Genomic DNA, 55,011 nt, shown 5'->3' with positions numbered 1-55,011 from the left:
CGCGGATGTAGTGCTCGTTCTGCCCTGTGGACTCGGGGCTCATGGAAAACAGCTCCCTGGAACCGGTACTGCCGTGAGATGGGGAGGATGGGTGGCCGGAAAGCCCTGAGGGGACGTTCCGGCCACCCTGGCCGGAGGGCTAGAAGCACTCCTTGACGCCCGTGTGCAGCCTCAGCTTCAGGTCGCTGAGCTTGAACGTGCCGGCGGTGGTCGCCCACGCCGTCTGCTTCACCTTGGTCAGAACGGCCCGGTCGGCCCGCTGCGCGAAGCCCGCCTCGTTGGCGGTGGTGCCGGGCTGGATGCCTATCCCGTTCGGCCTGTGCTCCTTCTTCAGCGAACCGGCCGCGACACCGATGTCAATGTTCTCGAAGTCGGCGTCGGCGTCCAGCTGTGCGATGTCCAGGTAGAGGTTGGTGGCCCTGACCGGCCTGTCCGGGTCGGTGCCGGCCCTCAGCTCGAGACTGACGCTCTTGCCGATGAAGGGAACCTTCGGCGTGACCACCGACTGGCACATGTTGGTGATCGTGGCGCTGCTGAAGCCCGACACCGCGACCGCGTGCGAGACCTTCTTGCCGTTGAGGTCCTTACCGACCGCGACGCTGCCGTACTGGACGAAGTCCTCGCCGTCCAGCTTGTCGGTGCTGACCTTGAAGCTCTGCCCGGACACACTGAACGACGCGGCGAGCGCGCCCTGTGCGAGGCCGACGCCCACCGCCGCCGTGGCGACGACGCTCGGCACCATGACCAGCGCGAACCGCTTCCATCTCGTCCCACCGCGAACTTGGGAACTCATACGTGCTCCTTCTTCTCGGACGTACATCTCCGGCCGGGCATCGTGCCCGTCCTGGGATGGGAGAAGTGCTACGTCCTCGGGAAGGAGAGCGCCCGCGGACGGAGACGTGTCCCGCATCCGATCCACCGGCGTTCACCCCCGAGCGACAACCACTGGCCGCGCTTTCCGCGCAGCCGGTCGGACAGGCCCCGCCCGTGGGCGGGAACCCCCCTGTCCGCGGTCGGCGCCACTGCCGCCGACCACTCGGTGGGGACCCAACAGACCCTCGGACACCGGCTGGAGACCGGACTGGAGGTATGGGACCGAGCGTGGCCGATGGTGGTGCATTCACGGCCGTGACACAAGGGGCATCATTACTGGCTAGTAACGACTCGATAACCACAGGACGGCAGGGCGGCATCACGCGACGGCACAGGGTGGCACGAAAGGGGCATCGGAATTGCGCGAAACCTCATGGAAACGAGACAGACCCACCAGCCCGCCTTACCGGGAGTAATAGCTCACATCTTTGTCAAGATTTGGTAAAGCGAAGGCTTCGCGCGCCCTTCTTCGGCGTCAGGACGGCAAAACGGCCGCGCCGCCCGGGGGGCAGCACGGCCGTCTTGTCACATCGGAACAATCGGGCCCGTCCGGAGGATACGGCTGACCACTCTCAGAACAGGACGCGGGCCAGCGCGGTGCGCGCGGCGATGACCCGGGGATCCTCCGGACCGATCACCTCGAAAAGCTCCAGCAGCCGCAGCCGGGCGGCGTCGCGGTCGTCGCCCGCGGTGTGGCGGACCGCTTCGACGAGCCGGCCGAAGGCGTCCTCGACATGTCCGCCGGCCAGGTCGAGATCGGCGGCGGCGATCTGGGCGTTCACATCACCCGGCTTGTCCGCGGCTTCCTTGCGGACCGCCTGCGGGTCCATGCTCTGGACACGGACGAGCAACTCCGCCTGGGCCAGGCCCAGCTTGGCCTCCGGGTTGCCCGGGTCCTCCCCGAGGACGTTCTTGTACGCCTGGACCGCGCCGCCGAAGTCATTGGCGTCGAGAGCGGACGCGGCGGCCTCCAGCAGGACGTCGTACGGACCGGCCGGCACCTCGGCCGGGACCGCGTCCGCCGGGGCGGCGTCCGGGTCCACGGCGATCCCGGTCAGTCCGAAGCGCTCCTCGCCGACCTGGATCAGCTGGTCCAGCGTCTCGCGGATCTGGGCCTCGGGGGCCGCGCCCTGGAAGAGCGGGAGGGCCTGACCGGCGACGACGGCGAAGACGGCCGGGATGCCCTGGACGCCGAACTGCTGCATCAGCATCTGGTTCGCGTCGACATCGACCTTGGCCAGCAGGAAGCGGCCGTTGTACTCGACGGCCAGGCGCTCCAGCAGGGGGCCCAACTGCTTGCACGGCTCGCACCACTCGGCCCAGAAGTCGATGACGACGGGGACCTCGGCGGAGCGCTGGAGGACATCGCGCTCGAATCCGGCTTCATCGACGTCGATCACCAGGGCGGCGGGAGTGACGGCTGCGGCGCCCCCGCTACGGGAGGCCTCCGCGCGGGCCCGCTCCGCCTTGGCCTTGGCCTCACCGGCCGCCTTGACAGCGGCGAGGTCGACAACGCCGCTCATGGACATGTTCCTAGGCTGCATACGTACATCCTCCCCCCTGAGCACACCGTTGCGGAAAGCGAGTGCGAGAACCGGACCGGACCGGGCGCCCCCGCCGGTGTGCGGGGGCGGACGGGCCGAGGCGGTTCCGGCTCCCCCGAGCGCCCGTGAGGCCCGGTGGAACCGGTCGGGCCCCTGAAAGACCCTGGCTGAAACTGACCGGGCCCCGAAAGACCCGTTGGACCTTCCGGATCCCCATCCGGCCGGTCCGTGCGGCCCCGGGTCCCCACCCGGCGCCTGGGATCTCCGTGAAGACCCCGGTGGCTGTCGCTCGTTGGTGCCGTGGCGTACGGGGGCGCGATCCGGCCGCCTTCCTTACGCTACGACCCGTAGCGTAACTTCCGATCGCCCAGCCCGGACAGGTGATCCCGGTGATCTGTCTCACGGGCACCGGAGCACAACCGTTCGCCCTACCGGCCGGTATGGTCGCCGCATCATGAACGACAGCGACCTCAAAGCCACCCGAACAGGACGTCCGCGGAGCACCGCGGCCGATGCCGCGATCCTCGACGCGACGCGGGCGTCCCTGGTCGATCTCGGCTGGTCGAAGCTGACGATGGGCGATGTGGCGATCCGGGCCGGGGTGGCCAAGACGACCCTCTACCGGCGCTGGGCGGGCAAGAACGAGCTGGTCGTGGACGCGGTCGCCGTCCTCTTCGACGAGCTGGAACTGCCCGACCGGGGCAGTCTGGCCGCCGATGTGCAGGGGGTCGTGCTCCAGTTCGCCGCCCTGCTGGAGCGGCCGGAGGCCCGTACGGCGCTGATGGCGGTGGTCGCCGAGTCCACCCGCGACGACTCGCTGCGCCTGCGGATCCGCTCGGCCATCGTGGACCGGCAGAAGCGGCTGGTGCTCCTCGGGCGGCAGCGCGCCCAGGCCCGCGGCGAGCTGCGGTACGAGGACGACGCCTCGACGGCCGCCCGCAACGCGGACCTGATCTTCGACGTGATCGCCGGAGCCGTGGTGCACCGCACCCTGGTGAGCGCGGAGCCGGTGGACTCCGCGTGGGCGAGCGGCTTCACCTCACTGCTGCTGCTGGGGCTGGCGGGAGCGCAGGCGGGAGCGCCGGGTTCGGACCCGGTCGCGGGCGACGCCCCCGTGCCCCGGCGCAAGGCCCCCGGTCCACCCGGGGGGCGGAGGGCCGGCCCTCAGAATCCCGGCGGCTCCGTGTAGGTGCCCCACTCCTCGCGCAGCACCCCGCAGATCTCGCCGAGTGTGGCCTCGGCCCGTACCGCGTCCAGCATCGGCGTGATCATGTTGGAGCCGTCGCGGGCGGCGGCGAGCATCGCGTCGAGGGCTGCGGTGACCCTGGCGTCGTCGCGGGCGGCCTTGCGGTCCGCGAGCTGGCTGACCTGGTCGCGCTCGACCTCGTGACTGACCCGGAGGATCTCCAGGTCGCCGGTGACCGAACCGTGGTGGACGTTGACGCCGACGACCCGCTTGTCGCCCTTCTCCAGGGCCCGCTGGTACTGGAACGCGGACTCGGCGATCTCGCCGGTGAACCAGCCGTCCTCGATGCCGCGCAGGATGCCGGAGGTGATCGGCCCGATGGGGTGCTGCCCGTCGGGGTGGGCCCGGGTGCCGCGCTCCCTGATCTGGTCGAAGATCTTCTCGGCCTCGGCCTCGATCCGGTCGGTGAGCTGCTCGACGTACCAGGAGCCGCCCAGCGGGTCGGCCACGTTGGCGACGCCGGTCTCCTCCATCAGCACCTGCTGGGTGCGCAGGGCGATCTCGGCGGCCTGCTCGGAGGGGAGCGCGAGGGTCTCGTCGAGGGCGTTGGTGTGCAGCGAGTTCGTGCCGCCGAGCACGGCCGAGAGCGCCTCCACGGCCGTGCGCACGACGTTGTTGTACGGCTGCTGCGCGGTGAGCGATACCCCGGCGGTCTGGGTGTGGAAGCGCAGCCACTGCGCCTTGTCGGTCGTGGCGCCGTAGGTCTCCTTCATCCAGCGGGCCCAGATGCGGCGGGCGGCGCGGAATTTGGCGATCTCCTCGAAGAAGTCCAGGTGCGCGTCGAAGAAGAAGGAGAGCCCGGGGGCGAAGGTGTCGACGTCCAGGCCGCGCGAGAGGCCCAGCTCCACGTAGCCGAAGCCGTCCGCGAGGGTGTACGCCAGCTCCTGCGCGGCCGTCGCCCCGGCCTCGCGGATGTGGTAGCCGGAGACGGAGAGCGGCTTGTAGGCGGGGATGTCGCGGGCGCAGTGCTCCATCAGGTCGCCGATGAGGCGCAGGTGGGGCTCGGGCTGGAAGAGCCACTCCTTCTGCGCGATGTACTCCTTGAAGATGTCGGTCTGGAGCGTGCCGTTGAGCACGCCCGGGTCGACGCCCTGGCGCTCGGCGGCGACCAGGTACATGCAGAAGACGGGCACGGCCGGGCCGCTGATCGTCATCGAGGTGGTGACGTCGCCGAGGGGGATGTCGCCGAAGAGGACCTCCATGTCGGCGGCGGAGTCGATGGCGACACCGCAGTGGCCGACCTCGCCGAGCGCGCGCGGGTCGTCGGAGTCCCGGCCCATCAGCGTCGGCATGTCGAAGGCGACGCTGAGGCCGCCGCCGCCCGCCGCGAGGATCATCTTGTAGCGCTCGTTGGTCTGCTGGGCGTTGCCGAAGCCGGCGAACTGGCGGATCGTCCACGTGCGGCCCCGGTAGCCGGTGGGGTGCAGCCCGCGGGTGAAGGGGTACTCCCCCGGCCAGCCGATCCGCTCGAATCCCTCGTACGTGTCACCGGGGCGGGGTCCGTACGCGGGCTCGACCGGGTCCCCGGAGAGCGTGGTGAAGTCCGCGTCACGCTTGCGGGCCTTGTCGTAACGGGCCTGCCAGCGGAGGCGGCCTTCCTCGATCGCGTCAGCGTCCATACCTCAAATTTACTAGGACGTCCTAGTAAATGTCGATGGGAAACCGCCCTGCGCTTTTCGCGCGGGGCGGTTCGGGACGGCCCGGAAGCCCTCGGCTCAGACCTTCGCGGCGACCGGTGCGGGGTCGGTGACCAGGGCGCGGGCCTCGCGGCTGACCTTCGGCTCGACAAAGAACGAGGCGAAGGGGATACAGCCCGCGGCCAGCACCCACAGGAGCTTGCCGAAGGGCCACTTCGCCTTGGAGCCGAGATCGAAGGCGAAGACGACGTAGACGATGAACAGCACGCCGTGGACCTGGGAGATCAGCATGGTGTCGCCGGTCTCGAAGCCGTACTTCGCGATGATCGCCGCGGTGAAGATGAGCAGCCAGACGGCGGTGACGTAGGCCATCACCCGGTAGCGGGTGAGCACGTTCTGTTTCATGGCCACGAGCGTAACGGGACGGCCGGGGCGATCTTCGCGCGACCCCGGCCTCACCGCAGGAGCCTGCCGGCCGGCGTGCTCATCTCTCCTCGAAGTCCTGGGCCGCCACCCGCAGCGGGCGCAGCATGGCGAAGATCTCGGCGCACTCCTCGGCGTCGTACACCCCGAGCCCGAAGTCGATCGCGACCAGGTCCCGGGTGGCTGCCTCGACGACGTCGCGCCCCTTGTCGGTGATGGACGCCAGCGTTCCGCGGCCGTCGTCGGGATTCGGCCGCTTACCGACGAGACCGGACTTGACCAGCCGGTCCACGGTGTTGGTGACCGAGGTGGGATGCACCATCAGCCGCTCCCCGATCTTGGACATCGGCAGCTCACCGGCCTTGGAGAAGGCGAGCAGCACCAGCGCCTCGTACCGGGCGAAGGTCAGCCCGTACGGCTTGACGACGGCGTCGACCTCGGCGAGCAGGATCTGCTGGGCCCGCATGATCGAGGTGATCGCCCCCATCGAGGGCACGGGTCCCCAGCGCTGCCGCCAGAGCTCGTCGGCGCGGGCGATCGGATCGAAGGGGAGACTGAGCGGCTTCGGCACGGCATCGACCTTACCGACTGGTCACATGCCGGTCAGCCCCGTCTCGTCCTTCGGTATCGGACATCCGTCCGGGGGCTGTCCTGCGGACCTCGGCGACGAGCAGGAGGGTGCAGACGGTACCGATGATTCCGGATCCGGCGACCACCTGGTGCACGGGGAAGAACTCGGCCGCGAGCCCCGCCAGGGCCATCCCGAGGCCCTGGACGGTCATCAGCCCGGCGGTGAGCAGCGTCATGGCCCGGCCGCGCAGCTCCTGGGGCACGGCGTCGACGAACCACTGGTCGAGCCCGATGACATAGGCGGCGCCGGCCCCGGCCAGGGCGAGGGCCACCAGGGCGAGCGGCAGCCCGGGGCGGACCACGTACACGAGGAGCGGGAGCAGCCCGGCGGCGGCGACCGGCAGGACGATCCGGGAGCGGTTACGGGGGCTGAGCGCGGAGCCCACGAACAGCTCGGCCCCGATGTGCCCGACGGCCATCGCGCACAGCAGCAGCCCGAGCGCGGCGGGCGGGGCCCCGATCGCGTCGGCGTACGGGGCGGCGAGCGCCTCCGGGGCCACCACGAACATCGCGGGCAGCCAGAACAGCAGCAGCAACGCCCGGATGCGGCGGTCGCCCAGCACCAGGCGGGCCCCGGAGAGCGACTCCTTCAGCAGCGTCCCGCCGCCGTCACCGGGGACGGCGCGGGCGGGGCGGTCGCGGGTGCCGAAGCGGAGCAGGGCGGCCGAGCACAGGAAGGTCACCACGGTGACGGTGATCGCGCCGCGCGGGGAGACCACGGTGAGCAGCACCCCTCCGGCGCCGAACCCGATGAGCATCGCGCTCTGCGAGACGATCCGCAGCAGCGAACGGCCCAGCACGTAGAGGTCGCCCTCGCCGAGGATGTCGGTGAGCGCCGCCATCCGGGTGCCGGTGAAGACGGGCGCGATGGCGGCGACCAGGCAGCGCAGGGCGAGGAGTCCGGCGACCGGGGTGGCGGGCACCAGCATCACGGCGACGCAGGCCGCGCAGAGCAGGTCGCAGACGACCAGGACGCGGCGGGCCGGGTAGCGGTCGGCGACCCCCGCGAACAGCGTCCCGCCGATCATGTACGGCAGCAGCCCCAGCGCGAACGTCAGCGCGCTGAGCAGCGGGGAGCCGGTGAGGTCGTAGACGAGCACGGTGAGCGCCAGCTCACTGACCACCACACCGAGCAGCGAGAGCAGGTGCGCGGCGAAGACGGCCCGGAACTCAGGGACGGCGAAGACGGCCCCGTAGCCGCGCGGGGTGGCGGGAGCCGGGGTGTCGGGCTCCCGGAGCGTGGGCCCGGAGCCCGGGTCACGGTGGGCGGCACGCTCCGGGGGCGGAGCCGGGACCGGTGCCGCCGGGGCGGGCGAAGTGCGGGGTGTGTCCGCCGGGGCGGGGCTGTCGGTCGGCATGGGACGAGTCTGGGGCCGGGGCGCGGCCGGCCCTAGACTTTCGGCTGGAGACGAATGTCCGGGCCGCGAGGTGAGGGAGAGACATGCCGTTCCAGCTGCATTTCGGCGAGAGCGACCTGCTGCGCTGCCGGTTCGCGCTGTCACCGCTGTTCGAGACGCAGGAGGCGGTGCGCACCCTGTACCGAACGGGCCGCCACGGCTACCACCTGCCGTGGCTCCGCCGGATCCGGGAGGCGTCCGGGGCGCTGGACCTGGAGCCGCTGTGGCTGCTGATGCCGGCCGCGGGCCACAACCCGGACTTCATCTGCCCGCCGCCGATCGGGCCGCTCGCGACGTTCGAGGAGGAGATCGCGGCCGTCCGGGCGGTCGATCCGGAGATGGCGCGGTCCGACATGGCTCTGGCCCTGGCGGACCGGCCCGGCGGAAGCGCGTCGCCCGTCGGGCGGCGGCTGCTGGCCGATCCGGCGCGGGCCGTGCGCGAGCTCGCCGACCTGCTGGAGCAGGCCTGGCAGGTACTCATCGAGCCGTACTGGCCCCGGTTGCGGGCGCTGCTGGAGGCGGACATCACCTACCACTCGCGTCGGCTCGCGGACAGCGGGCTCGAACAGCTGCTGGGTGAGCTGAGCCCCCGGCTGAGCTGGAACGGCTCGACGCTCACGCTGACCGGGACCCAGGGCGACCACGAGCGGGTGCTGGGCGGGCAGGGGCTGGTGCTGATGCCGAGCGTCTTCGTCTGGCCCGAGGTGGTGGGCGGCCACGAGGAGCCGTGGCGGCCCGGGCTGATCTATCCGGCGCGCGGCATCGGCGGGCTGTGGAGCGAGTCCGGCGAGCGGACCCCGACGACCCTCGCCCGGCTGCTCGGCCGGGTCCGGGCCGATGTGCTGTGCGCGCTGGACGAACCGGCCGGGACGAGCGCGCTGGCGCACCGGCTGGGTCTCGCCCCCTCGTCCGTATCGGCCCATCTGTCCGTGCTGCGCGGGGCGGGGCTGCTGACCTCGCGGCGCTACGGACACCAGGTGCTGTACGAGCGCACGCCGCTGGGGATCGCACTGGCCGCCTCGGACTGACGCGCGCCGGGCCGCGTCGCGGGCGTATGGGTCACGGACGGTGTCGCACCGCCACCCCCGGTGGCCGTTATGTCACGATTGTCGATGCTTGCCTGTGCTCCGTATCCGTGAGTCACCGCCGTCCGAGGGGTCTGGATGTCCGGCCGCAGAATCATCCCCCGCGCTCTCCCCCGTACCGCTCCCGCCCTGGCCGCCCTCGCCCTGGCGACCGTCCTCACCGCGGGCTGCTCGACACCGGAACCGCGCGTCACCCGGACCGCCGAGGCGGCGGACGAACTCGTCCGGGGAGAGCCCGCCCCCAGCGCGGCCTCCCCGTACTGGGTCGACCCGAACGGCGACGCGGCCCGCCAGGTGCGCGCCTGGGAGAAGGCGGGGCGCGAGGCGGAGGCGAAGATCCTGCGGCGGATCTCCGGCCGGCCGGTGGCCGACTGGCCCGCGTGGGACGACCCGGCCCCGGGGATCCGGGCCGCCGCGAGGTCCGCGGCCCGCACGAAGAAGACCCTCCTGCTGGTGGCGTACAACATCCCGCACCGCGACTGCGGGCTCTACTCCGCGGGCGGGGCGAAGGACGCGGACTCCTACCGTTCCTGGATCGGGGAGTTCGCCGACGCGATCGGGAACGCGCCCGCGACCGTGATCCTGGAACCGGACGCCCTCCCCCACATCACGGACGGCTGCACCCCGCCCGAGCACCACGCCGAGCGCTACCAGCTCCTCTCCGAGGCGGTGGACACGCTCAAGTCCCAGCCGAACACCCAGGTCTACCTGGACGCGGGCAACCCGGACTGGATCGACGAGCCGGCCAAGATGGCGCAGCCGCTGCGGCAGGCCGGCGTCGACCGGGCCGACGGCTTCTCCCTGAACGTCTCCAACTTCCAGTCGAACGAGAGTGTGAAGACGTACGCCGGCCGGCTCTCCGACGCCGTGGGCGGCTCACACTTCGTGATCGACACCAGCCGCAACGGCAACGGCCCCCTGTCCGGGGGCCGTGAGGAGGCCTGGTGCAATCCGCCGGGCCGGGGGCTCGGCACACCGCCGACCACCGACACCGGCGACGAGCGGCTCGACGCCTATCTGTGGATCAAGCGGCCGGGCGACTCCGACGGCACCTGCCGCGGCGGCCCGCCGGCCGGCGACTGGTGGCCGGAGTACGCGCTCGGCCTGGCGCGACGCGCCGCCTCCTGAGGCGGTCGCGGCGCACCTTCGGGGTCAGCCGACCTTGACCCACTTCGCCTCGGAGGGAACGCCGTCGGTGTCGGTGACGAAGAGCATGTACCAGCCGGACGGCACCAGCGTGGGGTCGTCCGGCACGGTCACGCTCAGCTTGCCGTCACCCTTCTTCAGACCCAGTTCGATGGAACGCTGCTCCACGTCGGTGGTGTGGGTGACGGCGCTCGGCCGCATCAGCCGGGCGGTGGCGATCCGGTCCGCGTCGGCGCTCCCGTACGTGAGCGTCGTGCCGCGCCCGGCGTCCTCGGGGCCGTTCCCGATCACCGGGCGCTTGTCCTTGCCGCGGTGCAGGGCGGGCGGGGTGTAGACCTCCATGCGCTGCTCGAACTTGCCGAGCTTGGTGTTGTCCTTGTCGCCGTAGAGCGAGTCGGAGCCGAAGGTCGCCACCCGCCCGTCGGGCAGCAGCAGCGCCTCGGAGTGGTAGTTGCGCCCCACGGTCGGCTCGGCCGCCTCCTTGAAGGTGTTGGTCCTCGGGTCGTAGGACTGCGCCTTCAGGATGTTGCTCGCCCCGCGGCCCCGGTAGTCCTCGGATCCGCCGCTGGTGAAGACTGTGTCGTCCGGCATGATCACGCTGTTCAGATAGCGCGTCCCCTGTGGCAGGTCGGGGCCCGGTTCGAAGGCCGGGCTGTCCTGCGTGAGGTCGATGACCGCGGTGCGGGCGGTGGACTTCTCGGACTCACCGACCCCGCCGCCGCCCAGCACCATCACCTTCTGGTCCTGCACGGGCGGCAGCAGCAGCGAGGCCGCCGTCTCCAGCTCGTCGGTGTCGGTCAGCCCGGGCACCTTGGTGAAGGTGTTCTTCTTGATGTCCCAGATCCCCGGCTCGCGCCCCTTGTCCGCCGGGCCGTAACCGGCGTTGGCACCCGGGTAGAAGAGCTTGCCGCCCTTTGTCAGGAAGAGCGCCGGGTAGGTCGGGAAGTAGTGGAAGGGTCCCTTGGACCACTTCTTCGTCTTCGGGTCGTAGACCTCGTTGTCGCCCGGGAGGATCGCGCCGACGTCGTCGAGGCCGGAGACGGCCAGCACCTTGCCGTCCTCCAGGCCGACGAGCGTCGGATACCAGCGGGCCTCCTTCATCGGGTCGACCTTGATGTACTTCTCCGCCGTCGGGTCGAACTCGTAGGCGGCGCGGATCCCCTGGAAGTCCTGTTTGTCCATGGTGATCTTCTCGGCGAGGCCGTAGGAGTCAGCGGCGGCCTTGCCCTTCAGCCCGACGATCTCGTACTGGGCGGCGTCCGGCGCCACCGCCTCGGGGCCGTCGTCCACCGCCTCGACGAAGACCCGCTGCTCGGCGGCGGTCACCTTGGTCTTCCACGGCTTCATCTGGCCGCTCTCGAAGTAGTCGACCTCGAACTCGCGCTTGGCCTTGGGGACGGTGACGTCGAACCTGGCCGCGTACTCCACGCCGGAGGCCGAGCGGAAGACCGTGCCCTTCTTGAGCTTCAGCGGCTTGTCGGGGTTCTCGTTCTTGACCCGCATACCGCCGCCGGCCCGCTTCACCTTGTCGTCGAGCACCTCGTAGCGGGCGGTGCCGCCCGCGATCAGGAGGCGGCCGTCGGGGAGCTGGGCGTGGCCGCCGCAGAAGAAGTCCTCGGGGGTGGAAATCTTCCGGAAGGTGTTCTCGGCCGGATCCCACAGGACCGTGTCGAAGGTGCCCGCGTCGAAGTTCTTCTCGTCGTTGCCGGAGCCCGCGACGATCAACACCTTCCCGGAGTGCAGGAGCGCCGCGTGGATCGCGTTGGTCCGGTACTCCTTCGGAATGTCCACGCGCTCCCAGGAGCCGTACTCCGCCTTGTACTCCGGCTGGTCGATCTTGTACGCGTGGTACCTGTCCTCGGCGAAGGACAGGGCCGCGGGAGCGTTCAGCCCGGCGAGCAGCACCACCGCGCCGCCGCCCAAAAGCGTCTTCCTCATCTGCTTCGAGGGCCGGTAGGCCATGGGTCAGTTCCCTCCTGCGGTGGTGGTGGCGGTGTTGCCGACGCTCGCCGCGGTGGTCACCGACGGGACCGGGCCGGCTAGGTAGGCCGGTTCGGGCGGCGGGGGCGCCGGGACCAGGACGGAGTGCGCGGACATGGCGCGCCTGTCCTGCCGGACGGTCCAGGACCACACAGCGACCGGGGCGAGGGCTATCGCCAGGCCCAGCACCGCCCAGGTCCGCATCGCCACATGGGTGTGGTCCAGGTACACCGACGCGGCGAGCGAGGAGAGCAGGACCGCCGCCCAGAAGAGGTGGATACGGAAGGTGAGCAGCCGGTCCGGGGAGGCCTGGCCGCCCTTGGGCGTGACGACGAACCGGCCGTCGGTGCGCAGCACGGCCGAGCCCAGCGACTTCAGGTAGATCGGGGCGGAGAGCGCGGACATGGCCATGCCGGCGAGACCGCCGGAGCCCTCGGGCTCGTGCGGGGAGACGTTGTGCCGGCGGTTCCAGAGGTAGAGCCCGATCTGGAGGGCGGCGGCGTCGCTGTAGAGCATCAGCCAGATGGAGGCGGTGACCTGGGTGCCGGACACCCCGAACCAGAGGAACAGCACGCAGCTGCCCACGCCGAGCAGCCAGTTGACCGCGGTCATCGGGTAGTAGACGAGCATCAGCGTGTAGCTGAGGAGGCGGCCGGGGGGCACCCGGAACAGTGCCTTGCCGTACTGCTTGAACAGCGTCTCGTAGGTGCCCCGGGACCAGCGCAGCTGCTGGGTGAAGAAGTCCGTCCAGGAGACGGGTCCCTCGCCCACGGCGAGCACGTCGGGGGTGTAGACGGAACGCCAGTAGTGCCCGGTGCGCGGGTTGCGGCGGCGGTGGATCTCGAAGCCGGTGGCCATGTCCTCGGTGATCGAGTCGTACAGGCCGCCGACCTGCCGCAGCGCGGCGATGCGCACGACGTTGTTGGTGCCGACGAACATCGGGGCGCCGTAACGGTTGCCCGCGCGCTGGATCAGGGCGTGGAAGAGGAACTGCTGCGACTCGGCTGCCTTGGTGACGGCCGAGTCGTAGTTCCCGTAGACCTGCGGTCCGACGACGAAGGCGACGTCCGGGTCGCGGAAGTAGCCCATCATCCGTTCCAGGAAGTTGGGCATGGGCACGTGGTCGGTGTCGACGGAGGCGAAGAAGTCGTAGTCGCCGCCGTGCAGGGCGATCCAGGCGTTGTAGTTGCCGTGCTTCGTCCTCGCCTTGTGAACGCCCCGGTCACGGTTCCACTCGGGGACCCCGTGCCGGGTGAAGTGGTGGACGCCCAGTTCGGCGCAGAGCATCCGGGCCCCGGGGTCGTCGCCCTCGTCGAGCAGCCAGACGTCCAGCGGGCCGGAGTGCTTCAGGCGTACGGCGCCCTTGAGGGTGGCCCGGACCATGGAGAGCGGTTCCTTGCCGGGGACGTACGTGGTCAGGAAGGCGACCTTGGTGCCGGGCTCGGGCGTCACCGGCACCGGGTCCCGCGCGACGAGCGTGGCGTGCGCGATGGAGACCACGTTGACCAGCATGAACAGCTCGATCAGCGCGATCGACACCAGCATCACGGTGTCGGCGGCGACCAGCCAGCGCTCCCCGTTCTCCCGCTCGGTCCAGTGCGTGGGCCAGACCAGGTACAGCAGCAGGACGCCCGTGAGCACCGGGGCGAGCGTCATCAGCAGGACGGCTCTTATTCGGTGCTTCTCCGTCGAGAGCAGGCTCTTGTACCGCACCCGGTACCCCGACGGTTCCGGGTCCGTGAGCGGACCCGCGAGCCGGCTGTAGGTGTCGTAGTCGTAGCCCTCCGACCGCACCATGCCTCCCACTGTCGAACGGGTTGATATCCCCACAAAAAGGGACAATCAACGGCGTGTCGACTTGGCAGGTCCGAGTGAGCGGTTCTGGATCCGGAACCGGAAAAGCCCCCGGCCGTGTGGCGCCGGGGGCTCTTCGGGTGAACAGGAACAGACGCGGGGCGTCCCGCGCGGACGGGGCGTCAGGAGGCGAGGTGGCGCTCCACGGTCTCGACCTTGGAGGTCAGGCCGTCGGTGACGCCGGGCCGGATGTCGGCCTTCAGCACCAGGGAGACGCGGCCGGCGCGGGCCTCGACAGCGGCCACGGCGCGTTTGACGACGTCCATGACCTCGTCCCACTCCCCCTCGATGGAGGTGAACATGGCATCGGTGCGGTTGGGGAGCCCGGATTCGCGCACGACCCGCACGGCGTCGGCGACGTACTCCCCGACGTCCTCGCCGACACCGAGCGGGGAGACGGAGAACGCGACGATCATGCGCTGACCGTGCCCTCGCGGCGGGCGCGGGCGGCGATGACGCCGTCGGCCTCGTACTGCTTGAGGAGCTTGTCGCCGTAGAGCCCGCCGAAGGGGATCAGGGACAGGACGAAGAAGAGGGCGACGCGCTTGAGCGGCCACTTGGCCTTCATCCAGACGTCGAGCAGGAACACGGCGTAGATCACGAAGAGGACGCCGTGGATCATGCCGAGCGGCATCATCAGGAAGTCGATGTCCGAGACGCGGCTGAGGATCGAGCCGAAGAGGATCAGGGCGGGGAAGGACAGCGCCTCGGGAATCGAGATGAGGCGCAGCCGGTGCAGGGCGGAAGCGGTCTTGATGTCCACAGGGGCACCTTCGGTGGGAGGGTCGCGAGGGCTTGTGAACCGAGGCACAAGCCGCCCCCATTGTGGCATCGTGCCGGGGCGCCTCCGGCGGCGGGGGCCGCCCCGTCCACCGGTGCGCGTATCGCCGTATATCAGGGCCGGTCCGCGTGCGCATCAGGGACGTGACGGTTCCGGAGCCTCTGGCCGGGGCGCGGCCGGGACGGTTACCTTCGTCGCGTGGCGATGTTCCGACTCCAAGGCAGCAAGACGCTCGCCGTCGACCTCACGGGCGATGCCGTCAAGGCGAAGAACGGCTCGATGGTCGCGTACGACGGCCGGATGACCTTCAAGAAGATGTCCGGCGGCGGTGAGGGGATCCGCGGCATGGTGACCCGCCGGCTGACCGGCGAGCAGATGACGGTGATGGAGGTGTCCGGGCAGGGCACCTGTTACTTCGCCGACCGGGCGAGCGAGATCAACCTGGTCTCGCTGCGCGGCGACACCCTGTACGTGGAGGCGAGCAATCTGCTGGCCACCGACGCCGGGCTGCGCACGGGCACGACGTTCACCGGGCTGCGCGGCGGGGCGAGCGGCAACGGCCTGTTCACCACCTCGGTGGAGGGCACCGGGCAGGCGGCGATCATGTCGGACGGCACGGCGGTCCTGCTGCGGGTGTCCCCGCGGTATCCGCTGACGGTCGACCCCGGCGCCTACATCGCCCACCAGGGCAGGCTGCGGCAGAACTTCCAGGCGGGGGTGAACTTCCGGACCCTGATGGGCGAGGGCTCCGGCGAGGCGTTCCAGATCCGCTTCGAGGGCGACGGTCTGGTCTACGTGCAGCCGAGCGAGCGCAATACCGTCGGGGGCGATGTCTGATGCCGTTCCGGGAGATCAACTCCAAGATGGTCGAGGCCACCTTGGCCCCGGGCCAGAAGCTGTTCAGCCAGCGCGGCGCGATGCTGGCGTACCGGGGCGAGGTGTCCTTCACCCCGAACATCCAGGGTGGCCGGGGCGGCGTCACGTCGATGATCGGCCGCCGGGTGGCGGGCGAGTCGACGCCACTGATGACGGTCGAGGGCTCGGGCACGGTGATGTTCGGCCACGGCGGCCACCACATCCAGGTGATCGAGCTGGCGGGCGACACCCTGTACGTGGAGGCCGACCGGCTGCTCGCGTTCGACGGGACGCTCCAGCAGGGCACGATGTTCATGGGCTCGCAGGGCGGGGTGATGGGCATGGTGCGCGGCCAGGTGACCGGCCAGGGCCTGTTCACCACCACCCTCCAGGGGCACGGCGCGGTCGCGGTGATGGCGCACGGCGGGGTGATCGAGCTGCCGATCGCGCCGGGCCGGGACGTCCACGTCGATCCGCAGGCCTACGTCGCTCATCACGGTGACGTGAGGAACAAACTCTCCACGGCCGTCGGCTGGCGGGACATGGTGGGGCGCGGCTCCGGCGAGGCGTTCCAGCTGGAGCTGAGCGGCAGTGGTGCGGTGTACGTCCAGGCGTCGGAGGAGAAGCTTTGAGCACGCCCGTGGTCTTCGACCCGATGACGCTGCCGTCGGACGACAACGTCAACCCGTACACCTTCTGCGTGGAGCTCAAGGGGAGCCGGTGGTTCCTGCAGAAGGGCAAGATGATCGCCTACTACGGCCAGATCCAGTTCGACGGCATCGGGCACGGCCGGCTCCAGCGGCTGGTGCGCTCCAGCTTCCACTCGCCGCTGCACGCGAGCGACTGGGTGGTGGCCGAGGGCAGCGGGAAGATGCTGCTGGCGGACCGGGCGTTCGACGTCAACTCCTTCGACCTGGAGGACGGGAACCTCACCATCCGGTCCGGGAACCTGCTGGCGTACCAGCCGACGATGGCGCTGAAGCAGTCGATCGTGCCGGGGTTCGTGACGCTGATCGGCACGGGGAAGTTCGTGGCCGCGTCGAACGGCCCGGTGGTGTTCATGGAGCCGCCGCTGCGGGTGGATCCGCAGGCGCTGGTGGGCTGGGCCGACTGCCCCTCCCCGTGCCACCACTACGACCACGGCTACCTGACGGGCGTGATGGGCGGTATCCGGTCACTCACGGGGATCGGCGGGACGTCGGGCGAGGAGCATCAGTTCGAGTTCGTCGGGGCGGGCACGGTGCTGCTCCAGTCGAGCGAGGCGCTGATGGCGGAGCAGGCGGTGGGCGTCGTGCCGAACGAGCCGGGTGTGCCAGGTGTTCCGGGCGGCGGGGGTCAACCCGGATCCGCCCCGCGCATGCCCGGCCAGCTGGGGGATCTCCAGCGTCGCTTCGGGTTGTGAGCGGTAGTCTGCGGAGTGTGACGTCGAACGTCTGCGCCCAGCTGTCGGTGCTTGCCGAGGGGCCTGTCGGCACTTCCGCGGGCCGGGGGTGCCGGGCGTCACACCCTCCAATTTCGTCCGGCTTTCAACTTCTTAGGTAGAATCCATATATGGAGACCGAGACGGCCACCCGCTGGCTGAGCGACACGGAGCAGTGCGCCTGGCGCACCCACCTGGACGTCAGCAGGCTGCTGACGCACCAACTGGAGAAGGACCTCCAGCCGTTCGGCCTGACCATGAACGACTACGAGATCCTGGTCAACCTCTCCGAATCGGACGACCAGCGCATGCGGATGAGCGACCTCGCCGCCGCCACCCTCCAGTCCAAGAGCCGGCTCTCGCACCAGATCACCCGCATGGAGACCGCCGGGCTGGTCCGCCGCACCCACTGCGAGTCGGACCGGCGCGGACTGTTCGCGGTCCTCACCGAGCACGGTGCGGAGACCATGCGCAAGGTGGCCCCGCACCACGTCGCCTCGGTGCGGCAGCACTTCATGAACCTGCTGTCCCCCGAGGCGCTCGCCGACCTGCACGCGGCGCTGACCCCGATCGCGGAACACCTGCGCGGCAAACGCGGCAAGCTGTAGGGGCCGGGGGCTGCCGGGCCGCTCAGGCGCGACAGGCCCCCGACAGGCCGGACAGGCCGGCCGTCAGTCCGAGCGCGGCAGCCACAGCCGGAAGGCCGCACCGCCCCCGTCCGCCCGGTGCACCGTCAGCGTCCCGCCGTGGCGCGAGGCGACGTCCCGGGCGATGGCCAGCCCCAGTCCCGCGCCGCCGTCGTCCCGGCTGCGGGCGTCGTCGAGCCGGACGAACCGTTCGAAGATCCGCTCCCGCTCGTCCTCGGGAACACCCGCCCCGTCGTCCCCGACCTCCACCCGCACGCCGCGCCCGTCGGCCGCCACCGACACCACGACGCTCCCCTCGGCGTGCCGCTGGGCGTTGTCCAGCAGATTGCCGACCACCCGGGACAGCTGCCCGCGCGACCCGCTCACCTCGAACGCGGCGCCCTCCGGCACCTCGACGCTCACCACGATCCGGTCCCCGGTCCGCTGCGACACCTCCTCCCGGACCAGCGCGCCCAGCTCCACCGTCGCGCTGGCGGGCTTCTCCCCCGCGTCCAGCCGGGCCAGCAGCAGCAGGTCCGCCGCCAGCACCTGGAGCCGTACGGTGTCGGCGACCGCGCCCGGGAGGTCCAGCAGCTCCGGATGGGCCTCGGCCACCTCCAGCTGGGTGCGCAGCGAGGCGATCGGGGAGCGCAGCTCGTGCGAGGCGTCCGCGACGAACCGCCGCTGCCGCTCCACGGACGCCTCCAGGACGGTGAGCGTCTCGTTCGTCGTCCGGGCCAGCGCCGCGATCTCGTCCCGCGAACCCGGCTCCGGAACCCGGCGGGCCAGGTCCTCGGACGCGGTGATCGCCGCCAGCTCGCGGCGGATGCCCTCGACCGGTCGCAGGGCCCGGCGGGTCACCAGCCAGGTCACCCCGGCGACGACCACCAGGAGCAGCGGCAGCCCGGTGAGCATCGCCCCGCGCACCGTGTTCACCGCCTCCTGCTCCGCGGCGAGCGGTGCGCCCGCGTACACGGTCAGGGTGACCCCCTGGGGGGTGGTCGCCTCGACGGCGGCGAAGCGGTAGTCGGCGGTGGTGCGGTCGACGGTGGCGGTGCCGTCGGAGAAGTCCGGGTCGTCGGAGGAGACCTCACCCCGGCCGGGACGGCTGCCGTCATCATCGTCGGCGGTGTCGTCCCCGTCCCCGTCGTCCTCCCCGTCGCCGGGCGACGGGGAGGCCCCCGCCGGGGCCGGGGTGACGCCGCTCGTGCCGGTGCCGGTAACGGCCCGCAGGTCCTTGGAGACGGTGACGACCCGGCCCTCCTCGTCGGTCACCTGGACCGGGTGGTCCTCGTCGTCCTCCAGTTCCAGTTCGCCGTACGGGGTGCCCGTGGCCAGCTGTCCGGCCACCTCGCGGGCCGCCACCTCGGCCTGGAGGTCCGCCTGGTCGATCAGGTTGGCCCGCAGGACCAGGAGTACGGCGAGGCCCGCCGCCACCAGGGCGACGGCGACGACCAGGGTGGCCCCGAGGGCGGCCCTGGCCCGTACGGACCTCACTTCGCCTCCAGCCGGTAGCCCGCGCCGCGCACGGTACGGATGGCGCTCGCGCCGAGCTTGCGGCGCAGGGTGGAGATATAGACCTCGACGATGTTCGGATCGCCGTCGTAGGCGAAGTCCCAGACGTGCTCCAGGATCTCCGCCTTGCTGACCACCTGGCCCGCGCGCAGCGCGAGTTGCTCCAGCACGGCGAACTCCTTGGCGGTGAGCGTGATCTCGTCCTCGCCGCGGATCACCCGGCGGGCGGCGGTGTCGATGCGCAGGGCCCCGACGGTCAGGACGGGGGCCGCGGTGCCGCCTCCCCGACGGCGCAGCAGGGCGCGGACGCGGGCGACGAGGACGACGTAGCTGAAGGGCTTGGTCAGATAGTCGTCGGCGCCGGTGTCCAGACCCTCGGCCTCGTCGTACTCGCCGTCCTTGGCGGTCAGCATGAGGATCGGCACCTCGTGTCCGGCGGCGCGCAGGTTCGAGCAGACGCGGTAGCCGTTCATGCCGGGCAGCATGATGTCGAGGATCACCAGGTCGTAGACGCCCTCACTCGCCCGGTGCAGCCCCTCCAGGCCGTCGTGCACGACATCCACGGCGAAACCCTCGGCGGTCAGTCCCCTGGCCAGGGACACCGCGAGGCGCTTCTCGTCCTCCACGATCAACAGGCGCATGCGCACAGCCTCGCACCTCAACCTGAAGACGCCTTCAGGTGGCTTCAGGTTGCGTTCAGCATCGTCCCGGCAGTGTGGATCCCGTCGAACAGCACAGCAGCTCTCGGGGAGGAACCTCATGAAGCGCAACGTCACCATCGCAGCGATCACCGCGGCCGTTCTCATCGGCGGCACCGCCGCCGCCACCGTCTCCTTCGCGGACGACGGCGACCGCCGGGGCGGCACGTCCACGCAGCAGTCGGCCGGCACGGACCGGGACGACCGCGACGACCGCGACGACCGCGACGACCGCGACGACCGCGACGACCGCGACGACGACCAGTCCTACACCGACGCGCAGGCCCCCCGGACGGAGGACGGCGCGAAGAACGCCCGGGTCACCCTCGACCAGGCCGTCGCCGCCGCCCTGAAGAGCGTCCCGGGCACGGTCACCGGGGCCGAGCTGGACCGTGACGACGACGACCACGACGGCCGGACGGTCTGGGAGCTGGATGTCCGCGGCTCCGACAAGAAGTGGCACGACGTGAGCGTGGACGCCACCAACGGCAAGGTCCTGAAGACCCGCGACGACGACAACGACGACGACCGGGACGACCGCGCGCCCCGCTCCTCCACCGTCACCCTGAACGCGGCGGCGGACGCGGCGCTGAAGAACGCCCCGGGCAGCATCACGTCGATCGACCTGGACGATGATGATGACGACGACCGCCGGGGCAACGTCCTGCGCTGGGACATCGACATCACGGGCAAGGACGGCAAGCAGCACGAGCTGCGCGTCGACGCGAAGACCGGCAAGGTCACCGTGGACAGCGACGACGACCGGGATGACGACCGCGACGACCGCGCGGACGACCGGAACGATGACCGGAACGATGACCGCGACGACGACCGGGATGACCGGGACGGCGACGACGGCTGACGGAAGCCCGGGCAGACACACGTGACAGGGGAAGGCCCCCGGTAGCGGCACACGCCGCCCCGGGGGCCTTCCCTGCGTGCTCCACGTGCTCAGGAGCCTCCCGTCAGCCCCGCCACCAGCTCGTCCGCCGCCGCGTACGGGTCCAGGCTCCCCGCCACGATGCGCTCGGCCAGAGCGTGCAGGCGGCGGTCGCCGCGCAGGTCGGCGATCTTCTCGCGGAGCGCGGTGACGGCGATCGTCTCGACCTCGTGCGCGGCCCGGGCGGTGCGGCGCACGGCCAGGACACCGTGCTCCTCCATCCAGGCCCGGTGCTTCTCCAGGGCCTCGACGACCTCGTCCGTGCCCTGGCCCCGGGCGGCGACCGTCTTCACGATCGGGGGGCGCCAGTCGCCGGGGCCCCGGGACTCCCCCAGGCCCAGCATGTGGTTCAGCTCGCGGGCGGTGGCGTCCGCGCCGTCCCGGTCCGCCTTGTTGACCACGTACACATCGCCGATCTCCAGGATCCCGGCCTTGGCCGCCTGGATGCCGTCGCCCATGCCCGGAGCGAGGAGCACGACGGAGGTGTCGGCCTGGGAGGCGATCTCCACCTCGGACTGGCCGACGCCGACCGTCTCGACGAGGACCACGTCGCAGCCCGCCGCGTCCAGCACCCGGATGGCCTGCGGCGCGGACCAGGCGAGACCGCCCAGGTGGCCCCGGGTCGCCATAGAGCGGATGTAGACGCCCGGGTCGCAGACGTGGTCCGCCATCCGGATCCGGTCGCCCAGCAGCGCCCCGCCGGAGAACGGCGAGGACGGGTCGACGGCGAGGACACCGACCCGCTTGCCCGCCCGGCGGTAGGCGGAGACCAAGGCCGAGGTGGAGGTGGACTTGCCGACGCCCGGCGAGCCCGTGAGCCCGACGACATAGGCGTGGCCCGCCAGCGGCGCCAGCGCGGCCATCACCTCCCGCAACCGCGGGGACGCCCCCTCCACCAGCGAGATCAGCCGGGCCACCGCACGCGGCCTGCCTGCTCGCGCCTGCTCGACCAGCGTGGGGACATCCACGTCCACGTTCACCGCTCCGTTCGCATCGATCTGCCCCGGGACCCGTACGGGTCCGGAATCCGTACGGGTCCTACTTGCCCGGGACGCGGATGATCAGCGCGTCGCCCTGACCGCCGCCGCCGCACAGCGCCGCGGCTCCGGTGCCGCCGCCGCGCCGCTTCAGCTCCAGGGCCAGGTGCAGGACGATCCGGGCGCCGGACATCCCGATGGGGTGGCCGAGCGCGATGGCGCCACCGTTGACGTTGACCTTGTCCGAGGTGACGCCCAGGTCCTTCATGGACTGGACGGCGACGGCCGCGAACGCCTCGTTGATCTCGATCAGGTCGAGGTCCTCGACGCCGAGGCCGTCCTTCTTCAGGGCGTGCCGGATAGCGTTCGAGGGCTGCGACTGGAGGGAGTTGTCGGGGCCCGCGACGTTTCCGTGGGCGCCGATCTCGGCGATCCAGTCGATCCCCAGCTCCTCGGCCTTCGCCTTGCTCATCACGACGACCGCGGCGGCGCCGTCGGAGATCTGCGAGGAGGTGCCGGCGGTGATCGTGCCGTCCTTGGCGAAGGCCGGGCGCAGCTTGCCGAGGGTCTCCGCGGTCGTCTCGGCGCGGATGCCCTCGTCCTTGGCGAAGAGGACCGGGTCGCCCTTGCGCTGCGGGATCTCGACCGGGGTGATCTCGGCCTCGAAGAGACCGTTCTTCTGGGCGGCGGCGGCCCGCTGGTGGGACTGCGCGCCGATCACGTCCTGGGCGGCGCGGTCGAGACCGAGGCGGCCGTTGTGCTTCTCGGTGGACTCTCCCATGGGGATGTTCTCGTACGCGTCGGTGAGACCGTCGTGCGCCATCGAGTCCAGCATCTCGATCGCGCCGTACTTGTGGCCCTCACGGGACCTGGGGAGCAGGTGCGGGGCGTTGGTCATGGACTCCTGACCGCCCGCGACCACCACGTCGAACTCCCCGGCCCGGATGAGCTGGTCGGCCAGCGCGATGGCGTCGAGCCCGGACAGGCAGACCTTGTTCACGGTGAGCGCGGGGACGTTCATCGGGATGCCGGCCTTGACCGCGGCCTGCCGGGCGGGCATCTGGCCCGCGCCGGCCGTGAGCACCTGCCCCATGATCACGTACTGGACCTGGTCACCGCCGATACCGGCCCGGTCCAGGGCGGCCCTGATGGCGAAGCCGCCGAGGTCGGCGCCGGAGAAGCTCTTGAGGGAGCCGAGGAGGCGGCCCATGGGCGTCCGGGCGCCCGCGACGATCACTGAGGTGGTGGTACCGGTCGTTGCTGGCATGGGCACGGCCCCTTGGGATCGGATGTGAACGAGGGTTTACCTGAATGTACTGAGCGCTCCCGCGCCCGTCATCCGGCTACCGGTGTGACGGCGCGCACGTTGCGTAACCATGGCGGGAGCGCCGTACGGGAATCATGCTGAATCCATGCTGACGCGAATCGACCACATCGGGATCGCCTGTTTCGACCTGGACAGGACCGTCGAGTTCTACCGTGCCACGTACGGCTTCGAGGTGTATCACTCCGAGATCAACGAGGAGCAGGGCGTCCGGGAGGCGATGCTCAGGATCAGCGGGACCTCGGACGGCGGGGCCTCCTACCTCCAGCTGCTGGAACCCACCCGGGAGGACTCGGCCGTCGGGAAGTGGCTGGCGAAGAACGGGGAAGGCGTGCACCACATCGCCTTCGGTACGGAAGATGTGGACGGGGACGCCGCGGACATCCGTGAGAAGGGCGTCCGGGTGCTGTACGACGAGCCCAGGACGGGGTCGATGGGGTCCAGGATCACGTTCCTGCACCCCAAGGACTGCCACGGGGTCCTCACCGAACTGGTCACCAGCAAGCCGGAGCACTGACCACCGCATACCCGGCCCGGTAGAGTGGGCGGTTCCGGTCCGGGCCGGGTCGGGGCCGTACCGCGTCCTCGTCGTTTGTCTGTCACCATTCCCCGGGGGACAACTCGCCGGCGAGCCGTGCTCGCGCGGTGTGTTTCGACCGGCGTCGGGGTCTGCCCTGCTCAGTGGGGCATCCCTGCTCGAACGAAGTTGAGAGCTCGGGGGAAGAAGTTGAGAGCTCGGGGAAGGATGGGACCGCGCAGTGCGGGGCTACGAACGCCAGGAGAGCCACCGGGCTGAAGACGACCATCTCTCGCGGTTCGAAGCCGAGATGGACCGGCTGAAGACCGACCGGGAGAAGGCCGTCCAGCACGCCGAGGACCTCGGTTACCAGGTCGAGGTCTTGCGTGCCAAGCTGCACGAGGCCCGGCGCAATCTCGCGACCCGTCCCGCCTACGACAGCGCGGATCTCGGCTACCAGGCCGAGCAGATGCTGCGGAACGCGCAGGTCCAGGCCGAGCAGATGCGCGGCGACGCCGAGCGCGAGCTGCGCGAGGCACGTGCCCAGACACAGCGGATCCTGCAGGAGCACGCCGAGCACCAGGCGCGCCTGCAGGCCGAGTTGCACACCGAGGCCGTCCAGCGCAGACAACGGCTCGACCAGGAGCTGGCGGAACGCCGCCAGACCGTCGAGTCGCACGTCAACGAGAACGTCGCCTGGGCCGAACAGCTGCGCGCCCGCACCGAGTCGCAGGCCCGCCGGCTGCTGGAGGAGTCCCGCGCCGAGTCGGAGCAGGCGCTGGCCGCCGCCCGCGACGAGTCCGCCCGGCTGGCCGAGGAGACGCGCCGGCGCACCGGCTCGGAGACCGAGACCGCCAGGTCCGAAGCCGAAGCGATCCTGCTGCGCGCCCGCAAGGACGCCGAGCGTCTCCTCGGGGCCGCCTCCGCCCAGGCGCAGGAGGCCACCAGCCACGCGGAGCAGCTGCGCTCCAGCACGAGCGCGGAGACCGACCGGACCCGCCGGCAGACCGCCGAGCTGAACCGGTCGGCCGAGCAGCGCCTCTCGGAGGCCGAGACCCGGCTGCGCGAGTCCCGCCTGGAGGCCGAGAAGCTCCTCTCCGAGGCGAAGGACGCCGCCGCCAAGCAGCTGGCCGCCGCCGAATCGCAGAACGAACAGCGCACTCGTACGGCCAAGTCGGAGATCGCCCGGCTGGTCGGCGAGGCCACCAAGAGCACCGAGGCGCTGAAGGAGGAGGCCGAGCAGGCCCTCCTCGACGCCCGCGCCGAGGCGGAGCGGCTGGTCGCCGAGGCGGACGAGAAGGCCCGTACGGTCGCCGCCGAGGAAGCCGCCGCCCAGCTGGCGAAGGCGGCCCGCAGCGCCGAGGAGGTGCTCACCAAGGCCTCCGAGGACGCGAAGTCGACGACGGGGGCGGCGAGCGAGGAGGCCGAGCGGATCCGCCGCGAGGCGGAGGCCGAGGCCGACCGACTGCGCGGCGAGGCCGCCGAGCAGGCCGACGAGCTCAAGGGTGCGGCCAAGGACGACACCAAGGAGTACCGGGCCAAGACGGTCGAGCTCCAGGAGGAGGCCCGTCGGCTGCGCGGTGAGGCCGAGACGCTGCGCTCCGAGGCGGTCGCCGAGGGCGAGCGCATCCGGGGCGAGGCCCGCCGCGAGGCGGTCCAGCAGCTGGAGGAGGGCGCCCGCACCGCCGAGGAGCTGCTGACCGAGGCCCGCTCCGACGCGGACGAGTTGCGCACCAAGGCGAACGGCGAGAGCGAGCGCATCCGCACCGAGGCCGCCGAGCGGGCCGCGACCCTGCGCAAGCAGGCCGAGGAGACGCTGGAGCGCACCCGGACCGAGGCCGACACGCTGCGGGCCGAGGCCGAGGAGCAGGCGGCGGCCCTGACGGAGGCGGCCGAGCAGGCGGCGACGGAGCTGCGTGAGGAGACCGAACGCGGCGTCGCCGCCCGGCAGGCCGAGGCCGCCGACGAGCTGACCCGGCTGCACACCGAGGCCGAGTCCCGGCTCGCCGCCGCCGAGGAGGCGCTGACCGGGGCCCGGACCGAGGCCGAGCGGATCCGCCGCGAGACGAGCGAGGAGTCAAAGCGGCTGCGCGACGAGGCCGCCGAGCGGCTGCGGACGCTGGCCGAGCAGGCCACCGCGGAGGCCGAGCGGCTGCGCGACGAGGCCGCCGCCGACGCCGCCCGGTCGCGGGCCGAGGGTGAGAGCGTGGCCGTACGGCTGCGCGGCGAGGCCGCCGCCGAGGCGGAGCGGCTCAAGTCCGAGGCACAGGAGAGCGCCGACCGGGTCCGAGCGGAGGCGGCGGCCGCCGCCGAGCGGGTCGCCGCCGAGGCCGCCGAGGCGCTGAACGCCGCCCAGGAGGAGGCCACGCGCCGCCGCCGGGAGGCCGAGGAGACTCTCGGCGCGGCCCGGACCGAGGCGGATCAGGAGCGCGAGCGGGCCCGCGAGCAGAGCGAGGAGCTGCTCGCCTCCGCCCGCAAGCGGGTCGAGGAGGCCCAGGCCGAGGCGCACCGGCTCGTCGAGGAGGCGGACGCCCGGGCGGCCGAGCTGGTCTCGGCGGCCGAGCAGACGGCCCAGCAGGTACGGGAATCCGTCGCGGGTCTGCAGGAGCAGGCCGAGGAGGAGATCGCCGGGCTGCGTTCGACGGCGGAGCATGTCGCGGAGCGCACTCGGGGCGAGGCGCAGGAGGAGGCGGACCGGGTCCGCGCCGACGCGCACGCGGAGCGGGACCGGGCCTCGGAGGACGCGATCCGGCTGCGCCGCGAGGCGAACGAGGAGGCGGCCCGGCTCCGGCGCGAGGCCGAGGAGGAGACCGCCGCCGCGAAGGGGCTGGCCGAGCGGACGGTCTCCGACGCGATCGGCGAGTCGGAGCGGCTGCGCGCGGACACCTCCGAGTACAGCCAACGGATGCGCACGGAGGCGTCCGACGCTCTGACGTCGGCGGAGCAGGACGCGTCGAAGGCCCGTGCCGAGGCCCGGCAGGACGCCAACCGGATCCGTTCGGAGGCGGCGGCCCAGTCGGACCGGCTGATGGCCGAGTCGGCCAACGAGAGCGACCGCATCCGTAACGAGGCGGCCCAGGCTTCCGAGCAGCTCGTCGTCGAGGCCACCACGGAGGCCAACCGCCGCCGGGCCGAGTCCACCGAGCGGGCGGACCGGATGCTGGCCGAGGCGACCGACGAGGCCGAGCGGCTGCGCGCGGAGGCGGCGGAGCGGCTCGGCTCCGCGCAGGAGCACGCGGCCCACACCCGCGAGGAGGCGACACGGCTGCGCGCGGAGGCGGAGTCGGCGTCCGAGGAGCTGCGTTCGGACGCCCGCCAGGAGGCGGACCGGATGCTGGACGAGGCCCGCGAGGCGGCGGCCAAGCGCCGGGCGGACGCGGCCGAGCAGGCCGACCAGCTCATCAACAAGGCACGGGAAGAAGCGCTTCGTACGGCCACCGAGGCCGAGGGGCAGTCCGACACGATGGTCGGCGCGGCCCGCAAGGAGGCCGTGCGCATCACCTCGGAGGCGACCGTCGAGGGCAACACCCTGGTCGAGCGCGCCCGTACCGACGCCGATGAACTGCTGGTCGGCGCGAGGCGCGACGCGACGGCGATCCGGGAGCGGGCCGAGGAGCTGCGGGCCCGGCTGGAGAGCGAGATCGAGGAGCTGCACGAGCGGGCCCGCCGGGAGACGTCCGAGCAGATGAAGACCGCCGGCGAGCGTGTCGACAACCTGATGAAGGCGGCGACCGAGCAGCGCGACGAGGCCGAGGCGAAGGCCAAGGAACTGATGGCCGAGGCCAATTCGGAGGCGAGCAAGGTCCGTATCGCCGCGGTGAAACGGGCCGAGTCACTGCTGAAGGAGGCCGAGGCCAAGAAGGCCGGGCTGGTCCGCGAGGCGGAGAAGCTGCGCGCCGACGCCGAGGCCGAGGCGAAGCAGACGGTCGACGAGGGCAAGCGCGAGCTGGACGTCCTGGTGCGCAGACGCGAGGACATCAACGTGGAGATCTCCCGTGTCCAGGACGTGCTGGAGGCGTTGGAGTCTTTCGAGGCTCCGACCGGGGGCGGGAAGCCGGCCGGCGGTTCCGCGGGAGCCGCCAAGGCCCCGGCCGCGGCGGGCACTCGATCGGGGGGCAAGTCGTCCGAGCGGTAGCCGAACCGCGATGCACCGTGCTTCGTCATGGACATTCACCCTCTCAGTGGCAAGCACTCCGGGGGTCAGCCACTCAAAAGGGGTGTCATTCTCCAGATCAAACCGGCATCTTCACGCTGACGCGCCGCAATGGCCCCTAGGATTCCCCCTATCACCTCACCGGTCTCATTCGACAGGAACCCCATGAGTGACCCTTCCTCCCCCTTCGGCTTCGAGCTCGTGCGACGAGGTTACGACCGCGGTCAGGTGGACGACCGCTTCACCAAGCTCACCGCCGACCGTGACAGTGCCCTGGCCCGAATCACCTCTCTGGAAAAGCGCATCGAGGAGCTGCACCTCGAGACGCAGAACGCCCAGGCCCAGGTAAGCGACGCCGAGCCGTCGTACGCCGGTCTCGGCGCCCGTGTCGAGAAGATTCTCCGCCTCGCCGAGGAGGAGGCCAAGGACCTGCGCGAGGAGGCCCGTCGCGCGGCCGAGCAGCACCGGGAGCTCGCCGACTCGGCGGCCCAGCAGGTGCGCAACGACGCCGAGTCGTTCGCCGCCGACCGCAAGGCGAAGGCCGAGGACGAGGGCGTCCGCATCGTCGAGAAGGCCCAGGGCGAGGCGAACACGCTCCGCACCGACGCCCAGAAGGACGCCCAGCAGAAGCGCGAGGAGGCCGACGCCCTCTTCGAGGAGACCCGCGCCAAGGCCGCCCAGGCCGCGGCCGACTTCGAGACCAACCTCGCCAAGCGCCGCGAGCAGTCGGAGCGCGACCTCGCGTCCCGCCAGGCCAAGGCCGAGAAGCGTCTCGCCGAGATCGAGCACCGCGCCGAGCAGCTCCGCCTGGAGGCCGAGAAGCTCCGCACGGACGCCGAGCGCCGGGCTCGCCAGACGGTGGAGACCGCCCAGCGCCAGGCCGAGGACATCGTCGCCGACGCCAACGCGAAGGCCGACCGGATCCGCAGCGAATCGGAGCGCGAGCTGGCGGCGCTCACCAACCGCCGCGACTCGATCAACGCGCAGCTGACCAACGTCCGCGAGATGCTGGCGACGCTGACCGGCGCCGCCGTGGCCGCCGCCGGCTCCCCGGTGGAGGACGAGCCCGCCAACCGCGGTGTCCCGGCCCAGCAGACCCGCTGACCCCCGGCGCGGGTAGTTCGCATCCCCGTGTGCGCCCGGTTCCGCCCTTGTGGTGGCGCCGGGCGCCCGGGCGCTCTAGCGTGAACGCATGATCGAGCTCGAGGGACTCACCAAACGGTTCGGCGGCAAGATCGCCGTCGATCACCTGTCGTTTCAGGTCCGGCCGGGCATCGTGACCGGCTTCCTCGGCCCGAACGGGGCGGGCAAGTCCACCACGATGCGGATGATGCTCGATCTCGACCACGCGACCAGCGGCACGGTGCGCATCGATGGCAAGCACTACCGCGAACTCCAGGAACCGCTCAAGTACATCGGGGCGCTCCTCGACGCCAAGGCGATGCACGGCGGCCGCAGCGCGTACAACAACCTGCTGTGCCTGGCGCAGAGCAACCGCATCCCGAGCAGCCGGGTCGACGAGGTGCTCGACATGGTCGGCCTGAGCGCGGTGGCGAAGAAGAAGCCCAAGGGGTTCTCCCTCGGCATGGGCCAGCGGCTCGGCATCGCGTCCGCGCTGCTCGGCGATCCCGAGATCCTGATGTTCGACGAGCCGGTCAACGGACTGGACCCCGAGGGCATCCACTGGATCCGCAATCTGATGAAGGCGCTCGCCTCGGAGGGCCGGACGATCTTCGTCTCGTCCCACCTGATGAGCGAGATGGCGCTGACCGCCGACCATTTGATCGTGATCGGCCAGGGCAAGCTGCTCGCCGACACCTCGATGGCCGACTTCATCCACGAGAACTCCCGCAGCTACGCGCGGCTTCGCTCCCCGCAGCAGGAGCGGCTGCGCGACGTGCTGCACCAGGAGGGCCTCGGCGTCGTCGAGACGGCGGGCGGCGTCCTGGAGGTCGACGGGGCCACCACCGAGGAGTTGGGCGAGCTGGCGGCCCGGCACCAGCTGGTGCTGCACGAGCTGAGCCCCCAGCGGGCCTCCCTGGAGGAGGCGTTCATGCAGATGACCGCCGGTTCGGTGGAATACCACGCCCATACGGAACGGGACCCGGCCGAACCACCCGCGGCGCGAGCGGGCTGGGGCGAGAACTGGAACAAGCCCGACGGCGCCGACAGCAAGGGGGCGTGACGGCCATGGCATCGGTACCCGCGGTTCTCACCTCGGAATGGACCAAGATCCGGTCGGTCTCCTCGACCACCTGGACCCTCATCTCCGCGTTCGCCGTCACGGTCGGCCTGGCCGCGGGCTCCAGCGCCCTGGTGAACGCCACGTTCGGCGACCTCTCCGAGGCCGAACGCCGCACCTTCGACCCGACCCTCATCAGCTTCACCGGAACGACCTTCGGCCAGCTCGCCATGATCGTGTTCGGGGTGCTCGTCGTCAGTACGGAGTACAGCTCCGGCATGATCCGCACCTCGCTGGCGGCCGTTCCGCAGCGCGGGACGTTCTTCCTCAGCAAGATCACCGTGGCCGGGGCGGTGGCGCTCCTGGTCGGCCTGCTCACCAGCTTCGTCTCGTTCTTCCTCGCCCAGGCCCTGCTGGGCGATCACGGCACCGATCTCGGCCAGGAGAACGTCCTGCGCGCGGTGGTCGGCGCGGGCCTCTACATGGGGCTGATCGCGATCTTCTCCATGGGCGTAGCGGCGATGCTGCGGAGTTCTGTGCTGGCGATCTGCATCCTGGTGACCCTCTTCCTCCTGATCTCGAACATCCTGAGCGTGGTGCCGTACGCCAAGGACGTCATCCGGTACTTCCCCGACAAGGCGGGGATGCGGATCATGCAGGTCGTCCCGGACGCGCTGAACAGCGATCCGACCCCGTACGGCCCCTGGGCGGGGCTCGGGATCATGGTGCTCTGGGTGCTGGCGGCGGTGCTCGGCGGCTTCCTGGTCCTGAGGAGCCGGGACGCGTGAGGGGCGCCGGGACGCGGGTGACCGCTCGGTAGCGGGCTGTGCACAACTTGGCCGGAACCGTCGGCGCCTGGTTATCCTCCTAACTCTTACGGGGGTGCGCGGCCGGGTGGCCCGAGCCCCGAACGACAGAGTGAGTCGATGGGGCTGGAGAATGATCGAGGCAGTCGGCCTGACCAAGCGCTACGGCGCGAAGACGGCCGTGGACGACCTTTCCTTCCAGGTACGGCCGGGGGCCGTCACCGGGTTCCTCGGTCCCAACGGGTCGGGCAAGTCCACGACCATGCGCATGATCCTCGGCCTGGACCGCCCCACCGCAGGTCACGTCACGATCGGCGGCCACCCCTACCGCGACCTGCCGAACGCACCGCGCCAGGTGGGCGCGCTGCTGGACGCCAAAGGCGTGCACGGCGGGCGCACCGCCCGCAACCACCTGCTGTCCCTGGCCCAGCTGGCCGGCATCCCGGCGGCCCGGGTCGATGAGGTACTGGGCGTCGTCGGCCTCCAGGACGTCGCCAGGCAGCGCTCCAGGGGCTTCTCGCTCGGGATGGGGCAGCGGCTCGGGATCGCGGCGGCGCTGCTCGGCGATCCGCAGGTGCTGCTGTTCGACGAGCCGGTCAACGGTCTCGATCCGGAGGGCATCCACTGGGCCCGCAACCTGATGAAGGCGCTCGCCGCCGAAGGACGCACCGTCTTCGTCTCGTCCCACCTGATGAGCGAGATGGCCCTCACCGCCGACCATCTGATCGTGATCGGGCGCGGCCGGCTGCTCTCCGACATGAGCGTCACGGACTTCATCTCCGCCAACTCCGCCGACTTCGCCCGGGTCCGGGTGCCGGACGACGGCCCCGAGGAGCGCCAGAAGCTGACGGCCTCACTCGTCGAGGCGGGCGGCCGGGTCATGACGGAGCCGGGCGGGGCCCTGCGGGTCACCGGGCTGCCGCTGCCGCGGATCAGCGACCTGGCCCACGGGTGCGACGTACGGCTCTGGGAGCTGTCGCCGCAGCAGGCCTCCCTGGAGGAGGCGTACATGCGCCTCACGCAGGGCCTGGTGGACTACCGCTCGACGGACGACGCCAAGGCGGGCCTCGTGGAGCCGCCGCCCCAGGACGCGTACGGGAGCGCCGAGGGCTACGCGTACCCCGAGCCGGTGGAGGTGCCGCAGGAGGGCTGGTACGCCCCGCCGCCGCCCGTTCCGGGCCAGAGCCCCGCGCCCACCGCGCCTTCCCCCGCCCCCGCAGCCGAGCCCTCTTCCGCCGCTCCGGCCGGAGAGCAGACGAGCAAGGACCTCCGATGACGACGCCGGCCACCCCGCGGGCCCACCAGCAGGCGCCGGACGTCGGCCTGCTGGGCTCCTACGAATCGCCGATCCCGATCCGGCCCGCCACCCTCGGCGACGCGATCGCCTCGGAGTGGACCAAGATCCGTTCCGTGCGCGCCACGGTCTGGACGCTCGGCGTGATGATCGCGCTGATGCTGACGGTCGGGCCCGGCACCGCGCTGCTGCTCGCGGTGGACGGCAGCGGCGGCATGCCGGACGAGCCGGTCCTGGCCCTCGGCTTCTTCGGGGTGCTGCTGGGCTCGATCTGTGTGATCACGCTCGGCGTGCTGACCATCGGATCCGAGTACAGCACCGGCATGATCCGTACGACGCTGACGGCCTGCCCGAGCCGGGGCCGGGTGCTCGCGGCGAAGGCGATCGTCTTCTCCTCGCTGGCCTTCGCCGTCACGACGGTGACCACCACGGTCGTGGCGGGGCTCCAGACCCAGATCCTGGACGGCCCCGCCGCGTCGGGCGGCGACTGGGCGCTCGCCACGGTCGGCGTCGGGCTCTACCTCGCGGCCCTCGGCCTGCTGTCGCTCGGGGTCGGCGCGATCGTGCGGCACTCGGCGGGCGCGATCACCATCATGATCGGCGTGGTGCTGGCGCCCCTGGTCCTCGCGCTGTTCATGTTCGCCGAAAGTCTGCGGGGCGTTCAGCGCTTCCTGATCGACTACTCGATCCCCAACCAGATCGGCGGGCTCTACGGCACGACGATGAGCACGACCGGTCCGACCGGCTGGGAGCCGCTGCTGCTGATGCTGGGCCTGGCCGCCGCGGCTCTGGGCGGGGCGGTCGCGATACTGAACCGGCGCGACGTCTGACGGTCGGCGCGACGTCGAAGGACCCGCGCGACGTCGAAGGGCCGACCGGCCCTCAGTGGCGCGGAGCGTTCCGGGACCGCTGCACCCTGGTGGTGCGGCGGTCCTTCGCGTTCCAGCACGCCTTGTGCCAGTGCCTGCGGTCGTCGATGCCGCCGAACTCGGGCCAGGTCACGAGGTGCGGGACCCCGGAGGGGATCTCCTGGTCGCAGCCGGGGCAGCGGTACCGCTTGCCCTGGGCGCTCGCGCCGCTGACCGGGCGCACCGACCACTCCTCGCCCTGCCAGCTCTCGGTGTCCCCTCCCCCGCCGTACCTGCCGGGCGCCGAGCCGGGGCGTTCGTCGGGACTCTCGCCGCCACGGGGGCGGTTACGGCGCGGGGACACAGGACACCTCACGGGGCGGGTCGGACACGGTTTCGTCCAAGCCTAGAGCCTGGCGTCGGGGCACCGGTCGGGCAGTCCGGCGGCCCTGTCCGGCAGTGGGGTGAGTTAGCGGAAAATCGCAACAACTTCCTCCGGGACCGTGCCTTTGGCACGTGTCAGACGTTGTTGCCGGTGAGGGAGAACCGCGTCGGCCGCAAGGAGGCAATAGGCGATGCGCATCGGAACGTTCGTTCTGGCAGCCCAGTTCCCGGGCCAGGGACCGGTTGAGGTCCTGCACCGGGCCGTCCGGTCCACCGAGGCGGCGGAGGAGAGCGGTCTCGACTCGGTCTGGCTGGCCGAGCACCACTTCGTGCCGTACGGGGTCTGCCCGTCCGCGACCACGCTGGCGGCGCTGCTGCTGGGCCGCACCCGCAGAATCCGGGTCGGCACGGCGGTCAGCGTGCTGCCCAACCACCACCCGGTCGCCCTCGCCGAGCAGGCCGCGCTGCTGCATCTGACCAGCGGCGGACGCTTCTCACTCGGGGTGGGCCGGGGCGGTCCGTGGGTGGACCTGGAAGTGTTCGGCGGCGGTCTCGACGCGTACGAGAACGGCTTCCCCGAGGCACTCGGCCTGGTGCTCGACTGGTTACGGGAGCCGCGCGTCACAGGGCGCGGCGAGCGCTTCGGCTTCCGCGAGGTGGCGGTGGTGCCGCGCGCGGACGAGCTGCTGGAGGGCCCGGCGGACGCGGGGCCGGGTGGGGCGGGACCCGAGGTGGTCGTCGCGTGCACCTCGCCGAAGAGCGTGCGGCTCGCGGCCGGGCAGGCGCTTCCGATGCTGCTGGGCATGCACTGCGGGGACGAGGAGAAGACGGAGATGGTCACCCTGTGGCGTACGGCCGCCCGGGAGGCCGGCCATCCGCCCGAGGTGGTGGAGGGGGCCGCACATGTGTCCGCCGGGGTGGCCCAGATCGAGGACAGCGCCGGGGAGGCCACGGAGATGCTGGTGAAGTCGATGCCCGGCTGGCTGCGCCAGGGGCTCGACGCCCATGTCACGGTCGACGACAGGCACCGCGTGATGCGGGACCCGGTCGCGTACACGGAACTGCTGTGCGGGCTGCACCCGGTGGGCCCGCCGCGGCTGGCGGCCGACCGGCTGGCGGCCACAGCCGAGCGCACCGGGATCACGCGCTTCGCCCTCCTGGTGGAGGGGTCGGGCGATCTCGGGGCGACCGAGGAGAACGTCCGGCGGCTGGGCGCCGACGTGCTGCCGCTGCTCACCTGACCTGCGCATGCCGGTGTTTCCCGGAGGCGCCCGGCATCTGACATCTGTGGGACATGTGGTGCGGTGGTACGGGAGCTGCCGCCCCGGAGCCAGTTGCACCTCCCGCGGCCCGGGACGGCAGCAGAAGCGTTCAGCAGTCCCGTAGTCCGGGCGACTGGTTGAGCAACTGGCCCCTCACCGAGGTGAACTTGGCCAGTCGGTCGTCGACCGAGGCGTCCAGCGGGAACACCGCGACGCGGTGGCAGTTCTGGAATGCGATACGCACTCCGAAGTGCCGCTGGAGCGCGCCGCGTATCGCATCACTCGCGAGCGCGCGCAGCAGCTGACCACGTGCTTGCTCGTCCGGCGGCGGCGTCTGGTTGTCGGCGAACTGTCCGCCGTCGACCTTCAGCTGAGCCACCAACGAGCTGACCATCTCCCATGCGAAGGGCAGGGAGGTCCGGACGCAGTCGACGAAGTCGGCTTCGTCGACCTCGCCTCGCTCGGCCTGTTCCAACAGCGCCGGTGAGACGTCGAGCGACATGGGTTCTCCTCTCGCGACCCCGGGCGATGGCCGGGGCCTTACGGGCAGGGAAGGGGGGCGGCGACGACGCAGCGTGCACGGACGGCGACCTCCTGCTTCCACGGTAAGCGCGCGGTCGGGGCCGCACCAGGAGATTGGGAACACAACCGGCCAATAACGAAGGGGCGCAAAGAGGGGCAAGCCCGCATCGCCGCATCGCGGTGTGGACCGAGTGGCAGGGGGCGACGGGTGGGGAATCGCGTCGGGCCCTCGTCGTCGAGTAGCGTTGCCGACCATGCGTCTCGTCATCGCCCGTTGCTCCGTGGACTACGCGGGCCGGCTCACAGCCCACCTGCCCTCCGCCCCCCGACTGATCCTGGTGAAGGCGGACGGAAGTGTCTCCATCCACGCCGACGACCGGGCGTACAAACCGCTCAACTGGATGTCCCCGCCGTGCACCCTGAAGGAGGGCGCCGACGGTGAGGAAAGCGTCTGGACGGTGGTGAACAAGGCGGGCGAAAAACTGATTATCACGATGGAGGAAGTCCTCCACGACTCGTCGTACGAGCTGGGCGTCGACCCGGGGCTCATCAAGGACGGCGTGGAAGCGCACCTCCAGGAGCTGCTCGCGGACCGGATCGAGATCCTCGGCGAGGGGCACACCCTGATCCGCCGCGAATACCCCACCGCCATCGGGCCGGTGGACATCCTGTGCCGGGACGCGAACGGACAGACGGTGGCCGTGGAGCTGAAGCGGCGCGGTGACATCGACGGCGTGGAGCAGCTGACGCGCTATCTGGAGCTGCTGAACCGCGATCCGCACCTCGCGCCGGTCCGCGGCGTCTTCGCCGCGCAGGAGATCAAGCCGCAGGCCCGGGTGCTGGCGACGGACCGCGGCATCGGCTGCCTGGTCCTGGACTACGACGCGATGCGGGGCATCGAGGACGACAAGCTGCGGCTGTTCTGAGCAACGGCGTCAACGAGGGCCGGGCGATTCACGCGAAAGCGTGAGGCGCCCGGCCCTCGTCCGTCCCGACGTCTCAGACCGCCGGCTCGGTGGCGGCTTCGGACTCCGGGGCGCTCGCCGACTCCGCGGGGCCGCTCGCGGAGGAGGAGCCCTCCACCGGGGGCGGGTCCGTGTCGTCGGTGGGCGTCGGGGACGGGTCCGGTGACTCGCTCTGGGACTCGGAAGGTGTGGGGCTCGGACTCTCGCTGTCGGTCTCCGTCGGCCGGGGCGAGGTCTTCGTCGGCGTCGGCTTGCCCGGCGAGCTGCTCCCGCCGTCCGTCGGGTCGTCCGTCCCCGGCGACGTACCGCCCGACGTGGAGGCGCTCGGGGACGGGGAACCCGAGGTGCTGGGGCTCGCCGAGTCCGAGGGTCCGGGGGTCTCGGGCGCCTCGCCGCCGGCCGTCTCCCCCGCCGGGGCGGAGTCGCCCGTGGGCTCGTCCGCGGGCAGGCCGTCGTCGCCCGGGTCCTCGGTGGCCGTCTGCTCGGTGGTGACGTTGCGGCTGCCCGGCTCGTCACCGTCGCCCGCGGTGACGCCGAGCGTGACGACGGTGCCGAGCACCGCGATCAGCGCCGCGCCCGCGCCCGCGGCGGCCAGGTTGCGCCGGGCGCCGCCCAGGACGGCCCGGCCGGGGCCCTTGCGCGCCGCGGGGCCGGGCGGCAGCGCGGAGATGACCGTGGGCTTCTCCTCGGCCGGCTGCCGCAGGAACGCCGGCGCTCCGGGGAAACCACCGGGCGGCGTGCCGGGAGCGTCCAGCCGCACCATGGGCACCGCGTCGACCGATGCGGTGCGGCCGAGGGGGGCGAAGTCGCCGGAGCGGTCCGCGACCAGGGCGAGCGCGCGGCGTCCGGCCACGGCCCCGGACTTGTCGGCGAGCGCGCCGCGCATCCCGATCGAGGTCTCCAGCTCGGTCCTGGCCCGGTCCGGATTGCCGGTGCAGAGCGCGAGGACACCCAACTCGTGGTGGAAGTAGGCCTCCTCGGCGACCTCACCGGCGATCCTGGCGGCCTCCTGGCCGATCCTGAGGGCCCGTTCCCAGGCTCCCCAGCCCAGACCCGCCGCGAAGGCCGGGGAGGCGCTGCGGGCCAGCAGGACGGCCGCGCTGGCCGCTCCCGCCTCGTCGCCCGGGACCAGCCGGCCCAGGGAGGCGACGATCGCGTCCGCCTCGGCGACGGCGCGTTCCGGGGTGACCGAGGGGTGCGAGGTCCACCAGGCGTAGTGCTGGGCGGCGGTACGGGCGTGGGCGGCGGCGGTGTCCTCGTAGCCGGCCGCCGCCAGCTGGGCGAGGACTCCGGCGGCGAGGCGGTAGCGGGGGCCGGCCGGGGAGAGCAGGCCGCAGGCCGCGAGCTCGCCGAGCGCGGCGTCCGCGTGGGTGTCGCCCACGAGGGCCGGCAGATGGGCCTGGTGGGGCACCTCGCCGCCGAGGGCGACGGCGAAGCGCAACGTGGCGCGGGCCGCCTCGCTGAGCCGGGAGGCGAGCAGCTCGGCGGGCGCGGCACCCTCGCCGAGGCTCGGCAGGGGTACGTCGAGGGCTTCGGCGGCGGGCGCCGCGGGGGCCGGCCGCGCGTCGTCCGCGCGTGGCTCGAAGTAGTCGTACTCGTCGAAGGCTTCGGGGCCGGAACGCAGCCGGTCACGCTGGACGAGGAGGGATCCGGCCTGGACGAAGCGGAGCGGCAGTCCCTCGGACTCGAACCAGAGGTCGCCCGCCCAGTTCCGCTCCTCCTCCGTGAGGGGGCGCTCGACGACCTTCTCCAGCAGCGCCAGCGAGGCGCCGCGGCCGAGGCCGGCGAGGAGTACCTCCTCCAGGTGGGCGTCGACACCGGGGGTGGTGCCCTCGGGGGTCGCGGCGAGCAGGAAGGCGCACTCGGGGGTGGCGGCGAGCAGTTCGTCGAGGGCCGCTCCGCCGATCTCCAGGTCGTCGATGGTGACGACGGCGCCGATGGACCGGACAAGCGCGAGCAGTTCGTCGCGGTCGGGGCGGTGGCCCGGGGCCTTGTACACGGTGTCGAAGAGGGCGTGCAGCAGATCGGCGCCGGTGCGGCTCCGGCCGTTGAGGCGGACGACTCCGTCGGGGGCCAGGTCCGCGCAGTCGGCGGCGACGGCGTCCAGCAGCGCGGTGCGGCCGGATCCGGCCTGGCCGGTGAGGCGGACGGTGCGGCCGCGCGCCAGCAGACGGACCAGGCGCTCGCGCTCCTCCCGGCGTTCCAGGAGAGGCAGTTGCGGGGCGGGCGGGCCCGCGGGCACCGGGGGCGCTCCGGCGCGTTCGTGGTCGGCGCGTTCGGCGGGGGTGCGGCGGACCGGGGCGTCGGGGCCCGAGCCGGGCGGGCAGGACTCGACCTCGCTGCCGTCGACGGGGTTGACCGTGAGCAGCAGGTCGCCGGCGGTCAGTTGGACGACGCGGACCTGCTGCGGTGTGCCCGGGCCGAATTCGGCGCCGCCGGATTCGCGGGACGGCCGACGGTGGCCGGGCTCGCCGCCGGGGCGGTCGTGGCCCTGCTCGTACTCATCGGATGCCCGGTGTGTCGGGTCCATCGCAAAGTCCCCCAGACGCGTCGTGCGCGGTTGCCCCTCCCGGCCTCACACGCGCCCCGCTGTCGCTTCCGGTCCGGTGTCCGCCCATGGGTTCGTTGTCATTCGGCGGACGGCCGAACCCTAGACCTTGGCACAGTATTCCTGAACCGCCGGGGTGGCACGCCGTCCAGGACGTCACGTTCCGGTGAGGATTGCGTGGCTTCTGCCGCCTGGTGCGGTCCGTCCGGCCGTACGGATCCTGGCGAATGGCGTGCGGCCGTACGGATACCGGCGGGGCGAGCCGCCGCGCGCACGTCCTCAGACGCGCGGCAGCGACTCCGCGGCGATGCCGCCCTCGATGGCCAGGATGCGGTGCAGCCGGGTGGCCACCAGGAGGCGCTGCATCTGCGGGGGTACGCCGCGCAGCACGAGGCGGCGTCCGGCCCGTCCCGCCCGGCGGTGGGCTCCCATGATGACGCCGAGTCCGGTGGCGTCCCAGGAGTCCAGCTCGGTCAGGTCCAGCACGAGATCGCCGACTCCGTCGTCCACGGCCGAGTGCAGGACCGTACGGGCGTCCGCCGCGCTTCGGACGTCGAGGCGGCCCCCGACGACCAGCTCGGCGTGGTCGCCCCTGATGTGCATATGTGCTCCCCGGTCATGTTCCGTAGAAGGTCCGTCTGTCTGTTGTGCCGTCGGCTCTGTCTCCGCCATGCGTGGCCTTGCCTCTTCCACGCGTGGTCCTGTCTCTGCCACCACTGACTGTCGCGACGACAGGGAAGTTGCCGTCTGTAAGCGAACCGCTATCGAATTCACTCGGTGGAGTGACTCCGGTTCGCCTGCGACCGGTCGCTGCCGGGGAGAATCCCCGGCTTCCCCGGCCCGGACGGCGGCGGGCCTGCGGGCCGGGGAGCCGGGTCCGGTCAGTACGTGTAGAAGCCCTGCCCGCTCTTGCGCCCGATGTCACCTGCGTCGACCATCCGGCGCATCAGCTCCGGGGCGGCGAACTTCTCGTCCTGCGACTCGGTGTAGATGTTGCCGGTGGCGTGCAGGAGGATGTCGACGCCGGTCAGGTCCGCGGTGGCGAGCGGGCCCATGGCGTGGCCGAAGCCCAGCTTGCAGGCGATGTCGATGTCCTCGGCCGAGGCGACGCCCGACTCGTACAGCTTGGCGGCCTCGACGACGAGCGCCGAGATCAGCCGGGTGGTGACGAAGCCCGCCACGTCGCGGTTGACGACGATGCAGGTCTTGCCGACCGACTCGGCGAACTCCCGCGCGGTGGAGAGGGTTTCGTCGCTGGTCTTGTAGCCGCGCACCAGTTCGCAGAGCTGCATCATCGGGACCGGCGAGAAGAAGTGCACGCCGACGACGCGTTCCGGACGCTCCGTCACGGCCGCGATCTTGGTGATCGGGATGGCGGAGGTGTTGGACGCGAGGACGGTGTGCTCGCCGACGACCTTGTCCAGGGCCCGGAAGATCTCGTGCTTGACTTCCAGCTTCTCGAAGACGGCCTCCACCACGATGTCCGCGTCGGCGACGGCGTCGAGGTCGGTGGTCGTGGTGATGCGGGCGAGCGCGGCCTCGGCGTCGGCCGCGTCCAGCCTGCCCTTGGAGACGAACCTGTCGTACGAGGCCTTGACGCCGTCACGGCCCCGGGTCAGCGCGGCGTCGGTGACATCCCGCAGCACGACGTCCCAGCCCGCCTGGGCGGAGACCTGCGCGATCCCGGATCCCATGAGTCCGGCCCCGATGACGGCGAGCTTCCTGGCCACGTTCGCACCCCTTGGTCTCTGTTCGCCCGTGCGCAATTGTTCACGGCGGTTCACATGCTCTCCGGCGGAGGTTAGTACCCGTCGGGCGCGCTGGGGCGGTGAAGAGATGCGCGTCACGTCTCAGATGACGGACATCACACCGGGACACGTCATTCGGCTCCGCGCCGCGCGTAGTTGAGGACCTGGTCGCCCAGCAGCCCCTCGATCTCGTCGAGAACGCCGAGGGCGTCGTGGGAGACCTCGACGGCCTTGCGGCCCTTCATCATCTCCTGGCTGACGTAGCCGACGAGGGCGCCCTCGATCCAGGCGATCTGGCCGCCGACGAGGAGCGGCAGCGGGTCGTCCTCGCCCGCTCCGGTGTCCTCGCGCAGGGTGGCGACGACGGACTGGAGCACCTCCTGCTGGAGGTACCAGAGGCGGGCCTTGAGGGTGGGGGCGTCCTCGATGACGCGCATGAAGTCGGCGAAGCCGTCCATCAGCCCGAACTCCGGGGAGACCGCGACGACGGCGGCCCGCACCTCGCGCAGGACGGCCTCGGCGGCCGACTCGCCCGGGTCGCGGGCCCGGACGTACCGGGCGACGCGCTGGGTGACGTGCGTCATCCGGTCGAGGAAGAGGTCCTCCTTGGCCGGGAAGTAGTTGTAGACGGTGTTCACGGAGACGTCGGCCAGCTCGGCGATCTCGGCGACGGTCACCGTGACGAAGCCGTGCTGGAGGAACAGCCCGGTCGCCATGTCCGAGATGCGCTGCTTGGCCTGGCGCTTCTTGCGTTCCCTGAGTCCCTCAGCCATGCCTCCATCGTAGGACGCATCGGACGATCATGGTGTCAATGAATTTTTGGAGTCATTGCAATTTTAGGCTCACTCTGTTTTTCTGACCCCATGACCGTCATCAGCACCTCCGGGCTGGCCCGGACCTTCACGACCCCGAGCGGCCCGGTGGAGGCCGTCCGTTCCATCGACCTGACCATCCGCGCGGGGGAGATCGTCGGCCTCCTCGGCCCCAACGGCGCGGGCAAGACGACCACCCTGCGCATGCTCACCACGCTCCTCGCCCCTACCGGCGGCGCGGCCACCGTGGCCGGCCACGACCTCCTCACCGACCCGGCGGCCGTCCGCGCGGTCTGCGGGTACGTCGCCCAGTCCGGCGGCGTCGACCCGTATCTGACCGTCCGGGAGGAGCTGGTCACCCAGGGCAGGCTGTACCGGCTGAGCCGGGCGGAGGCGGCCGCGCGCACCGAGGAGCTGGCCGCCGTCCTCGGCCTCGACGGGCTGCTCGACCGGAAGGCGGCGAGCCTCTCCGGGGGCCAACGGCGGCGGCTCGACATCGCCATGGGCCTCACCCACCGGCCGGCCGTGCTCTTCCTGGACGAGCCCACCACGGGCCTGGACCCCGGCAGCCGGGCCGATCTGTGGGATCTGGTGCGGAGCCTGCGCGACAACCACGGCACCACCGTCGTCCTGACCACGCACTACCTCGACGAGGCCGACGCGCTGGCGGACCGGCTGATCCTCGTCGACGGCGGCACGGTCCTCGCGGAGGGGACCCCGGCCGAGCTGAAGGCCCGGTACGCCGGCTCCCCCGACGCCTCCCTCCAGGACGCGTTCCTGGCCGCCACCGGCCGTCCCATCACCCCTGCCGACTCCGCCCCCGCAGCCGTATAGGACCCGACCATGCTCTTCCACGACACCGCGATCATCTTCGGGCGGTACGCCCGGCAGACCCTGCGCTCCCGCTTCCAGATCTTCTTCGGCACGCTGGTGCCGCTGCTCCACCTCCTTTTCTTCGGTCCACTGCTCCAGGACCTGCCACTCGGCTCCCCCGCCGACTCCTGGCAGATCCTGGTGCCCGGCCTGCTCCTCCAACTCAGCCTGTTCGGCGCGTCCTTCGCCGGCTTCGCGATCATCATCGAGAAGTCCACGGGTGTGGTGGAACGGATGCGGGTGACCCCGGTCAGCCGGCTGGCCCTGCTGCTGGGGCGGGTGCTGCGCGATGCCCTGCTGTTCACCTTCCAGGCCGTCCTGCTGGTGCTCGCCGCGCTGCTGATGGGGCTACGGGCCCCACTGGCGGGCATCCTCATCGGCTTCGCGTTCACCGGAGTGCTGGCGCTGTCGCTCGCCTCCCTCTCGTACGCCCTGGCCATGCGCGTCACCACCCCGCAGGAGTTCGGGCCGGTGATCAACGCGGTGACGATGCCGGCCATGCTGCTCTCCGGTCTGCTGCTGCCCATCACCCTGGGGCCCGGATGGCTGGACGTCGTCTCGCACCTCACCCCGTTCCGCTATCTGGTGGACGCGGTACGGGACGCCTACGCCGGCTCGTACGCCACCGCTCACATGCTCTACGGGGTCCTCGTCGCCGTGGGCCTCGCCGCCGCGGCCCTGACCGTGGGCACACGGGTCTTCAGGCGGGCCGGAACGTAACTACGCTGGGCCCATGGTCAATCTGACGCGCATCTACACCCGGACCGGCGACCAGGGCACCACGGCCCTCGGCGACATGAGCCGCACCGCCAAGACCGATCTGCGGATCTCGGCGTACGCGGACGCCAACGAGGCCAACGCGGCGATCGGCGCGGCCATCGCGCTGGGGCAACTGCCCGAGGAGCTGGTGAAGGTCCTCGTACGCGTCCAGAACGACCTCTTCGACGTGGGCGCGGACCTGTGCACCCCGGTGGTCGAGGACCCGAAGTATCCGCCGCTGCGGGTCGAGCAGTCCTACGTCGACAAGCTGGAGGCGGACTGCGACACCTTCCTGGAGGAGCTGGAGAAGCTGCGCAGCTTCATCCTCCCCGGCGGTACGCCCGGCGCGGCCCTGCTGCACCAGGCGTGCACCGTGGTCCGGCGCGCCGAGCGGTCCACCTGGGCGGCGCTGGAGGTGCACGGGGAGTCGATGAACGCCCTGACCGCCACCTACCTCAACCGCCTCTCCGACCTCCTGTTCATCCTGGCGCGGAGCGCGAACAAGGAGGTCGGGGACGTGCTGTGGGTGCCGGGCGGCGAGCGCTAGCGGATCGCCGGCGGGAGTCCGCCTACCGGTCGGCCGGCTCCCGTTCCGTGACCGTGTCCTTCGGGGCCTCCTTCGGGAACAGCGTGTAGCTCCCGGCGATGATCAGGTTGACGCCGATCACCAGGCCCATCTTCTGCTGCCAGGCCCGCAGCGAGCTGATCTCCCCGCCGGAGCCGACGTACCAGACGGCTGCCTGGAGCAGGCCCAGCGCGACCACCGCGGCAAGGATCCAGCGGGCCGCGGTGCGCCACTCGTGGGCGGCGCGCGCCCTGCCGTACTTCGGCGGCCTCACCGGCGGCGGGCCGCCGAACCAGCGGTGGGAGACGCGGGCGTCCACCCACCTGATGGTGGCGTGGCCCAGGCCCACCGTGAAGCCGATGTAGACGGCGGCCAGACCGTGCTTCCAGTCCGGCTCGGCGCCGTTCCTCAGGTCGATGACCGTCACCACCAGCAGCACGACCTCCAGCAGCGGCTCGCACAGCAGCACGGCCGCGCCGAGCTTCGGCCTCCTCGCGACGTACCGCAGCGCCAGTCCGGCGGCCAGCAGCACCCAGAACGCGACCTCACAGAGCACAACCAGTAGCGCGATCACAGTCACTCTCCTCCCGTTCTCCTCCAGCCTTCCGTCCGGCGTGCGGGAAAGCGTCGTCGGCGGTGACGAAACGGGACTGCATCCTTCGATGTAGCCGTACATCGACCCCCGAAGGGAGGCCGGGCAGCAGCGCTGCGTGTTGGATGGAGGGGTGCTCACCGCGATCCGCCCCCACCGCGACGACGTCGTCCTCGCCGCCTCCGGGCTGCTCGGCGGGCTGCTCCTGTGGCTGCTCGGCCTGCACACCCAGGGCGGCCGCCCCCTCACCGCCCCGTGGGTCTCCCTCCTGCCGATGACCGTGATGGCGGCGATGGAGCTGCTGCGCCGCAGCGCCCCGCGGACGGCGCTGAACGTCGGCACAGTGATGCTGGTCGCCGACCAGTTCACCCGGGGCAGCCTGGCGACCCTCCTGATGTTCACGGACATCATGTACGCGGCCGTGCTCTACGGGACCCCGGCCGCGGCCCGCCGCATCCCGGTGACCACACTCCTGATCACCGTCGCGAGCACGATCGGCTTCCTGGCCTGGTTCCGCCGGCCCGAGGCGCTGCTGATCGGTGTCGTCACGGGACTGGTCTCCTTCGTGCCCGCGCTCACCGGCGTCGTCGTGCGCAACCACCGTGTCGCGGCCGAGGCCGCCCGGCTGGCCGCCCGCCAGACCGCGCGGCTGGCCGAGATGGACCGGACGCAGGCGGTGATCGCCGAGCGCGCCCGGATGGCACGGGAACTGCACGACATGGTGGCCAACCACCTCTCCGCCGTGGCGATCCACTCCACGGCGGCCCTGACCATCGACGACCCGGACACCTCCCGGAACGCCCTGAAGGTGATCCGGGAGAACAGCGTCGAAGGACTGGCGGAAATGCGCCGGCTGATCGGGCTGCTGCGGGAGGGCGGCGAGGACAACGCCCCGGCGGCGGCCCCGACGCTCGCGTCCCTGGACGTGCTCATCGACCAGACGAACGTCAACGGGGCCTCCAGCGGGCTGGTCTGCACCCTGGAGGACACCGGGGAGGCGGCGCCCGCCGCACTGCCGACGCCGGTCGAGCTGGCCGCGTACAGGATCGTGCAGGAGTCCCTGACCAACGCCCTCAAGCACGCGGCGCCGGGCCCGGTCGTGGTGCGGCTCGCCCACGGTGACGGGGTGCTGACGATCGAGGTGACCAGTGTGCTCGGCAGCCGCCCGGGACCGACGGCGCCCGGTTCGGGGGCGGGCCTGGTGGGCATGCGGGAGCGGGTGGCGCTGCTCGGCGGGAGGATCGCCGCGGGGGCCCAACCGGACGGCGACGTAACCAAGATCTGGCGGGTACGGGCTCAACTGCCCGTGACGGAAGGAACGATGAGGGAATGACGATCCGGGTACTGGTCGCGGAGGACCAGTCGGCGGTGCGCGCGGGGCTGGTACTGATCCTCTCCAGCGCGCCGGACATCGAGGTCGTCGGAGAGGCGGGGGACGGCGAGGCGGCGGTGCGCCTGGCGCGTGAACTCCGCCCGGACCTGGTGCTGATGGATGTGCAGATGCCACGCCTCGACGGGGTGGCGGCGACGCGGCAGGTGGTCGAGGAGGAGCTCGCGGACGTCCTGGTGCTGACCACGTTCGATCTGGACGAGTATGTCTTCGGGGCGCTGCGCGCGGGTGCGTCGGGCTTCCTGCTGAAGAACGCCGACGCCCGCGATCTGCTGGAGGCGGTGCGGACGGTGGCGCGCGGCGAGGGGCTGATCGCTCCGGCCGTGACCCGCCGGCTGATCGCGGAGTTCGCCGGGGCGTCCCCCGTACGCGGCCGGGGAACGGCCGATCCGGCGGTGCTGGACGCGCTCACGCGGCGCGAGCTCGAGGTGCTGGGGTGCTTGGGCGAGGGCCTGTCGAACGCGGAGACCGCGCTGCGCCTCTCGATGGCCGAGGCCACGGTGAAGACCCACGTCAGCAGGCTGCTGGGCAAGCTGGAGCTGCGCAGCCGGGTCCAGGCGGCCGTGCTGGCGCAGGAGTTGGGGATTCGAGCCACCTCCTGATCTTTGGTCCAGACCTCTTGACGATTGGTCCAGACCTTCCTACTGTCACCGACACACACTGCGGTGAGTACGAGAGCACCCGTACTCAGGGCGGCGCAGGGTTTGCAGTCCACGAATCACCCCCCGTTTGTTGGACCTCACCCGAGGAGCACCGTTGAGCACTGATTCCCCCCAACGCCGATCCAGGTTCAGATGGATACCCTCTGTGAGCGGCCGGTCCAAGGTCGTCGCGGGCCTGACCGCGCTGGTCGTGCCGCTGGCCGCGATGGTGGGACTCGCCTCCCCCGCCTCGGCAGCCGCGTCTGCCACCGCCACGTACACCAAGAAGTCCGACTGGGGCAGCGGCTTCGAGGGCCAGTGGACGGTGAAGAACACCGGCACCACCGCGCTCTCCTCCTGGACCGTCGAGTGGGACTTCCCCTCGGGCACCACGGCCTCCTCCGGCTGGGACGCCACGCTCACCAGCAGCGCCGGCCACTACACCGCCAAGAACCTCTCCTGGAACGGGTCCGTGGCGCCCGGCGCCAGCGTCAGCTTCGGCTTCAACGGCACCGGCTCCGGCGCCCCCACGGGCTGCAAGCTGAACGGCGCCTCCTGTGACGGCGGCCCCACCATCCCCGGTGACAACCCGCCCACGGCCCCCGGTGCCCCCACCACCAGCGAGGTCACCGACACCTCGGTCAAGCTCAGTTGGAGCGCGGCGACCGACGACAAGGGCGTCAAGAACTACGACGTGCTGCGCGACGGCGCGAAGGTCGCCACGGTCACCGGCACGACGTACACCAACACCGGGCTGACCGCCGGCACCGACTACTCCTACGCCGTGCAGGCCCGGGACACCGCCGACCAGACCGGCCCGGTCTCCGGCGCCGTCTCCGTGCGCACCACCGGCGGCGGTGGCCAGCAGCCCGGCGGCGACAAGATCAACATGGGCTACTTCACCAACTGGGGCGTCTACGGGCGCAACTACCACGTGAAGAACCTGGTGACGTCCGGTTCCGCCGCGAAGATCACGCACATCAACTACGCCTTCGGCAACGTGCAGAACGGCAAGTGCACCATCGGCGACGCCTACGCCGACTACGACAAGGCGTACACCGCCGACCAGTCCGTCGACGGTGTCGCCGACACCTGGGACCAGCCCCTGCGCGGCAACTTCAACCAGCTGCGCAAGCTGAAGGCCAAGTTCCCGCACATCAAGATCCTCTGGTCGTTCGGCGGCTGGACCTGGTCCGGCGGCTTCGGCCAGGCCGTGCAGAACCCCGCCGCCTTCGCCCAGTCCTGCCACGACCTGGTCGAGGACCCCCGCTGGGCCGATGTCTTCGACGGCATCGACCTCGACTGGGAGTACCCCAACGCCTGTGGTCTGACCTGTGACACCAGCGGCCCGGCCGCGCTCAAGAACATGGCCGACGCCATGCGGGCGAAGTTCGGCCCGAAGTACCTGGTCACCGCCGCCATCACCGCAGACGGCTCCAACGGCGGCAAGATCGACGCGGCCGACTACGGCGGCGCTTCCCAGTCCTTCGACTGGTACAACGTGATGACGTACGACTTCTTCGGCGCCTGGGCGGCCAAGGGCCCGACGGCCCCGCACTCGCCGCTGACCCCGTACACCGGCATCCCGCAGGCCGGCTTCTCCTCCTCCGAGGCCATCGCCAAGCTGAAGGCCAAGGGCGTCCCCGCCAAGAAGCTGCTCCTCGGCATCGGCTTCTACGGCCGCGGCTGGACCGGCGTCACCCAGTCCGCACCCGGAGGCACGGCGACCGGCCCGGCCTCGGCCACGTACGAGCCGGGCAACGAGGACTACAAGGTCCTGAAGAACACCTGCCCGTCCACCGGCACCATCGCCGGTACGGCCTACGCGCACTGCGGCACCAACTGGTGGAGCTACGACACCCCGGCCACCATCGGCACCAAGATGACCTGGGCGAAGAACCAGGGCCTCGGTGGCGCGTTCTTCTGGGAGTTCTCCGGTGACACCAACAACGGTGAACTGGTGAACGCGATCAAGAGCGGCCTCCAGTAGCCACGACGGTGCTCCCCACGCCATAACGGCAAGCACCGCCCCGGAAAGCACCGGGGAGACGGGTCCGCCCCCCGCCTCCCCGGTTTTCCGCTGTGTGCGCACTCCCCGCCCCGACGGCGTTCCACCGGCCCCCTACCGCCGCTCCCCCACTCCGGCGACCTGCTCCGGGTGCTCGACGGCGAGCCGGTCATCGCCGGTGAGCGCGCCTTCCGTCCCGGGCCGCGCCTCGGACGCGTGAACCGTCCGGCACCCCAGCGCCGCGCGCCAAGGTCACGCGCTCCCTGTCGATGGCGCAAACGTCCACGGCGAGCCGCCGCACGGAGGAGCCCTGCGAACAGTTCTCCCGCCGGGTGCGCACGGTGCTACGCGACGTTCACCCGCTGGCCGGGCGGCGCCGCCTCCAGCCAGGCGAGGAAGCCGGTCAGGGCGTCCTCGCTCATCGCCAGCTCCAGGCGCGTCCCGTGGTGGAGACAGCCGAGCACGACGGAGTCGGACAGGAGCGCCAGCTCCTCCTCGCCCTCCGGCAGCCGGCGGGCGATCACCTCGATCGCAGAACGCTCCAGGCCCCGGCGGGGGCGAGGAGCGTAGGAGAAGACCCGGAACCAGTCGACGCGGTCACCGCTGTAGCGGGCGACCCCGTACACCCAGCCTTTGCCGAGCGCATCGGGTTCCTCCGACACGTCCCAGCGCAGGCTGCAGTCGAAGGTTCCTCCGGACCGCTGGATCAGCCTCCGGCGCAGGCCGAAGACGAACAGCCCCAACAGGACCGTGACGATGACGGACGCGCCCACCCACAACGCGAGGACCATCTCCACCGACCTCCTCGCATCGTCGAGTAACGAACACCGAAACCGTATGGCACCTGCATCGCCTCAGCCGCGACACGGCTGGATTGCTCCAGCTCGGGCCGCGGCTGAGTAAAAACATCTGTCAGTGGGGTGCTAGCGCACCGCCACCGCGCGCAGTCGTACGTCGGCGCGCCGCTGGGCAGCGGAGTCCACGTCCGACTTCGCGAGTTCCAGCGCCCGCTCGGCGCGCTCGACATCGATCTCGTCGGCCAGCTCGGCGATCTCGGCCAGCAGCGACAGCTTGTCGTCCGCGAACGAGATGAATCCACCGTGCACAGCGGCGATGACGGTGCCGCCCTCACTCGTGCGGATCGTCACCGGGCCCGATTCCAGCACACCGAGAAGCGGCTGGTGACCGGGCATGACGCCGATGTCGCCGGACGTGGTGCGCGCGACGACCAGGGTGGCCTCGCCGGACCAGACACTTCGGTCGGCGGCGACCAGCTCGACATGCAGCTCAGCAGCCAAGGGTGGCTCCTCGGGTCACCACCCGGCCGCCCGGCCGGGTGTCGGTTCAATTCTACGGGGCGTGGTGAGGGGGGCGGGACACACCCACCCCCCTCGGTGAGCCGGAGGCTCAGGAGACGCCGAGCTCCTTGGCATTCGCCTTGAGGTCCTCGATGCCACCGCACATGAAGAACGCCTGCTCGGGGAAGTGGTCGTAGTCCCCGTCGCAGATCGCGTTGAACGCGGAGATCGACTCGTCGAGCGGAACGTCCGAACCGTCCAGGCCGGTGAACTGCTTGGCGGCGTGGGTGTTCTGCGACAGGAAGCGCTCGACGCGACGGGCACGGTGGACAACGAGCTTGTCCTCCTCGCCCAGCTCGTCGATACCGAGGATCGCGATGATGTCCTGGAGGTCCTTGTACTTCTGCAGGATTCCCTTGACGCGGCTGGCCGCGGCGTAGTGCTCCTGCGTGATGTAACGCGGGTCCAGGATGCGGGACGTGGAGTCCAGCGGGTCCACGGCCGGGTAGATGCCCTTCTCGGAGATCGGACGGGAGAGAACCGTCGTCGCGTCGAGGTGGGCGAACGTGGTGGCCGGGGCCGGGTCGGTCAGGTCGTCCGCAGGGACGTAGATCGCCTGCATCGAGGTGATCGAGTGACCACGCGTCGAGGTGATGCGCTCCTGGAGCACACCCATCTCGTCGGCCAGGGTCGGCTGGTAACCCACCGCGGACGGCATGCGGCCGAGCAGCGTGGAGACCTCGGAGCCGGCCTGCGTGAAGCGGAAGATGTTGTCGATGAAGAGCAGCACGTCCTGCTTCTGCACATCGCGGAAGTACTCCGCCATGGTCAGGGCGGACAGGGCCACGCGCAGACGCGTGCCCGGCGGCTCGTCCATCTGGCCGAAGACGAGCGCGGTCTTCTCCAGAACGCCCGACTCGGTCATCTCGTCGATGAGGTCGTTGCCCTCACGGGTGCGCTCACCGACACCGGCGAACACCGACACACCGTCGTGCAGCTTCGCCACACGCATGATCATTTCCTGGATGAGGACCGTCTTACCGACGCCCGCACCACCGAACAGACCGATCTTGCCGCCCTTGACGTACGGGGTCAGCAGGTCGACGACCTTCAGGCCGGTCTCGAACATCTCGGTCTTGGACTCGAGCTGGTCGAAGGCCGGGGCCTTGCGGTGGATCGGCCAGCGCTCGGTGATCTGCGCCTCGGCCTCCGGCTCGTTCAGGATCTGACCGAGGGTGTTGAACACCTTGCCCTTGGTGATGTCACCGACGGGGACGGTGATGCCCTCGCCCGTGTCGGTCACCGGCGACTGGCGGACCACGCCGTCGGTGGGCTGCATCGAGATCGCGCGGACCATGCCGTCGCCCAGGTGCTGGGCGACTTCCAGGGTCAGCGTCTTGCGGGCGCCGTCCTCGGCCGGGTCGGCGACCTCGATGTGCAGGGCGTTGTAGATCTCCGGCATCGCGTCGACGGGGAACTCCACGTCGACGACCGGGCCGATGACCCGGGCGACGCGGCCCGTGGCAGCGGCCGTCTCAACTGTGGTCGTCATTACTTGTCACTCCCCGCGGTCGCGTCGGCCAGAGCACTGGCACCGCCGACGATCTCGCTGATTTCCTGGGTGATTTCGGCCTGGCGGGCCGCGTTGGCAAGCCGGGACAGGCTCTTGATGAGGTCCCCGGCGTTGTCGGTGGCCGACTTCATCGCACGGCGGCGGGCAGCGTGCTCGGAAGCCGCCGACTGCAGCAGTGCGTTGTAGATGCGGCTCTCGACGTAGCGCGGCAGAAGGGCGTCGAGGACGTCCTCGGCCGACGGCTCGAATTCGAACAGCGGAAGGATCTCACCCTTACGGGTGCTCTCCTCGGCCACCTCGTCGAGCGAGAGCGGCAACATCCGGTCGTCGACCGCGTTCTGCGTCATCATCGACACGAATTCCGTGAAGACGATGTGCAGCTCGTCGACGCCGCCCTTGGCCGTGTCCTTCTGGATGGCCTCGATCAACGGGGCGGCGATGCGCTTGGCATCCCCGTACGCCGGGTTGTCGGTGAAGCCGGTCCAGGAGTCCTCGACCTTGCGCTCGCGGAAGCCGTAGTACGCGACACCCTTGCGGCCGACGATGTACGTGTCGACCTCCTTGCCCTCGGAGGCAAGGCGCTCCCGCAGTCGCTCCGCGGCCTTGATGGCGTTGGAGGAGTAGCCGCCGGCCAGACCGCGGTCGCTCGTGACGAGCAGGACCGCGGCCCGGGTCGGGGCTTCGACCTCGGTGGTGAGCGGGTGCTTGGCGTTGGAGCCGGTCGCCACCGCGGTCACCGCATGGGTGAGCTCGGTCGCGTACGGCTTGGACGCCGCCACCTTGCGCTGCGCCTTGACGATGCGCGAGGCGGCGATCATCTCCATCGCCTTGGTGATCTTCTTGGTCGCGGTGACGGCTTGGATGCGGCGCTTGTAAACGCGAAGCTGAGCGCCCATCGATCAGCCCTCGCCCAGGAGCTTGCCGTCCGAGGTCTCGAACTGCTGCTTGAAGGCGGCGATCGCGTCGGCGATCGACTGCAGCGTGTCGTCGGACATCTTGCCGCCCTCGGCGATGCTGGTCAGGAGGTCCTTGCGCTCGCGGCGCAGGTACTCCAGCAGCTCACCCTCGAAGCGACGGATGTCCTCGACCGGGACGTCGTCCATCTTGCCCGTGGTGCCGGCCCAGACGGAGACGACCTGCTCCTCCATCGGGAACGGGGCGTACTGCGGCTGCTTCAGCAGCTCGACCATGCGCTTGCCGCGCTCCAGCGAGGACTTCGAGGCCGCGTCCAGGTCGGAACCGAAGGCGGCGAACGCCTCCAGCTCGCGGTACTGGGCGAGGTCCACGCGAAGCCGGCCGGAGACCTGCTTCATGGCCTTGTGCTGGGCGGAGCCACCGACTCGGGAGACCGAGATACCGACGTTGAGCGCCGGACGCTGACCCGCGTTGAACAGGTCGGACTCCAGGAAGCACTGGCCGTCGGTGATGGAGATGACGTTGGTCGGGATGAACGCCGACACGTCGTTCGCCTTGGTCTCGACGATCGGGAGGCCCGTCATCGAACCGGCGCCCATCTCGTCGGAGAGCTTGGCGCAGCGCTCCAGCAGACGCGAGTGCAGGTAGAAGACGTCACCCGGGTAGGCCTCGCGGCCCGGCGGGCGACGCAGCAGCAGGGACACGGCGCGGTAGGCGTCGGCCTGCTTCGAAAGGTCGTCGAAGATGATCAGGACGTGCTTGCCCTGGTACATCCAGTGCTGGCCGATGGCCGAACCGGTGTACGGCGCCAGGTACTTGAAGCCGGCCGGGTCGGACGCCGGGGCGGCGACGATGGTCGTGTACTCCAGCGCACCGGCCTCTTCGAGCGCACCACGCACGGAGGCGATGGTGGAACCCTTCTGACCGATGGCGACGTAGATGCAGCGCACCTGCTTGTTCACGTCGCCCGAGCGCCAGTTGTCGCGCTGGTTGATGATCGTGTCGACGGCCAGAGCGGTCTTACCCGTCTGACGGTCGCCGATGATCAGCTGACGCTGGCCGCGGCCGATCGGCACCATGGCGTCGACGGCCTTGTAGCCGGTCTGCATCGGCTCGTGCACCGACTTACGGACCATGACGCCAGGGGCCTGCAGCTCGAGGGCTCGGCGACTGTCCGTCTCGATCTCGCCGAGACCGTCGATCGGGTTGCCGAGCGGGTCGACGACGCGGCCGAGGTAACCCTCGCCGACGCCGACGGAGAGCACCTCACCGGTGCGCTGCACCGGCTGGCCCTCCTCGATGCCGCTGAACTCGCCGAGGACGATCGCACCGATCTCGCGCTCCTCGAGGTTGAGGGCGAGACCGAGGGTGCCGTCCTCGAACTTCAGCAGCTCGTTCGCCATGGCGGAGGGAAGACCCTCCACCTTCGCGATGCCGTCGCCGGCAGCGCTGACCGTGCCGACCTCCTCGCGCGAGGCCGCGTCCGGCTGGTACGACTGGACAAAGTTATCCAGTGCGTCCCGGATCTCCTCCGGCCGGATCGTGAGCTCCGCCATCTGGGTTCCCTGCTCTCCTTGTTGGGCCCGAAGTTTCTTAAGGGGGTCTGGGGGCCGACCCCCAGGAATCTTCTGCAATTTCTGCACGGCCCAACCGGGCCGCTGGTCTTGCTTGTTCTTCTGCGCTGTGTCAGCCGGCCATGCGTCGGGTCGCCTCTTCGAGGCGCTCCGCGACGGTGCCGTTGATGATCTCGTCACCGACGCGCACCGAGATCCCGCCGAGGACCGCGGGGTCCACGTCCAGGTTCAGGTGCATCTGCCGGCCGTAGAGCTTCGCCAGGGCGTCGCCCAGGCGCTGCTTCTGCCGGTCGCCGAGCGGCACCGCCGAGGTGACGACGGCGACCATGCGGTCCCGGCGCTCCGCGGCGAGCCTGGACAGCGAGTCCAGCCCTGCTTCCAGGCTACGTCCACGGGGCTGGGTGACCAGGCGGACGATCATCCGCTCGGTGACCGGCTGCGCCTTGCCGCCGAGCAGGCTGCGCAGCAGCTCGCCCTTGGCGGACGCCGTGGCCGTACGGCTGGTGAGCGCCGAGCGCAGCTCCTTGTCGGAGCCGACGATCCGGCCGAACCGGAACAGCTCGTCCTCGACGTCGTCGAGGCTGCCGCCGCGCTGGGCCGCGGTGAGGTCTGCGGTGTTCGCCAGCCCCTCGATCGAGTCCACCAGGTCACGGGAGTGCGACCAGCGGGACCGGACCAGTCCGGAGACCAGGTCGACACTCTCGCCGCCCACCTGCCCGCCGAGCAGACGTGCGACCAGCTCGGCCTTGCTCTCGCCGCTCTGGGCCGGGTCGGTGAGGACCCGACGCAGGGATACTTCGCGGTGCAGCAGCTCGGTGACCGATGCGAGCTCCTCCGCGAGCTTCGCCGCGTCGACCGACGTGTTGTCGGTCAGCGCGTCGAGACGCTCGCGTGCGGCAGCCAGTGCTTCGCGGCTCGCGCTGTTCATCGGGCTGCCTCGGCCTTCGCCTCGAGCTCGTCGAGGAAACGGTCGACGGTGCCGCTCTGCCGGGCGTGGTCCTGGAGGGACTCGCCGACGAGCTTGCCGGCCAGGTCGGTGGCGAGCTTGCCCACGTCCTGACGCAGCGCCGAGGCAGCGGCCTTGCGGTCGGCCTCGATCTGGGTGTGACCGGCGGCGATGATCTCTTCGCGCTGCCGCTGACCTTCCGCCTTCATCTCCTGGATGATGACGGCACCCTGCTCCTGCGCCTCCTGGCGCAGACGAGCGGCCTCGTGGCGGGCTTCGGCGAGCTGAGCCTTGTACTGCTCAAGAACGCTCTGGGCCTCGATCTGGGCCGCATCCGCCTTCTCGATGCCCCCTTCGATCGCCTCGCGACGCTCGTCCAGGACCGTGTTGATGGCCGGGAGGAGCTTCTTGTAGAACGCGAAGAAGACAATGCTGAAGCAGATCAGACCGATGACGATCTCGGGCCAGACCGGCAGCAGCGGTGACTGCGGCTCCTCGGCTGCCAGATGCAACATGGTGGACCTTTCGTCGAAAACGTATCGTCAGGTCGCCTGGACTACTTCGGGTAGATGAAGGGCGCGACGAAGCCGATCAGCGCCAGGGCCTCGATGACCGCGAAGCCGAGCAGCATGTTCTGGCGGATGATGCCGGTCGCCTCGGGCTGACGGGCGATGGCCTGCACGCCGTTACCGAAGATGATGCCGACGCCGACGCCGGGGCCGATGGCCGCGAGGCCGTAACCGATGGTGCCGATGTTGCCCGTGACGGCTGCGAGAGTCTCAGACATTGATCTGTGATTCCTTCTCTTGGTTGGCCGGTGGAGATGACGTCCACCGAACGTCTAGGGGTGTCCGGGCGGTGGCCCGGATGTCCTCAGTGCGCTTC

Annotated in this window: 54 protein-coding genes (2 of these 54 running past the window's edge); 23 read left to right on the top strand and 31 right to left on the bottom strand. The window is 71.0% G+C overall.

The features are described from left to right. The 3 genes from ACZ60Q_RS14065 to ACZ60Q_RS14055 all read right to left on the bottom strand — a co-directional run. A protein-coding gene (locus ACZ60Q_RS14065) for a DUF6114 domain-containing protein (RefSeq protein ID WP_469633054.1) crosses the window boundary here: on the bottom strand, positions 1-43 show its 5' portion. Its footprint begins 503 nt before the window's first position; the window shows 43 of its 546 coding nt (coding positions 1-43); its start codon is at positions 41-43; its stop codon lies off the left edge, out of view. 96 nt (positions 44-139) lie between these two features. After that, positions 140-793 (bottom strand): DUF6230 family protein, encoded by a 654-nt coding sequence (locus ACZ60Q_RS14060; RefSeq protein ID WP_469633051.1) that lies wholly within the window; start codon positions 791-793, stop codon positions 140-142. A gap of 652 nt (positions 794-1,445) precedes the next feature. Further along, a complete protein-coding gene (locus ACZ60Q_RS14055; RefSeq protein ID WP_469633048.1) occupies positions 1,446-2,417 on the bottom strand; it encodes a tetratricopeptide repeat protein in 972 nt (323 codons plus the stop codon). A gap of 454 nt (positions 2,418-2,871) precedes the next feature. On the opposite strand from ACZ60Q_RS14055, the gene ACZ60Q_RS14050 reads away from it, so the two are divergent. Continuing rightward, entirely contained in the window at positions 2,872-3,606 is a 735-nt protein-coding gene (locus ACZ60Q_RS14050) for a TetR/AcrR family transcriptional regulator (RefSeq protein WP_469633045.1), read from the top strand. On the opposite strand, the gene ACZ60Q_RS14045 is transcribed toward ACZ60Q_RS14050, so the two are convergent. From ACZ60Q_RS14045 to ACZ60Q_RS14030, 4 genes are all read right to left on the bottom strand, one after another. After that, a complete protein-coding gene (locus ACZ60Q_RS14045; RefSeq protein ID WP_469633042.1) occupies positions 3,582-5,282 on the bottom strand; it encodes an acyl-CoA mutase large subunit family protein in 1,701 nt (566 codons plus the stop codon). The two genes, ACZ60Q_RS14050 and ACZ60Q_RS14045, sit on opposite strands and share 25 nt — an antisense overlap. A 96-nt stretch (positions 5,283-5,378) precedes the next feature. After that, positions 5,379-5,705 carry a DUF3817 domain-containing protein gene (locus ACZ60Q_RS14040; protein WP_469633039.1) on the bottom strand — a complete coding sequence of 109 codons (327 nt, stop codon included), beginning with the start codon at positions 5,703-5,705 and terminating at the stop codon, positions 5,379-5,381. A 79-nt stretch (positions 5,706-5,784) separates the two neighbouring features. Next, positions 5,785-6,294 carry a MarR family winged helix-turn-helix transcriptional regulator gene (locus ACZ60Q_RS14035; RefSeq protein ID WP_469633036.1) on the bottom strand — a complete coding sequence of 170 codons (510 nt, stop codon included), beginning with the start codon at positions 6,292-6,294 and terminating at the stop codon, positions 5,785-5,787. Between the two features lie 10 nt (positions 6,295-6,304). Then, a complete protein-coding gene (locus ACZ60Q_RS14030; protein WP_469633034.1) occupies positions 6,305-7,711 on the bottom strand; it encodes an MFS transporter in 1,407 nt (468 codons plus the stop codon). Positions 7,712-7,794: 83 nt separating this feature from the next. Between ACZ60Q_RS14030 and ACZ60Q_RS14025 the strand changes: the two genes are divergently transcribed. Together ACZ60Q_RS14025 and ACZ60Q_RS14020 are read left to right on the top strand one after the other, a co-directional pair. Next, positions 7,795-8,778, top strand: coding sequence for an ArsR/SmtB family transcription factor (locus ACZ60Q_RS14025; RefSeq protein ID WP_469633031.1), 984 nt, complete (start codon positions 7,795-7,797; stop codon positions 8,776-8,778). A gap of 135 nt (positions 8,779-8,913) precedes the next feature. After that, positions 8,914-9,963 (top strand): glycoside hydrolase family 6 protein, encoded by a 1,050-nt coding sequence (locus ACZ60Q_RS14020; RefSeq protein WP_469633028.1) that lies wholly within the window; start codon positions 8,914-8,916, stop codon positions 9,961-9,963. A gap of 24 nt (positions 9,964-9,987) precedes the next feature. On the opposite strand, the gene glxA is transcribed toward ACZ60Q_RS14020, so the two are convergent. The 4 genes from glxA to ACZ60Q_RS14000 form a co-directional block, all read right to left on the bottom strand. After that, the gene (gene glxA, locus ACZ60Q_RS14015; RefSeq protein WP_469633025.1) at positions 9,988-11,943 is read right to left on the bottom strand and encodes a radical copper oxidase GlxA; all 1,956 of its coding nucleotides are present in this window, start codon (positions 11,941-11,943) and stop codon (positions 9,988-9,990) included. A 3-nt stretch (positions 11,944-11,946) separates the two neighbouring features. Beyond that, positions 11,947-13,758 carry a glycosyltransferase family 2 protein gene (locus tag ACZ60Q_RS14010; protein WP_469633022.1) on the bottom strand — a complete coding sequence of 604 codons (1,812 nt, stop codon included), beginning with the start codon at positions 13,756-13,758 and terminating at the stop codon, positions 11,947-11,949. Positions 13,759-13,937: 179 nt separating this feature from the next. Beyond that, positions 13,938-14,231: an MTH1187 family thiamine-binding protein gene (locus ACZ60Q_RS14005; RefSeq protein ID WP_030079249.1), complete on the bottom strand. Its 294-nt coding sequence runs from the start codon at positions 14,229-14,231 to the stop codon at positions 13,938-13,940. After that, the gene (locus tag ACZ60Q_RS14000; protein WP_469633019.1) at positions 14,228-14,578 is read right to left on the bottom strand and encodes a DUF3817 domain-containing protein; all 351 of its coding nucleotides are present in this window, start codon (positions 14,576-14,578) and stop codon (positions 14,228-14,230) included. Before ACZ60Q_RS14000 ends, ACZ60Q_RS14005 begins: the two co-directional genes overlap by 4 nt. 222 nt (positions 14,579-14,800) lie before the next feature. Here ACZ60Q_RS14000 and ACZ60Q_RS13995 point away from each other — a divergent pair, with 222 nt between their 5' ends. The 4 genes from ACZ60Q_RS13995 to ACZ60Q_RS13980 all read left to right on the top strand — a co-directional run bounded on the left by ACZ60Q_RS13995 (position 14,801) and on the right by ACZ60Q_RS13980 (position 17,479). Then, positions 14,801-15,433 (top strand): AIM24 family protein, encoded by a 633-nt coding sequence (locus ACZ60Q_RS13995; RefSeq protein WP_469633819.1) that lies wholly within the window; start codon positions 14,801-14,803, stop codon positions 15,431-15,433. Further along, positions 15,433-16,083: an AIM24 family protein gene (locus tag ACZ60Q_RS13990; RefSeq protein ID WP_469633016.1), complete on the top strand. Its 651-nt coding sequence runs from the start codon at positions 15,433-15,435 to the stop codon at positions 16,081-16,083. The genes ACZ60Q_RS13995 and ACZ60Q_RS13990 overlap by 1 nt, the downstream gene beginning before the upstream one ends. After that, positions 16,080-16,853 (top strand): AIM24 family protein, encoded by a 774-nt coding sequence (locus tag ACZ60Q_RS13985; protein WP_469633013.1) that lies wholly within the window; start codon positions 16,080-16,082, stop codon positions 16,851-16,853. Before ACZ60Q_RS13990 ends, ACZ60Q_RS13985 begins: the two co-directional genes overlap by 4 nt. Before the next feature lie 149 nt (positions 16,854-17,002). After that, positions 17,003-17,479, top strand: a complete 477-nt coding sequence (locus tag ACZ60Q_RS13980) for a MarR family winged helix-turn-helix transcriptional regulator (RefSeq protein ID WP_469633011.1) — start codon at positions 17,003-17,005, stop codon at positions 17,477-17,479. A gap of 63 nt (positions 17,480-17,542) precedes the next feature. Here ACZ60Q_RS13980 and ACZ60Q_RS13975 read toward each other — a convergent pair whose 3' ends face one another. Beyond that, positions 17,543-18,994 carry a sensor histidine kinase gene (locus ACZ60Q_RS13975; protein ID WP_469633009.1) on the bottom strand — a complete coding sequence of 484 codons (1,452 nt, stop codon included), beginning with the start codon at positions 18,992-18,994 and terminating at the stop codon, positions 17,543-17,545. Next, positions 18,991-19,653, bottom strand: coding sequence for a response regulator transcription factor (locus ACZ60Q_RS13970; protein ID WP_469633006.1), 663 nt, complete (start codon positions 19,651-19,653; stop codon positions 18,991-18,993). The genes ACZ60Q_RS13975 and ACZ60Q_RS13970 overlap by 4 nt, the downstream gene beginning before the upstream one ends. Positions 19,654-19,771: 118 nt before the next feature. Here ACZ60Q_RS13970 and ACZ60Q_RS13965 point away from each other — a divergent pair, with 118 nt between their 5' ends. Further along, positions 19,772-20,572, top strand: coding sequence for a PepSY domain-containing protein (locus ACZ60Q_RS13965; protein WP_469633004.1), 801 nt, complete (start codon positions 19,772-19,774; stop codon positions 20,570-20,572). An 89-nt stretch (positions 20,573-20,661) separates the two neighbouring features. On the opposite strand, the gene meaB is transcribed toward ACZ60Q_RS13965, so the two are convergent. Together meaB and ACZ60Q_RS13955 are read right to left on the bottom strand one after the other, a co-directional pair. After that, positions 20,662-21,630 (bottom strand): methylmalonyl Co-A mutase-associated GTPase MeaB, encoded by a 969-nt coding sequence (meaB, locus tag ACZ60Q_RS13960; RefSeq protein ID WP_469633001.1) that lies wholly within the window; start codon positions 21,628-21,630, stop codon positions 20,662-20,664. A 58-nt stretch (positions 21,631-21,688) separates the two neighbouring features. Further along, a complete protein-coding gene (locus ACZ60Q_RS13955; RefSeq protein WP_469633816.1) occupies positions 21,689-22,864 on the bottom strand; it encodes an acetyl-CoA C-acetyltransferase in 1,176 nt (391 codons plus the stop codon). Positions 22,865-23,039: 175 nt separating this feature from the next. Between ACZ60Q_RS13955 and mce the strand changes: the two genes are divergently transcribed. From mce to ACZ60Q_RS13920, 7 genes are all read left to right on the top strand, one after another. Then, a complete protein-coding gene (mce, locus tag ACZ60Q_RS13950) occupies positions 23,040-23,468 on the top strand; it encodes a methylmalonyl-CoA epimerase (RefSeq protein ID WP_469632998.1) in 429 nt (142 codons plus the stop codon). Positions 23,469-23,709: 241 nt separating this feature from the next. Beyond that, the gene (gene scy / locus ACZ60Q_RS13945; RefSeq protein ID WP_469632995.1) at positions 23,710-27,603 is read left to right on the top strand and encodes a polarized growth protein Scy; all 3,894 of its coding nucleotides are present in this window, start codon (positions 23,710-23,712) and stop codon (positions 27,601-27,603) included. A 183-nt stretch (positions 27,604-27,786) separates the two neighbouring features. Next, entirely contained in the window at positions 27,787-28,725 is a 939-nt protein-coding gene (locus ACZ60Q_RS13940; protein ID WP_469632992.1) for a cellulose-binding protein, read from the top strand. Between the two features lie 88 nt (positions 28,726-28,813). Continuing rightward, on the top strand, positions 28,814-29,806 hold the full coding sequence (locus tag ACZ60Q_RS13935; RefSeq protein WP_469632989.1) for an ABC transporter ATP-binding protein: 993 nt from the start codon (positions 28,814-28,816) through the stop codon (positions 29,804-29,806). A gap of 5 nt (positions 29,807-29,811) precedes the next feature. Further along, positions 29,812-30,591 (top strand): ABC transporter permease, encoded by a 780-nt coding sequence (locus ACZ60Q_RS13930; RefSeq protein WP_469632987.1) that lies wholly within the window; start codon positions 29,812-29,814, stop codon positions 30,589-30,591. A 151-nt stretch (positions 30,592-30,742) separates the two neighbouring features. Beyond that, positions 30,743-31,885 (top strand): ABC transporter ATP-binding protein, encoded by a 1,143-nt coding sequence (locus tag ACZ60Q_RS13925; RefSeq protein WP_469632984.1) that lies wholly within the window; start codon positions 30,743-30,745, stop codon positions 31,883-31,885. Next, positions 31,882-32,733 carry an ABC transporter permease gene (locus ACZ60Q_RS13920; protein WP_469632982.1) on the top strand — a complete coding sequence of 284 codons (852 nt, stop codon included), beginning with the start codon at positions 31,882-31,884 and terminating at the stop codon, positions 32,731-32,733. Before ACZ60Q_RS13925 ends, ACZ60Q_RS13920 begins: the two co-directional genes overlap by 4 nt. A 52-nt stretch (positions 32,734-32,785) precedes the next feature. Here ACZ60Q_RS13920 and ACZ60Q_RS13915 read toward each other — a convergent pair whose 3' ends face one another. After that, positions 32,786-33,115 carry an ATP/GTP-binding protein gene (locus tag ACZ60Q_RS13915; RefSeq protein ID WP_469632979.1) on the bottom strand — a complete coding sequence of 110 codons (330 nt, stop codon included), beginning with the start codon at positions 33,113-33,115 and terminating at the stop codon, positions 32,786-32,788. Positions 33,116-33,326: 211 nt separating this feature from the next. Between ACZ60Q_RS13915 and ACZ60Q_RS13910 the strand changes: the two genes are divergently transcribed. After that, entirely contained in the window at positions 33,327-34,376 is a 1,050-nt protein-coding gene (locus ACZ60Q_RS13910; protein ID WP_469632976.1) for an LLM class flavin-dependent oxidoreductase, read from the top strand. Between the two features lie 130 nt (positions 34,377-34,506). Here ACZ60Q_RS13910 and ACZ60Q_RS13905 read toward each other — a convergent pair whose 3' ends face one another. Further along, positions 34,507-34,899, bottom strand: coding sequence for an SCO5389 family protein (locus tag ACZ60Q_RS13905; protein WP_469632973.1), 393 nt, complete (start codon positions 34,897-34,899; stop codon positions 34,507-34,509). 274 nt (positions 34,900-35,173) lie between these two features. Between ACZ60Q_RS13905 and nucS the strand changes: the two genes are divergently transcribed. Beyond that, on the top strand, positions 35,174-35,845 hold the full coding sequence (gene nucS / locus ACZ60Q_RS13900) for an endonuclease NucS (protein WP_469632970.1): 672 nt from the start codon (positions 35,174-35,176) through the stop codon (positions 35,843-35,845). A gap of 73 nt (positions 35,846-35,918) precedes the next feature. On the opposite strand, the gene ACZ60Q_RS13895 is transcribed toward nucS, so the two are convergent. From ACZ60Q_RS13895 to ACZ60Q_RS13880, 4 genes are all read right to left on the bottom strand, one after another. Next, positions 35,919-38,414: an ATP-binding protein gene (locus ACZ60Q_RS13895; protein WP_469632967.1), complete on the bottom strand. Its 2,496-nt coding sequence runs from the start codon at positions 38,412-38,414 to the stop codon at positions 35,919-35,921. A 297-nt stretch (positions 38,415-38,711) separates the two neighbouring features. Beyond that, a complete protein-coding gene (locus ACZ60Q_RS13890; RefSeq protein WP_003966237.1) occupies positions 38,712-39,035 on the bottom strand; it encodes an STAS domain-containing protein in 324 nt (107 codons plus the stop codon). 278 nt (positions 39,036-39,313) lie between these two features. Continuing rightward, a complete protein-coding gene (locus tag ACZ60Q_RS13885; protein WP_469632963.1) occupies positions 39,314-40,162 on the bottom strand; it encodes a 3-hydroxyacyl-CoA dehydrogenase family protein in 849 nt (282 codons plus the stop codon). 149 nt (positions 40,163-40,311) lie between these two features. Beyond that, positions 40,312-40,953 carry a TetR/AcrR family transcriptional regulator gene (locus ACZ60Q_RS13880; protein WP_469632960.1) on the bottom strand — a complete coding sequence of 214 codons (642 nt, stop codon included), beginning with the start codon at positions 40,951-40,953 and terminating at the stop codon, positions 40,312-40,314. Positions 40,954-41,043: 90 nt separating this feature from the next. Between ACZ60Q_RS13880 and ACZ60Q_RS13875 the strand changes: the two genes are divergently transcribed. The 3 genes from ACZ60Q_RS13875 to ACZ60Q_RS13865 are packed head-to-tail and all read left to right on the top strand — an operon-like array spanning position 41,044 to position 43,171. Continuing rightward, positions 41,044-41,826, top strand: a complete 783-nt coding sequence (locus ACZ60Q_RS13875) for an ABC transporter ATP-binding protein (protein ID WP_469632957.1) — start codon at positions 41,044-41,046, stop codon at positions 41,824-41,826. 9 nt (positions 41,827-41,835) lie between these two features. Continuing rightward, positions 41,836-42,585 (top strand): ABC transporter permease, encoded by a 750-nt coding sequence (locus tag ACZ60Q_RS13870; protein ID WP_469632954.1) that lies wholly within the window; start codon positions 41,836-41,838, stop codon positions 42,583-42,585. Positions 42,586-42,598: 13 nt separating this feature from the next. Continuing rightward, a complete protein-coding gene (locus ACZ60Q_RS13865) occupies positions 42,599-43,171 on the top strand; it encodes a cob(I)yrinic acid a,c-diamide adenosyltransferase (RefSeq protein ID WP_469632951.1) in 573 nt (190 codons plus the stop codon). Positions 43,172-43,193: 22 nt separating this feature from the next. Here the strand turns inward: ACZ60Q_RS13865 and ACZ60Q_RS13860 are convergent, their stop codons facing one another. Next, a complete protein-coding gene (locus ACZ60Q_RS13860; RefSeq protein ID WP_469632948.1) occupies positions 43,194-43,763 on the bottom strand; it encodes a hypothetical protein in 570 nt (189 codons plus the stop codon). A gap of 151 nt (positions 43,764-43,914) precedes the next feature. Between ACZ60Q_RS13860 and ACZ60Q_RS13855 the strand changes: the two genes are divergently transcribed. The 3 genes from ACZ60Q_RS13855 to ACZ60Q_RS13845 all read left to right on the top strand — a co-directional run bounded on the left by ACZ60Q_RS13855 (position 43,915) and on the right by ACZ60Q_RS13845 (position 47,802). Then, positions 43,915-45,114, top strand: coding sequence for a sensor histidine kinase (locus ACZ60Q_RS13855; protein WP_469632945.1), 1,200 nt, complete (start codon positions 43,915-43,917; stop codon positions 45,112-45,114). Beyond that, a complete protein-coding gene (locus ACZ60Q_RS13850; protein ID WP_469632942.1) occupies positions 45,111-45,773 on the top strand; it encodes a response regulator in 663 nt (220 codons plus the stop codon). Before ACZ60Q_RS13855 ends, ACZ60Q_RS13850 begins: the two co-directional genes overlap by 4 nt. Before the next feature lie 154 nt (positions 45,774-45,927). Next, on the top strand, positions 45,928-47,802 hold the full coding sequence (locus ACZ60Q_RS13845; RefSeq protein WP_469632940.1) for a glycosyl hydrolase family 18 protein: 1,875 nt from the start codon (positions 45,928-45,930) through the stop codon (positions 47,800-47,802). A gap of 362 nt (positions 47,803-48,164) precedes the next feature. On the opposite strand, the gene ACZ60Q_RS13840 is transcribed toward ACZ60Q_RS13845, so the two are convergent. The 9 genes from ACZ60Q_RS13840 to atpB form a co-directional block, all read right to left on the bottom strand. After that, a complete protein-coding gene (locus tag ACZ60Q_RS13840; RefSeq protein WP_026290719.1) occupies positions 48,165-48,611 on the bottom strand; it encodes a DUF2550 domain-containing protein in 447 nt (148 codons plus the stop codon). Between the two features lie 132 nt (positions 48,612-48,743). Continuing rightward, a complete protein-coding gene (locus ACZ60Q_RS13835; RefSeq protein ID WP_469632938.1) occupies positions 48,744-49,118 on the bottom strand; it encodes a F0F1 ATP synthase subunit epsilon in 375 nt (124 codons plus the stop codon). 109 nt (positions 49,119-49,227) lie between these two features. Next, complete coding sequence (gene atpD, locus ACZ60Q_RS13830; RefSeq protein ID WP_469632935.1) at positions 49,228-50,670, bottom strand: F0F1 ATP synthase subunit beta; 1,443 nt, start codon at positions 50,668-50,670, stop codon at positions 49,228-49,230. Next, the gene (locus ACZ60Q_RS13825) at positions 50,670-51,587 is read right to left on the bottom strand and encodes a F0F1 ATP synthase subunit gamma (protein ID WP_469632933.1); all 918 of its coding nucleotides are present in this window, start codon (positions 51,585-51,587) and stop codon (positions 50,670-50,672) included. The genes atpD and ACZ60Q_RS13825 overlap by 1 nt, the downstream gene beginning before the upstream one ends. Before the next feature lie 3 nt (positions 51,588-51,590). Beyond that, entirely contained in the window at positions 51,591-53,162 is a 1,572-nt protein-coding gene (gene atpA / locus ACZ60Q_RS13820) for a F0F1 ATP synthase subunit alpha (RefSeq protein WP_469632930.1), read from the bottom strand. A 130-nt stretch (positions 53,163-53,292) separates the two neighbouring features. Further along, positions 53,293-54,108: a F0F1 ATP synthase subunit delta gene (locus ACZ60Q_RS13815; protein WP_469632927.1), complete on the bottom strand. Its 816-nt coding sequence runs from the start codon at positions 54,106-54,108 to the stop codon at positions 53,293-53,295. Next, a complete protein-coding gene (locus ACZ60Q_RS13810; RefSeq protein ID WP_469632924.1) occupies positions 54,105-54,641 on the bottom strand; it encodes a F0F1 ATP synthase subunit B in 537 nt (178 codons plus the stop codon). Before ACZ60Q_RS13810 ends, ACZ60Q_RS13815 begins: the two co-directional genes overlap by 4 nt. A gap of 41 nt (positions 54,642-54,682) precedes the next feature. Continuing rightward, positions 54,683-54,913 carry an ATP synthase F0 subunit C gene (gene atpE, locus ACZ60Q_RS13805; protein WP_469632921.1) on the bottom strand — a complete coding sequence of 77 codons (231 nt, stop codon included), beginning with the start codon at positions 54,911-54,913 and terminating at the stop codon, positions 54,683-54,685. A gap of 86 nt (positions 54,914-54,999) precedes the next feature. After that, positions 55,000-55,011 carry the 3' portion of a F0F1 ATP synthase subunit A gene (gene atpB, locus ACZ60Q_RS13800; protein WP_469632918.1) on the bottom strand. 822 nt of this gene lie beyond the right edge of the window, so the window shows 12 of its 834 coding nt (coding positions 823-834); its start codon lies beyond the right edge, outside the window — the gene reads right to left on this strand; the stop codon is at positions 55,000-55,002.

This window comes from Streptomyces sp. NPDC104313 (genome assembly GCF_055583985.1).
This window is presented reverse-complemented; position numbering and strand designations above follow the sequence as displayed.

What these genes read in the sequence shown, in the direction of transcription:
- mce (WP_469632998.1), top strand. Translation starts at nt 23,040, where the DNA reads ATGCTGACGCGAATCGACCACATCGGGATCGCCTGTTTCGACCTGGAC.
- ACZ60Q_RS14060 (WP_469633051.1), bottom strand. Translation starts at nt 793, where the DNA reads ATGAGTTCCCAAGTTCGCGGTGGGACGAGATGGAAGCGGTTCGCGCTG.
- ACZ60Q_RS14030 (WP_469633034.1), bottom strand. Translation starts at nt 7,711, where the DNA reads ATGCCGACCGACAGCCCCGCCCCGGCGGACACACCCCGCACTTCGCCC.
- ACZ60Q_RS13970 (WP_469633006.1), bottom strand. Translation starts at nt 19,653, where the DNA reads ATGCGCCTGTTGATCGTGGAGGACGAGAAGCGCCTCGCGGTGTCCCTG.
- ACZ60Q_RS14050 (WP_469633045.1), top strand. Translation starts at nt 2,872, where the DNA reads ATGAACGACAGCGACCTCAAAGCCACCCGAACAGGACGTCCGCGGAGC.
- ACZ60Q_RS13870 (WP_469632954.1), top strand. Translation starts at nt 41,836, where the DNA reads ATGCTCTTCCACGACACCGCGATCATCTTCGGGCGGTACGCCCGGCAG.
- ACZ60Q_RS13890 (WP_003966237.1), bottom strand. Translation starts at nt 39,035, where the DNA reads ATGCACATCAGGGGCGACCACGCCGAGCTGGTCGTCGGGGGCCGCCTC.
- ACZ60Q_RS14005 (WP_030079249.1), bottom strand. Translation starts at nt 14,231, where the DNA reads ATGATCGTCGCGTTCTCCGTCTCCCCGCTCGGTGTCGGCGAGGACGTC.
- ACZ60Q_RS13935 (WP_469632989.1), top strand. Translation starts at nt 28,814, where the DNA reads ATGATCGAGCTCGAGGGACTCACCAAACGGTTCGGCGGCAAGATCGCC.
- ACZ60Q_RS14055 (WP_469633048.1), bottom strand. Translation starts at nt 2,417, where the DNA reads ATGCAGCCTAGGAACATGTCCATGAGCGGCGTTGTCGACCTCGCCGCT.
- ACZ60Q_RS13905 (WP_469632973.1), bottom strand. Translation starts at nt 34,899, where the DNA reads ATGTCGCTCGACGTCTCACCGGCGCTGTTGGAACAGGCCGAGCGAGGC.
- atpE (WP_469632921.1), bottom strand. Translation starts at nt 54,913, where the DNA reads ATGTCTGAGACTCTCGCAGCCGTCACGGGCAACATCGGCACCATCGGT.
- ACZ60Q_RS14040 (WP_469633039.1), bottom strand. Translation starts at nt 5,705, where the DNA reads ATGAAACAGAACGTGCTCACCCGCTACCGGGTGATGGCCTACGTCACC.
- ACZ60Q_RS13920 (WP_469632982.1), top strand. Translation starts at nt 31,882, where the DNA reads ATGACGACGCCGGCCACCCCGCGGGCCCACCAGCAGGCGCCGGACGTC.
- glxA (WP_469633025.1), bottom strand. Translation starts at nt 11,943, where the DNA reads ATGGCCTACCGGCCCTCGAAGCAGATGAGGAAGACGCTTTTGGGCGGC.
- ACZ60Q_RS13995 (WP_469633819.1), top strand. Translation starts at nt 14,801, where the DNA reads ATGTTCCGACTCCAAGGCAGCAAGACGCTCGCCGTCGACCTCACGGGC.
- ACZ60Q_RS13940 (WP_469632992.1), top strand. Translation starts at nt 27,787, where the DNA reads ATGAGTGACCCTTCCTCCCCCTTCGGCTTCGAGCTCGTGCGACGAGGT.
- ACZ60Q_RS13990 (WP_469633016.1), top strand. Translation starts at nt 15,433, where the DNA reads ATGCCGTTCCGGGAGATCAACTCCAAGATGGTCGAGGCCACCTTGGCC.
- ACZ60Q_RS13875 (WP_469632957.1), top strand. Translation starts at nt 41,044, where the DNA reads ATGACCGTCATCAGCACCTCCGGGCTGGCCCGGACCTTCACGACCCCG.
- ACZ60Q_RS14010 (WP_469633022.1), bottom strand. Translation starts at nt 13,758, where the DNA reads ATGGTGCGGTCGGAGGGCTACGACTACGACACCTACAGCCGGCTCGCG.
- ACZ60Q_RS13850 (WP_469632942.1), top strand. Translation starts at nt 45,111, where the DNA reads ATGACGATCCGGGTACTGGTCGCGGAGGACCAGTCGGCGGTGCGCGCG.
- ACZ60Q_RS13880 (WP_469632960.1), bottom strand. Translation starts at nt 40,953, where the DNA reads ATGGCTGAGGGACTCAGGGAACGCAAGAAGCGCCAGGCCAAGCAGCGC.
- ACZ60Q_RS13910 (WP_469632976.1), top strand. Translation starts at nt 33,327, where the DNA reads ATGCGCATCGGAACGTTCGTTCTGGCAGCCCAGTTCCCGGGCCAGGGA.
- ACZ60Q_RS13810 (WP_469632924.1), bottom strand. Translation starts at nt 54,641, where the DNA reads ATGTTGCATCTGGCAGCCGAGGAGCCGCAGTCACCGCTGCTGCCGGTC.
- ACZ60Q_RS13865 (WP_469632951.1), top strand. Translation starts at nt 42,599, where the DNA reads ATGGTCAATCTGACGCGCATCTACACCCGGACCGGCGACCAGGGCACC.
- ACZ60Q_RS13840 (WP_026290719.1), bottom strand. Translation starts at nt 48,611, where the DNA reads ATGGTCCTCGCGTTGTGGGTGGGCGCGTCCGTCATCGTCACGGTCCTG.
- atpD (WP_469632935.1), bottom strand. Translation starts at nt 50,670, where the DNA reads ATGACGACCACAGTTGAGACGGCCGCTGCCACGGGCCGCGTCGCCCGG.
- ACZ60Q_RS13925 (WP_469632984.1), top strand. Translation starts at nt 30,743, where the DNA reads ATGATCGAGGCAGTCGGCCTGACCAAGCGCTACGGCGCGAAGACGGCC.
- ACZ60Q_RS13815 (WP_469632927.1), bottom strand. Translation starts at nt 54,108, where the DNA reads ATGAACAGCGCGAGCCGCGAAGCACTGGCTGCCGCACGCGAGCGTCTC.
- ACZ60Q_RS13965 (WP_469633004.1), top strand. Translation starts at nt 19,772, where the DNA reads ATGAAGCGCAACGTCACCATCGCAGCGATCACCGCGGCCGTTCTCATC.
- atpA (WP_469632930.1), bottom strand. Translation starts at nt 53,162, where the DNA reads ATGGCGGAGCTCACGATCCGGCCGGAGGAGATCCGGGACGCACTGGAT.
- ACZ60Q_RS13930 (WP_469632987.1), top strand. Translation starts at nt 29,812, where the DNA reads ATGGCATCGGTACCCGCGGTTCTCACCTCGGAATGGACCAAGATCCGG.
- ACZ60Q_RS13980 (WP_469633011.1), top strand. Translation starts at nt 17,003, where the DNA reads ATGGAGACCGAGACGGCCACCCGCTGGCTGAGCGACACGGAGCAGTGC.
- nucS (WP_469632970.1), top strand. Translation starts at nt 35,174, where the DNA reads ATGCGTCTCGTCATCGCCCGTTGCTCCGTGGACTACGCGGGCCGGCTC.
- ACZ60Q_RS14025 (WP_469633031.1), top strand. Translation starts at nt 7,795, where the DNA reads ATGCCGTTCCAGCTGCATTTCGGCGAGAGCGACCTGCTGCGCTGCCGG.
- ACZ60Q_RS14020 (WP_469633028.1), top strand. Translation starts at nt 8,914, where the DNA reads ATGTCCGGCCGCAGAATCATCCCCCGCGCTCTCCCCCGTACCGCTCCC.
- ACZ60Q_RS13895 (WP_469632967.1), bottom strand. Translation starts at nt 38,414, where the DNA reads ATGGACCCGACACACCGGGCATCCGATGAGTACGAGCAGGGCCACGAC.
- ACZ60Q_RS13825 (WP_469632933.1), bottom strand. Translation starts at nt 51,587, where the DNA reads ATGGGCGCTCAGCTTCGCGTTTACAAGCGCCGCATCCAAGCCGTCACC.
- ACZ60Q_RS14045 (WP_469633042.1), bottom strand. Translation starts at nt 5,282, where the DNA reads ATGGACGCTGACGCGATCGAGGAAGGCCGCCTCCGCTGGCAGGCCCGT.